Annotated in this window: 45 protein-coding genes, 1 pseudogene and 1 CRISPR repeat array; of the genes and pseudogenes, 9 read left to right on the forward strand and 37 right to left on the reverse strand. The window is 41.9% G+C overall.

Going from position 1 to position 54860, the window contains the following annotated elements; genetic code table 11:
- Positions 1-108 precede the first annotated feature (108 nt).
- Entirely contained in the window at positions 109-1347 is a 1239-nt protein-coding gene (fabF, locus tag ACFQ38_RS16475) for a beta-ketoacyl-ACP synthase II (protein WP_336822084.1), read from the reverse strand.
- Positions 1348-1487: 140 nt separating this feature from the next.
- On the reverse strand, positions 1488-2420 hold the full coding sequence (locus ACFQ38_RS16480) for a beta-ketoacyl-ACP synthase III (protein ID WP_336822083.1): 933 nt from the start codon (positions 2418-2420) through the stop codon (positions 1488-1490).
- Between the two features lie 187 nt (positions 2421-2607).
- Between ACFQ38_RS16480 and ACFQ38_RS16485 the strand changes: the two genes are divergently transcribed.
- On the forward strand, positions 2608-2793 hold the full coding sequence (locus ACFQ38_RS16485; RefSeq protein ID WP_336822082.1) for a DUF2929 family protein: 186 nt from the start codon (positions 2608-2610) through the stop codon (positions 2791-2793).
- Positions 2794-3042: 249 nt separating this feature from the next.
- Here the strand turns inward: ACFQ38_RS16485 and ACFQ38_RS16490 are convergent, their stop codons facing one another.
- From ACFQ38_RS16490 to ACFQ38_RS16505, 4 genes are all read right to left on the reverse strand, one after another.
- Positions 3043-5190, reverse strand: coding sequence for an ATP-dependent Clp protease ATP-binding subunit (locus ACFQ38_RS16490; protein WP_381482322.1), 2148 nt, complete (start codon positions 5188-5190; stop codon positions 3043-3045).
- A gap of 120 nt (positions 5191-5310) precedes the next feature.
- Positions 5311-5796 (reverse strand): ribonuclease E activity regulator RraA, encoded by a 486-nt coding sequence (rraA, locus tag ACFQ38_RS16495; protein ID WP_336822080.1) that lies wholly within the window; start codon positions 5794-5796, stop codon positions 5311-5313.
- Positions 5797-6088: 292 nt separating this feature from the next.
- Positions 6089-6397 (reverse strand): metal-sulfur cluster assembly factor, encoded by a 309-nt coding sequence (locus ACFQ38_RS16500; RefSeq protein WP_381482325.1) that lies wholly within the window; start codon positions 6395-6397, stop codon positions 6089-6091.
- Positions 6398-6447: 50 nt separating this feature from the next.
- Entirely contained in the window at positions 6448-7215 is a 768-nt protein-coding gene (locus ACFQ38_RS16505) for a prolyl oligopeptidase family serine peptidase (RefSeq protein ID WP_381482327.1), read from the reverse strand.
- Between the two features lie 212 nt (positions 7216-7427).
- On the opposite strand from ACFQ38_RS16505, the gene ACFQ38_RS16510 reads away from it, so the two are divergent.
- Complete coding sequence (locus tag ACFQ38_RS16510) at positions 7428-8237, forward strand: Cof-type HAD-IIB family hydrolase (protein ID WP_336822077.1); 810 nt, start codon at positions 7428-7430, stop codon at positions 8235-8237.
- Between the two features lie 26 nt (positions 8238-8263).
- Positions 8264-9121, forward strand: a complete 858-nt coding sequence (locus ACFQ38_RS16515; RefSeq protein WP_336822076.1) for a DegV family protein — start codon at positions 8264-8266, stop codon at positions 9119-9121.
- A 105-nt stretch (positions 9122-9226) separates the two neighbouring features.
- Here ACFQ38_RS16515 and ACFQ38_RS16520 read toward each other — a convergent pair whose 3' ends face one another.
- From ACFQ38_RS16520 to ACFQ38_RS16560, 9 genes are all read right to left on the reverse strand, one after another.
- Positions 9227-9394 carry a hypothetical protein gene (locus tag ACFQ38_RS16520; protein WP_381482330.1) on the reverse strand — a complete coding sequence of 56 codons (168 nt, stop codon included), beginning with the start codon at positions 9392-9394 and terminating at the stop codon, positions 9227-9229.
- A gap of 488 nt (positions 9395-9882) precedes the next feature.
- Positions 9883-11340 (reverse strand): alpha-amylase family glycosyl hydrolase, encoded by a 1458-nt coding sequence (locus ACFQ38_RS16525; RefSeq protein WP_381482332.1) that lies wholly within the window; start codon positions 11338-11340, stop codon positions 9883-9885.
- Between the two features lie 190 nt (positions 11341-11530).
- Positions 11531-11653 carry a hypothetical protein gene (locus ACFQ38_RS16530; protein ID WP_336822074.1) on the reverse strand — a complete coding sequence of 41 codons (123 nt, stop codon included), beginning with the start codon at positions 11651-11653 and terminating at the stop codon, positions 11531-11533.
- 39 nt (positions 11654-11692) lie between these two features.
- Positions 11693-12067 carry a YisL family protein gene (locus ACFQ38_RS16535; RefSeq protein ID WP_336822073.1) on the reverse strand — a complete coding sequence of 125 codons (375 nt, stop codon included), beginning with the start codon at positions 12065-12067 and terminating at the stop codon, positions 11693-11695.
- A gap of 74 nt (positions 12068-12141) precedes the next feature.
- Complete coding sequence (locus ACFQ38_RS16540; protein ID WP_381482373.1) at positions 12142-13041, reverse strand: fumarylacetoacetate hydrolase family protein; 900 nt, start codon at positions 13039-13041, stop codon at positions 12142-12144.
- Positions 13042-13160: 119 nt separating this feature from the next.
- Positions 13161-14339 (reverse strand): DUF418 domain-containing protein, encoded by a 1179-nt coding sequence (locus ACFQ38_RS16545; RefSeq protein ID WP_336822072.1) that lies wholly within the window; start codon positions 14337-14339, stop codon positions 13161-13163.
- Entirely contained in the window at positions 14336-18055 is a 3720-nt protein-coding gene (gene addA, locus ACFQ38_RS16550; RefSeq protein ID WP_381482335.1) for a helicase-exonuclease AddAB subunit AddA, read from the reverse strand. Before addA ends, ACFQ38_RS16545 begins: the two co-directional genes overlap by 4 nt.
- Complete coding sequence (gene addB, locus ACFQ38_RS16555) at positions 18039-21530, reverse strand: helicase-exonuclease AddAB subunit AddB (protein WP_381482337.1); 3492 nt, start codon at positions 21528-21530, stop codon at positions 18039-18041. The genes addA and addB overlap by 17 nt, the downstream gene beginning before the upstream one ends.
- 764 nt (positions 21531-22294) lie before the next feature.
- Positions 22295-22912 carry a TVP38/TMEM64 family protein gene (locus tag ACFQ38_RS16560; RefSeq protein ID WP_336822068.1) on the reverse strand — a complete coding sequence of 206 codons (618 nt, stop codon included), beginning with the start codon at positions 22910-22912 and terminating at the stop codon, positions 22295-22297.
- A gap of 184 nt (positions 22913-23096) precedes the next feature.
- Between ACFQ38_RS16560 and ACFQ38_RS16565 the strand changes: the two genes are divergently transcribed.
- On the forward strand, positions 23097-23822 hold the full coding sequence (locus ACFQ38_RS16565) for an AzlC family ABC transporter permease (protein WP_336822067.1): 726 nt from the start codon (positions 23097-23099) through the stop codon (positions 23820-23822).
- The gene (locus ACFQ38_RS16570; RefSeq protein ID WP_381482340.1) at positions 23822-24133 is read left to right on the forward strand and encodes an AzlD domain-containing protein; all 312 of its coding nucleotides are present in this window, start codon (positions 23822-23824) and stop codon (positions 24131-24133) included. The genes ACFQ38_RS16565 and ACFQ38_RS16570 overlap by 1 nt, the downstream gene beginning before the upstream one ends.
- A gap of 59 nt (positions 24134-24192) precedes the next feature.
- On the opposite strand, the gene ACFQ38_RS16575 is transcribed toward ACFQ38_RS16570, so the two are convergent.
- From ACFQ38_RS16575 to ACFQ38_RS16670, 20 genes are all read right to left on the reverse strand, one after another.
- Positions 24193-24456 (reverse strand): CsbA family protein, encoded by a 264-nt coding sequence (locus tag ACFQ38_RS16575; protein ID WP_381482342.1) that lies wholly within the window; start codon positions 24454-24456, stop codon positions 24193-24195.
- 19 nt (positions 24457-24475) lie between these two features.
- Positions 24476-25645 carry a PDZ domain-containing protein gene (locus ACFQ38_RS16580; protein WP_336822064.1) on the reverse strand — a complete coding sequence of 390 codons (1170 nt, stop codon included), beginning with the start codon at positions 25643-25645 and terminating at the stop codon, positions 24476-24478.
- Positions 25646-26224: 579 nt separating this feature from the next.
- Positions 26225-27670 carry a S41 family peptidase gene (locus tag ACFQ38_RS16585; protein ID WP_381482344.1) on the reverse strand — a complete coding sequence of 482 codons (1446 nt, stop codon included), beginning with the start codon at positions 27668-27670 and terminating at the stop codon, positions 26225-26227.
- 71 nt (positions 27671-27741) lie between these two features.
- The gene (locus ACFQ38_RS16590) at positions 27742-28338 is read right to left on the reverse strand and encodes a redoxin domain-containing protein (RefSeq protein WP_381482346.1); all 597 of its coding nucleotides are present in this window, start codon (positions 28336-28338) and stop codon (positions 27742-27744) included.
- A complete protein-coding gene (locus tag ACFQ38_RS16595) occupies positions 28335-28985 on the reverse strand; it encodes a hypothetical protein (protein WP_336822061.1) in 651 nt (216 codons plus the stop codon). The genes ACFQ38_RS16590 and ACFQ38_RS16595 overlap by 4 nt, the downstream gene beginning before the upstream one ends.
- A 152-nt stretch (positions 28986-29137) precedes the next feature.
- Positions 29138-30430 (reverse strand): murein hydrolase activator EnvC family protein, encoded by a 1293-nt coding sequence (locus ACFQ38_RS16600; RefSeq protein WP_381482349.1) that lies wholly within the window; start codon positions 30428-30430, stop codon positions 29138-29140.
- A 126-nt stretch (positions 30431-30556) separates the two neighbouring features.
- Complete coding sequence (gene ftsX, locus ACFQ38_RS16605) at positions 30557-31441, reverse strand: permease-like cell division protein FtsX (RefSeq protein WP_336822059.1); 885 nt, start codon at positions 31439-31441, stop codon at positions 30557-30559.
- The gene (gene ftsE, locus ACFQ38_RS16610) at positions 31431-32117 is read right to left on the reverse strand and encodes a cell division ATP-binding protein FtsE (RefSeq protein ID WP_336822058.1); all 687 of its coding nucleotides are present in this window, start codon (positions 32115-32117) and stop codon (positions 31431-31433) included. The genes ftsX and ftsE overlap by 11 nt, the downstream gene beginning before the upstream one ends.
- A gap of 466 nt (positions 32118-32583) precedes the next feature.
- Positions 32584-32916 carry a cytochrome c551 gene (gene cccB / locus ACFQ38_RS16615; RefSeq protein ID WP_336822057.1) on the reverse strand — a complete coding sequence of 111 codons (333 nt, stop codon included), beginning with the start codon at positions 32914-32916 and terminating at the stop codon, positions 32584-32586.
- 252 nt (positions 32917-33168) lie between these two features.
- Positions 33169-34270 (reverse strand): peptide chain release factor 2 gene (gene prfB / locus ACFQ38_RS16620; RefSeq protein ID WP_381482375.1). Its coding sequence is split into 2 segments (ribosomal slippage): positions 33169-34197 and positions 34199-34270, totalling 1101 coding nucleotides; the frame shifts between segments, so codons are not numbered across the junction.
- Positions 34196-34390, reverse strand: coding sequence for a hypothetical protein (locus ACFQ38_RS16625; RefSeq protein ID WP_381482377.1), 195 nt, complete (start codon positions 34388-34390; stop codon positions 34196-34198). The genes prfB and ACFQ38_RS16625 overlap by 75 nt, the downstream gene beginning before the upstream one ends.
- 273 nt (positions 34391-34663) lie before the next feature.
- Positions 34664-37168 carry a preprotein translocase subunit SecA gene (gene secA / locus ACFQ38_RS16630; protein WP_381482350.1) on the reverse strand — a complete coding sequence of 835 codons (2505 nt, stop codon included), beginning with the start codon at positions 37166-37168 and terminating at the stop codon, positions 34664-34666.
- Positions 37169-37912: 744 nt separating this feature from the next.
- Positions 37913-38476 carry a ribosome hibernation-promoting factor, HPF/YfiA family gene (gene hpf / locus ACFQ38_RS16635; protein WP_336822055.1) on the reverse strand — a complete coding sequence of 188 codons (564 nt, stop codon included), beginning with the start codon at positions 38474-38476 and terminating at the stop codon, positions 37913-37915.
- 350 nt (positions 38477-38826) lie between these two features.
- Positions 38827-40308, reverse strand: a complete 1482-nt coding sequence (locus ACFQ38_RS16640; RefSeq protein ID WP_381482352.1) for a methyl-accepting chemotaxis protein — start codon at positions 40306-40308, stop codon at positions 38827-38829.
- 83 nt (positions 40309-40391) lie between these two features.
- Positions 40392-41858, reverse strand: coding sequence for a methyl-accepting chemotaxis protein (locus tag ACFQ38_RS16645; protein ID WP_381482354.1), 1467 nt, complete (start codon positions 41856-41858; stop codon positions 40392-40394).
- A gap of 375 nt (positions 41859-42233) precedes the next feature.
- Positions 42234-42572 (reverse strand): flagellar protein FliT, encoded by a 339-nt coding sequence (locus ACFQ38_RS16650; protein WP_381482356.1) that lies wholly within the window; start codon positions 42570-42572, stop codon positions 42234-42236.
- 11 nt (positions 42573-42583) lie between these two features.
- A complete protein-coding gene (gene fliS, locus ACFQ38_RS16655) occupies positions 42584-42985 on the reverse strand; it encodes a flagellar export chaperone FliS (protein ID WP_336822051.1) in 402 nt (133 codons plus the stop codon).
- 58 nt (positions 42986-43043) lie between these two features.
- On the reverse strand, positions 43044-44609 hold the full coding sequence (locus ACFQ38_RS16660) for a flagellar hook-associated protein 2 (protein WP_381482358.1): 1566 nt from the start codon (positions 44607-44609) through the stop codon (positions 43044-43046).
- 15 nt (positions 44610-44624) lie between these two features.
- Complete coding sequence (gene flaG / locus ACFQ38_RS16665) at positions 44625-44993, reverse strand: flagellar protein FlaG (protein WP_381482360.1); 369 nt, start codon at positions 44991-44993, stop codon at positions 44625-44627.
- 160 nt (positions 44994-45153) lie between these two features.
- Positions 45154-45858, reverse strand: a complete 705-nt coding sequence (locus tag ACFQ38_RS16670) for a gamma-glutamyl-gamma-aminobutyrate hydrolase family protein (protein WP_336822048.1) — start codon at positions 45856-45858, stop codon at positions 45154-45156.
- Positions 45859-45998: 140 nt separating this feature from the next.
- On the opposite strand from ACFQ38_RS16670, the gene ACFQ38_RS16675 reads away from it, so the two are divergent.
- Together ACFQ38_RS16675 and ACFQ38_RS16680 are read left to right on the forward strand one after the other, a co-directional pair.
- Positions 45999-47972: a methyl-accepting chemotaxis protein gene (locus tag ACFQ38_RS16675; RefSeq protein ID WP_381482363.1), complete on the forward strand. Its 1974-nt coding sequence runs from the start codon at positions 45999-46001 to the stop codon at positions 47970-47972.
- A gap of 556 nt (positions 47973-48528) precedes the next feature.
- Complete coding sequence (locus ACFQ38_RS16680) at positions 48529-50526, forward strand: methyl-accepting chemotaxis protein (RefSeq protein WP_381482365.1); 1998 nt, start codon at positions 48529-48531, stop codon at positions 50524-50526.
- Positions 50527-50967: 441 nt separating this feature from the next.
- Here the strand turns inward: ACFQ38_RS16680 and ACFQ38_RS16685 are convergent, their stop codons facing one another.
- Positions 50968-52569 (reverse strand): gamma-glutamyltransferase family protein, encoded by a 1602-nt coding sequence (locus tag ACFQ38_RS16685; protein WP_381482367.1) that lies wholly within the window; start codon positions 52567-52569, stop codon positions 50968-50970.
- A 248-nt stretch (positions 52570-52817) separates the two neighbouring features.
- Here ACFQ38_RS16685 and ACFQ38_RS16690 point away from each other — a divergent pair, with 248 nt between their 5' ends.
- Complete coding sequence (locus ACFQ38_RS16690) at positions 52818-53165, forward strand: PadR family transcriptional regulator (protein WP_381482369.1); 348 nt, start codon at positions 52818-52820, stop codon at positions 53163-53165.
- Positions 53158-53778 (forward strand): DUF2812 domain-containing protein, encoded by a 621-nt coding sequence (locus ACFQ38_RS16695; RefSeq protein ID WP_381482371.1) that lies wholly within the window; start codon positions 53158-53160, stop codon positions 53776-53778. The genes ACFQ38_RS16690 and ACFQ38_RS16695 overlap by 8 nt, the downstream gene beginning before the upstream one ends.
- 87 nt (positions 53779-53865) lie before the next feature.
- On the opposite strand, the pseudogene ACFQ38_RS16700 reads toward ACFQ38_RS16695, so the two are convergent.
- Positions 53866-54240 (reverse strand): annotated as a pseudogene (locus ACFQ38_RS16700) (tripartite tricarboxylate transporter permease); the annotation flags it as partial.
- Positions 54241-54741: direct repeats of the CRISPR family, unit length 33 nt; unit sequence ATTTCAATCCACACTCCCAATACAGGGAGTGAC.
- Positions 54742-54860: the final 119 nt, after the last annotated feature.

Consider the following 54860-nt stretch of genomic DNA (forward strand, 5'->3'; position numbering starts at 1 on the left):
CTGGAACGGAAAGCGACGGTTGTCAGGGGTTCCCCATTTATTCTCCAACCAGAAAGGGACTATCACAGAAAATCAGTTTTCACTGACTTTCTGGACAGCCCCTTTATTTCAATCTATTTTTTTAAAAACAAGTGAAGCGTTGTGTCCGCCAAATCCTAAGGAATTGCTCATCGCATATTTGATATCTGCTTTTCTTGCTTCATTGACTACGTAGTCAAGATCGCATTCCGGATCGGCAGTTTCATAATTCATAGTTGGTGGCAACATGCCTTCCTGCAATGCTTTCACTGTGAAGATTGCTTCCAAGCCGCCAGCTGCACCTAATAAGTGGCCAGTCATCGATTTTGTTGAACTCATTGATAGTTTGTAGGCGTGTTCGCCGAATACTGTTTTGGCTGCAATTGTTTCAAATAAATCATTGTAAGGTGTGCTCGTTCCGTGCGCATTTATATAATCGATTTTGTCAGGTGTTATGCCTGCTTCATCGATTGCTTGCTGCATTGCACGTGCCGCACCTTCCCCTTCAGGAGCAGGTGCAGTAATATGGTGGGCGTCACCCGTAGAACCATAGCCAATCAATTCAGCATAGATTTTCGCACCGCGTTTCTTCGCATGCTCGTATTCTTCAAGAATTAGAATACCTGCACCTTCTCCGATTACAAAACCATCCCGGTCTTTATCGAATGGACGCGAAGCTTTTTTAGGATCAGGATTCAATGACAGAGCAGTATTTGAACAGAAACCAGCAACTGCCATTGTAGTGATCGGTGCTTCCGTGCCTCCTGTAATCATTACATCCGCATCGCCACGTTTAATGACCTCAAATGCGTCGCCGATCGAGTTCGTTCCAGATGCACAAGCTGTCACTGTACAAGAGTTAATGCCTTTTGCCCCGAAATGAATGGATACTTGCCCCGAAGCCATGTCAGGAATCATCATCGGCACGAAGAACGGGCTGACACGTCGATAACCTTTTTCAAGGAATGTTTTAAACTGTTGCTCATGTGTCTCCATTCCACCGATCCCCGAACCGATCCAAACACCAGTGCGCAATGCCGTTTCTTCATCCAACTCCAATTCTGCATCCTTCATAGCCATAATGGAAGCTGCCATTGCATAATGCGTAAACCGGTCCATCTTCCGTGCATCTTTACGAGGTATATATTCCTCAATATTGAAATCCTTTACTTCAGCCGCAACTTTCACAGGAAATTGATCTGCATCTAAGCGCGTTAAAGGACCGATTCCAGATTGTCCATTTAACACTGCTTCCCATGACGCTTCAGCAGAATTTCCGACTGGAGAAACCGCTCCAATCCCTGTTACAACGACACGACGTTTTTCCATCTTGAATACTCCCCTTCTCTTTTGCGATCAAATTATTACCTATTGTATAATATCGATCCGTTCATACGCTAATAAAGTGATACCCCAAACGGCAAGGTACATTCATCAGCTACTTATTCAGTAGTCCTATGAAGAAAAAGTTATCTTCCCCACTTTATACATAGGGCTCCCCAAGTCAATCCTCCGCCGAAGCCTACCAATACGATAATATCATCATCCTTCAATTTACCTTCAGCTAAATCATCGTACAACGAAATCGGTATTGAGGCTGCAGATGTATTACCATATTTATGAACAGTCTTAGACATTTTCTCAATCGGCAATCCTAACCGTTCACGCGATGCTTCCATAATTCGGATATTTGCTTGGTGTGGGATTAAATAATCGACATCTTCTGTCGTCAAGCCCGCTTTCTTTGTTACTGCCACAGCTGATTCGCCCATTTGGCGCACAGCAAATTTAAAAACTTCCCGGCCATTCATTTGAATATGCGAATCTTGATAAAGATGTTTTCCACCGCTGCCATCTGCACCTAACTCAAATGATAGTATGCCGCGTCCCTCGCTCACTTTACCAACAACTGCAGCGCCAGCTCCATCGCCAAATAAAACGGCCGTATTCCGATCTTCCCAATCCATAATTTTAGATAATTTCTCAACACCGACTACTAAAACATTTTCATACGTGCCCGCTTCAATAAAATGCTTCGCTGTAACGACACCGTACATGAATCCAGAACAAGCTGCTGAAATATCCATCGCTGCAGCATTTTTTATCCCTAAGCGGTCTTGTATCATCGCAGAAACCGACGGGAATGGACGATCAGGCGTAACCGTAGCAACGATTATTAAACCAATTGTCTGTGGATCAATCCCAGAATTTTGAATAGCGCTTAAAGCTGCTTCGTACGCCATATCAGACGTATCCGTCTCGCTGTCAGCAATTCTTCTTTCCTCTATGCCTGTTCTTGTTCGGATCCATTCATCCGATGTATCCATCCTTTTTTCCAAATCGCTGTTTGTCACGACATGGGAAGGAACAAATTTACCAATCCCAAGAAGACCTGCATTCATTTTCTCATACCCCGTTCCTTATTATCTATTCCTATTACCTGGTGTTAATTATAAAAGATTATTGAGTATTTTTCAATATGATGACACTAATTTGCCAAAGAAAAAAAGTTTTGCCGATTCTTTTGTTTATTGAATGTACAAGCTATGGTATGATGAATGAGGAAATTGTTAAGTCGAGGTGATATCGATGAAATATATTATAACTTTCTTTTGGTCTTTCATTTTAGTGACGATGTTGAATTATGTAGCTGGTTCAATTGCCAGTATCGAAGTATTTGACTTCACAGGCGGCATCATCGCTTCAATTGTTTTATCAATTCTTGTCTTAATGGTAACTGCGGTTATTGGGAACGAGGAAGTAGCAGATCATTAAGAAATGAAACCGTTCCTTTCACAGAACGGTTTTTTATTTTTCCATCCGATAGGTACTGATCATGCGGGTTCAGACGTGTAATAGATAGATTTTACTGGCGCCAATCGTGTGGGCTCTGGCACCACTTCGTTTTTCTGGCGCGTTGCTCGATTTTACTGGCTCTATTTGAATCAGTTATACTGGCGCTACATCAAAAAGCACATACGAAAAAACACCTGCCACAACGATTGACAGGTGTCTTTCTTCATCTTATACAATTTCCACATCCAACTTTCCATCTATCATCGTCAAAGAAAGCTTCTGTCCTTCCTTCAATTCACCTTTAATCACTTCTTTAGCAACTGCTGTTTCTACATGTCGCTGAATGAACCGTTTCAAAGGCCGTGCGCCGAAATCAGGATCAGTTCCTTCTTTAACAATCCAATCCAGTACAGCATCGCTATAAATCAGCTCTACTTCTTGCTCCTGCAAACGTTTGACTAAGTCTTCCAATAGCTTTTTAGCGATTAATCGGAAGGTGTCTCCCGACAATGAATGGAAGATAATAATGTCATCCATCCGGTTCAACAGCTCCGGTTTGAAATGTCGACGCAGTTCAGCCATGACAAGGTCTTCTGTCGCATGGTCTTCCGAATCGAACTGGCCTTCCAACAAGAAGGCTGAACCGATATTGGAAGTCATGATAACAACTGTATTCGTAAAATGAACTAATCTTCCTTGGCTATCAGTAATTCGTCCATCATCCAAAATTTGAAGCAAAATATTGGAGACATCAGGGTGTGCCTTTTCGATTTCATCTAACAAAACGACTGAATATGGATTGCGCCTTACCGCTTCTGTCAATTGTCCGCCTTCTTCATAGCCGATATATCCCGGAGGTGCACCTACTAAACGGGAAACACTATGTTTTTCCATATACTCGGACATATCAATTCGGATGAAATGATCTTCCGAATCGAAAAGTGTGGCGGCCAATGTTTTTGCGAGCTCTGTTTTACCGACACCTGTTGGCCCTAAAAACAAGAAAGAACCGATCGGTTTATTTGGATCTTTAATGCCTGCGCGAGCACGCCATACCGCCTCTGTTACTAACTGGACTGCATCATCTTGGCCGATAACCCTTTCCTCAAGCGTTTCACGAAGGCGCAGTAGCTTTTCTCGCTCTCCTTCTACCAATTTTGTCACTGGGATTCCTGTCCAGCGCGCCACAATCATAGCAATTTCATCTTCTGTTACTTCTTCTCTCAAAAGTCTTTGCTCTTGGCTGTTTGCAAGTGGCACTTCCAAAGCTTGGAGTTCCTTTTCTAATTCTGGAATTTTGCCATATTGGAGTTCGGCAGCTTTATTTAGATCAAACCGGTTTTGTGCATCCTCCAATTCACGGCGATAACGGTCCAGTTCTTCACGCTTCTCTTGGATTTTTCGCAATGCTTCCTTTTCTTTATTCCACTGCTCTCTCATGTCAGCAGATGAATCTTTCAAATCACGTAATTCTTCACGCAACGCTTCCAAACGGGTTTGGCTTATTGCATCCTTCTCCTTTTGCAATGCTTGTTCCTCAATTTCAAGTTGCATCATTCTGCGAGTGACAGAATCAAGCTCTTGCGGCATAGAATCAATTTCCGTGCGGATCATTGCGCTCGCTTCGTCAATTAAATCAATCGCTTTATCCGGCATGAAACGCTCTGTTAAATAACGGTCTGACAATGTAGCGGCCGCCACGATTGCTCGATCGTGGATTCGGACACCATGATGCAGCTCGAACCGTTCTTTCAGCCCTCGTAAAATGGATATCGTATCCTCTACAGAAGGCTCCCGCACAAATACTTGCTGGAAACGTCTTTCCAATGCTGGATCTTTTTCAATATATAAGCGATATTCATCCAAAGTCGTTGCACCGATGCAATACAATTCTCCTCGCGCAAGCATCGGCTTCAGCATATTGCCCGCATCCATTGCTCCTTCCGTTTTGCCAGCACCGACAATCGTATGGATTTCATCAATGAAAAGTATAATTTCCCCTTCACTATCTTTCACTTGCTTCAGTACGCCCTTCAGACGCTCTTCAAACTCACCACGAAACTTTGCCCCGGCAATTAAAGCACTCATATCCAATTCAAATATTTGCTTGTTTTTCAACCCGTCCGGCACATCGCCTTTTACAATCCGTTGCGCAAGTCCTTCCACGATTGCCGTTTTCCCGACTCCCGGCTCGCCAATTAATACAGGATTATTTTTCGTCTTTCTCGATAAAATCCGCACAACATTACGAATTTCTTCATCCCTGCCGATAACAGGATCCATTTTGCCGCTTTTTACATCTTCTACAAGGTTTCGCCCAAATTGTTCAAGCGGTGTACGTTGGTCTTCTTGCACGCCGTCCATTCTCATCTGCATTCACCTCATTGTTTGACTTTGACTATCTTTGATTAATTAAATTATAAGGAGAAATAGCGTTACTGTACATTTTTTTGCTTGCTCTATTCTCCTACCCGCACGATAATCAATAAAACATATTTATGAATGCAATAACTGGCGATTCGCGACAACGATACCATCTTCATCTGCATAAACATAATGGCCTTCGACCCAATCGATATCCCCGAAAAACAAAGACACGCCTCGCTCTCCCTTGCCTTCCTTATTGCTTTTAAAAGGATTCGTGCCTAACGCCAAAATGCCGATATCCATTTCTGATAAGTCTGCGGAATCTCTAACGCAACCATTAATAATGATTCCTGCCGCTTTACGTTCTGTCGCAATGCTCCCTAACTTGTCCCCCAACATTGCACATCTCATCGACCCTCCACCGTCTACGACTAATACGTCTCCTTCTTTTAAAGATTGAAGTGCTTCTTTTACCAAAACATTGTCCTCAAATGCTCTTACAGTAACGATTGGACCTGAAAAACGTTTTCGTTTTCCGAATGAATGGAATGGTGCTGTGCAAAATGATAATTCCTTGGCATATTCATCACATAAATCTGCAGTTTTAAACTCCATGCTGTATTCCCCTTTCAGTGCGATTTGTTTATCAAAAAAAGCTGAATGACAAACGTCAAACAGCCTTTTCTCCCCATCATATAACTTCTTCATAAATAGAACTTGTTCCATAGAAGCTATGCTTGAAATAAATGCCGCTTAATGGAATATCGCAAAAAAATACGCCACGCATTCTATCGCTTGAATCTTTGTCGCTATGGGACAGAAGAAACAGAACGCGAGTGATTGAAAACGACTTGAGCCGCATTTACTGATAGCAATAATCTATTTTAATCTCACAAGACAAGATGGATTATCGTACGCCTAACGCCATTTTTGCATAGCGGGACATTTTGTCGCGTGACCAAGGCGGATTCCAGACGATATTGACATCTACGTCTTTCACCTCAGGAAGCTCAGATAGTTCTTGCTTAATATTCATGACGATTTGCGGACCCATCGGACATCCCATAGAGGTTAGTGTCATGTCCACCTTTGCAGTGCCTTCATCGTCTAAGTCCACATTGTATACAAGCCCTAAATTGACAATATCGATGCCAAGCTCAGGATCGATCACATTTTCAAGTGCACCCATGATGCTGCCTTTCATATCATCATTCATTGATATTCCCCTTTCCGTCCATTATTATCTTCATCATAGCAAAGTTCTGCCTACTCCTTCAAATAACTTGCCAGCCAATCGGATGCTCGCAGCATTGCAGATCTTGATACTGTATGTCCAGCAGATGGTTCAGAGATAAATTGAAATCGCTCTACATCGTCAGCATAATCCTCTTTTACGGCATTGTAAAAATTGAACGTTGGCTCATAAGGAACGACCGAATCTTGTTCTCCGTGATAGAAAAGGACTGGTCTGTGATTCAACGCTGATCGATGCTTCGTCAAATCAAATATAGACAATGTATCCAATAAAGACTTCCGTTCTTCATCCGTGATCGGCAATTTGAATCCGCGTCGTTCAAATTGCGACATTTGCGCTTTTGCGAGTTCAACGAAGCCTGGTGAACCCATCATGACAGCAGCCGCATCGATCCAAGGATAGACCGTTAAGCAACCTAATGTCGTAATGCCCCCCATCGATGTACCTCCAACTGTAATTTTATTCGTACCTCTGGCAGATAGTTCCTGATGGAGAGTTTTCATTTCCTCAATCGACGTCAATACGATTTCCCAAAATCGGAGGCTCAGTTGGACTTCATCCAAATTTTCATCTCGAACGCCATGGAGATGTGCATCCGGAAGAAGTACTCTCACTCCTTGTTTCGCGATATTATATGCGTAATGTAAATTATGTTCCTTTGCACTTGTAAAACCGTGTAGGAAAATGGCTGTCGGAAGGTTGCTATTTTCAAGATTTTCCTCCACAATATGCAATAATGGAATGTTGCTCCAATTCTCTTCTTTTACAATGACCGTCATGCAAACACCTTCTGTTTCTTTTTTATGAGCGTAACAAAGTTTTATTGAAAAAACAAAGAGAATGGCCGCATGGCGGAATTTTTTGACTTACCCCCTCTTCAAAAGATAAGATAGTATCAATTACATCTTAGTTAGTTGGAGAGGTTTTTTTATTTGAAACGTTATTATTATGCTCTCTTTTAAGAGGGGCAGCTATAGAGGAGGGCATTCATATGAAACCGCATTTAATCGTCCTTGATTTGGATGGAACATTGCTAACCGATGAAAAAGTCATTTCAAAAAAAACTGAACATACATTGAAGAAGGCGAAAGATCATGGGCATCAAGTGATGATTGCAACAGGCAGGCCATACCGAGCTAGTGCCATGTACTACCGTCAATTAGGGCTTGAAACGCCAATCGTCAATTTCAATGGAGCGTTTGTTCATCATCCTACTGATCGTTCTTGGCAAACAATTCATGAAACGATCGCACTTCCTATAGTGTTAGACGTTGTTGAGGCAATGCGCGAGTTTCGACCGCACAACATCGTAGCCGAAGTGATGGATGACGTGTATATGCAATATCACGATGAACAGTTATTGGATATTTTCAATTTCGGGGATCCCGTTATTAGCAAAGGAGATTTAAGGAACTCCTTGAAAGTGGACCCAACGAGTTTGCTCATCCAAGCTGACGCTCAAACAGTCGACCCGATCCGCAAGCACTTGGCAGAAATCCATGCAGAAGCAATCGACCATCGACGCTGGGGGGCTCCTTGGGATGTGATTGAAATTGTTCGACATGGATTAAACAAAGCAGTTGGCATATCCCATGTATCCAAATGGCTTGGTATCCCGAAAGAGCGGATCATCGCTTTCGGAGACGAAGACAACGACCTTGAAATGATTGATTATGCTGGTGTCGGTGTAGCAATGGGCAATGGCATCGACCGGTTGAAATCCATTGCAGATGAAGTAACCTTAACAAATAATGAAGATGGAATCGCAAAAGTGTTGGAAGAGCGTTTGCTTTTAAAATAATATAGAAAAGAATGTGAGGGGTATGTATGAGAATTTTTGCCGATAGTGGCGCAGATTTACCAAAATCATTTTATGACAATAACGATGTAACATTGCTTCCGCTTCGGGTCTTGATTGACGGCAAAGAATATGAAGATGTTGTCGAAATTGATTCCAAAGAAGTATACGCAGCAATCCGCAATGGGAGCCATCCAAAAACTTCTCAAGCTTCACCTGAACTGCTTCATGCTACTTGGAAAGAGTTGGCCGAATCAGGCGATGACGGCATTTACATCGCTTTTTCATCAGAACTGTCTGGAACGTATAACACGGCAGTTATGATGAAAGATCAAGTAAAAGAAGTGAATCCGAATATGAATCTTGTCATCATTGATTCGCGGTGTGCTTCTTTGGGCTATGGTCTATTAGTCGAAGAAGCTGTAAGATTACGTGACGCAGGTGATGACGTTCGGACAATTGAACGGAAAATAAGATATATGGCTGCGCATATGGAGCATCTATTCACAGTTGAGGATCTTGATTACTTAGCTAAAGGTGGACGAGTTTCCAAAGCGAGCGCGTTCATCGGCGGGTTATTAAATATTAAACCGCTGCTACATGTTGAAAACGGTAAATTAGTTCCCATCGAAAAACATCGGGGACGCAAAAAAGTATTAAAAAGATTATTAGATGTAATGGAAGATCGCGGCGTTAATCTGTCCGAGCAAATGATTGGCATAAGCCACGGTGATGATGAAGCAACCGCTCTGGAAATGAAAGCACTCGTAGAGGAAAGATTTCATCCGAAAGCGGTTAATGTTCAAATGATCGGTTCGGCAATCGGTGCCCATGCGGGTCCTGGTACAATTGCCATGTTCTTTTTGAATAAAACGAAGGAATCATAATCGAAGAGGCTGTCCAATAAGTCTATGAAATAGAACAGGTGGGGAAAAACGCTTCGTTTTTCTCCACCTGTTCTCGTATTATTCTCATTTACTATTGAATGTAGCTCACGGATGCCAGCCACTTTCAGTAGATTGTGGTTTGCGAGTCTGTTCTTTGATATATGTACCGTATGGAATCAAAAATTCAAAACGTGGCTCCTTGTCTTCACCGACCGCATACAGATAATTTTTTTCGCTGCCATACTCTACATCCGCAATTACTCGTTTAGGCATTGGTAGAGAGGACTTTTCCAACTTTTACAAGTGAGGGATGAAACAGCGGGTGTCTGTGGGACGTAGGGTGATTGTGTAAAAAAGGATGAATTGGTTTTCCATTCCCATCTGTACATTGTAAGCAGGTTTCAGTTGACCGTTTTTCATGTGATCCTCTTTTATCCGCATGAAGGTGCATCGTTGGTATTATAGGGTTTAAATGAGGGCTTGATGTGTCTGTGTCGCTTGGAAATACTTACTTCCATTTCCTCTATTCCCAATGGCAGTTCTGCTATAATCATTCTTAGTAATCTTCGGATTGCACATAAAAGTCGTCTTTTCTAGAATGGGATTTAGTCACTTCCATTTTACAAGATTGGACGATTTTTTTGTATATTTATAGTTTGATGGAATGAGCAACGTTTCAAGGATACACCGCATTTCATCAACAGAAATAGGGGTGTTACAGAAAGTCAGTTTTTTACCGACTTTCTGAACAGCCCCTTCGTTTATTTTTTCTCTATAGAATTTTCTTGTTTTCTGCGGGCTCGTCCTTTTTTAATGGCAGTGAACAAGAATCCTAAAAAGATAATGTACACTAAGATGGATGCGATCAAGTAAGGCGTATTATATCCTTTATCTTCGTCAGCAATATATACTTCTGCCATTTCTCGGTCTAAAACGATTCGGAAAACATCATCATCTGATTCACGAATTAAATCGCTATCCAATAAACCGCGAAGCTTTTTATTATCGCCAATTTTAGAAACGGGAATTTCGACACTCGCCGTTTTAGTCGTATTGTTGATCGCGATAATCCAAGTCTCATCCTTTGATGAACGTTTATATACTAAAAATCCACCTTTATTATGCAGCATCTCAAAGTCGCCATTGCGCAATGTTTCGGATTGATTGCGTAAAAGATTCAAGTTGCCTATTAACTCTGCAAGTTCCATATCCGTTTTGAAGTTGAAGAACGGGTGGCTTTCTGGTGCTTCCTTTCCGTTTACTGCAATTTCAGTTCCATATGGTACAAGAGGAATGCCAGGCAATGTAAATAATGCAGTCGCAGCGACTTTCCAGCGAGTAGGAGGAAACATTCTCGCCTCTACCATTTCATATGTTAGTCGGGATCCAGCCAAATCATCAAACTGAATGATACCATTTGAATTGCTTTCATCGAAAACATCCATTACGGATGAATCTGGATCAGATGTTGCAAATGTTTGACGGAGCGCATCCATAACCGTTGTATTTGGCGAAGCATCAAAATTGGCTTCGCTTTCTTCGTCCGTCAAAATATACATGTCCGGCTTTACGTTACGGATTGCCGATATCATTGAATTCAGATTTTCATCAGAAAAAGCGTCAATTTTTGTTAGTCGAATTCCATCCAGATCATATGAAGTAGCAAATTCGACAACCGCCTCCGTCAATGCTTCGACAGTTGTACTGTCGCTTACATCCCAATTCACTGTGCCATTTTCAGCAGGCAACGAAGGAATTTTATCCTCTTTTACCCATTCATGATTTGCACTTACTTTGCCTAAAGGAAAGTCCGCAACAAGCTTTAATTTCTTGTTATGCACTTCTTTTAGCAAAGCTTTCAATTCATCTTCCGTTCCGAAATGAGGTTCCAGCTTCGTGTAAGAAAGCGGCTTTCCACCATCATACGTTTCCGTTTCGAAAACTGGGCCAATTGAAATCAGTGTGAAGCCCATATCAATTATATGTTGCAGCCTCGAAGCAATGCCCGCAAAATCTCCGCCATTGAAAGCGAAAGGATCTTGTGCATCTACATCGATATCATTTTTTCCATCTCCATTATTAAAGCGGTCCACCAATAAATCGTAAATGCTCTCATCTTCAATTGTACTTTCGCCTTTTGCGAGCGAAGTCGCAGGCATAACAATTTGGAAAAGCAACAATACGGCGGCGGCTACGCCAATCAGTCTTCTTCCTTTCACAAAAAAAGCCTCCTCAACAAGCTATCTCTTGCCATTTTATCAAACGACAACAGCCCCCGCCATTCTTTGAAATAAAAATATAGTTTCCTACAACGAAATAGGTCGAATTTGTGAAATAAAGAAGAACAAAAGCAAGAAAAAACCGGATCGTCAGTGGGTTTCCACTTTCCATCCGGCCTTTTGTTTACCATCAGTCTGTCCATTCATCTTCTCGCACACGAGATTTTCGGTAAATGAGAAACACTGCAACTGCAAAAACAGCCATCAATGCGATCAAAATACTTAACAAGATTGCTCCTATGCCAATTGCCATTTTCATCATCCTCTCTTTAGACTGACTCAGATGTATTTCTTAGAAAAATTCAAATCCCATCGGTAGTTTAAAACCGAAAAACATTGTTGCAAATAGGAAGACAAAGAATAGGATCCAAAGCACCCCGACGCTTTTGCCTTTTTGAGATCGTACTAATACCATCTCCATCATTCCAATCGTCAACAGACCTAATAGGAATTTAATGCCGTATTCAGCGCCTCTACCATAATCCATGCCTTTTATGAAAAGGAGAATCCCCGAAAATAGAATGAGCACATAAAACAAACGTGCGATCATATGGGTAATTTTTTTTCCTTTCGAACCGTTCGCCATTACAGCTGCAACTAAAAATACGATAATACCGACAACCCATGTAAATATATGGAAATGGGTCGTGTCAGATAAAAAGCCCAAACTGTTCACCTCATCTATTATTGTTTCCTCTACATCCTACCATAGAAATTGGTTCTCTTAATAGAAATATGGTCTTAGACGAAGCGATTGACTAGTGTGCCAATCCCCTCGATCGAAATCTTCACAGTGTCGCCTTTTTTCAAAAAAACAGGAGGATTCATGCCTTTTCCTACACCTGCTGGCGTACCTGTCATAATAACATCGCCAGGCTCCAAAGTAACATATTTTGAGACCTCAGCAATCAATTCATCTATTTTGAAAATCATATCGGAAGTATGGCCATTTTGACGGACTTCATCGTTTACTTTCGTCACGACGGACAACTGATGAGCATCAGGTATTTCATCTTTTGTTACAATGTATGGCCCCATCGGACAAGAACCGTCCAAGCTCTTTCCTAAGAAGAATTGCTTATGAGCGTATTGGACATCCCGAGCGGTTACATCATTAGCGATCGTATAGCCAAATACGTGATCATAAGAAAGTTGCTTCGGAATTTTGCTTCCTTTTTTACCGATAACGACTGCAAGCTCTCCTTCATAATCAAGATTTTCTGTCACCTCAGAATGTATCGGCAGCTCCTGCCCATCCGCAGCAATCGCAGTTGGCGATTTCGTAAAAATCATCAATTTTTCAGGTGGTGCATCTGACCCCATCTCCGCCGCATGGTCCGCATAATTCTTTCCAACACAAAGGATGTTTTTCGGCGTTCTCGGGATTGGCGCAAGCCATTCGATATCTTTGAACGCATACTTGAATTGTTCAGGATTTTCACTTGCCCTCGCCTGTTCCGCCAATTTCCGCACCTTTTCAACAAACTCCATTCCCGATGCGATTCCTTCAACGATTGTAGATGGAAAATCCTTCTCTCCAAATGTTTCGGCAATTAATAGTACGTCCCAAACTGCTTCTTCTTTCTTCACTTTAGGGCCGAAACGTGTTTTTCCTTTGTACTTGAACGACAAAAGTTTCATTGACAAGCTCATCCTTCCTCATTTGTATGTGCTTACTTCGGTTGTCACACTCTACTGCTAACAATGAAAATAGCAGACTGAAAGCTTTGCTTCGTCTCTTCATTCTACAAAACTGTCTCTTATCCTTCTTTTTTCATAACGTTTTTCCCATACGTTCCTTTTCTCCAAATCCATTCGAATGGTCCCATCTTGAATTTCATGAGCCACAATTCAGCGAAAATGACTTGCAGAACAAAAATGCCTATAGCAATCATCATGCCAGTTTCCAAATCTACTTTTCCGTAAAGACCAAAACCGTAGCCATAGAAAATGATCGTAGCAACGATTGACTGGGTCAAATACGTTGTCAATGACATTCTTCCAGCTTTTGCGACCGGTCGGAAAACTGTCCGGAAAAAAGTCAGCTGGCAAAGCAATATAATCATTCCCCCATAGCCGATCGCCAATATTGGTCCACCGATGAGCTGTTGCAATAATTGATTGGATTGTGTCGTATCCGTCATATAAGGGATATATTTAATGAAGAAACCTGCGATTAAAGCAATAACCGTCACGATTGAAATCCTTGCTTTCCATTCTCCAGCTCGTTCAAATAATTTCGCTTTCGAAAACCAAGCCCCAATCATAATGAGTGGCAAAATCATAAAGACACCCATGACCGCACTCGTTAAACCAAACATTAACCATTCGAACGTCCGGAAGATGAGTGCCTCACCGTATGTTCCGTGTGCATAAGCCGAAATGGCCAATTCAATTTGCTGTATATCAACATAGCCATCCATCAATTCCCCTGGACTCACCTTTTCAATGAGCAAAACCCCTACAATGAGGAGGGCCGTTGGAATTAAATAAATGATGAAAGCGATTGGCAACAGCCATTTTTTGGGTATGCGAATGGCAGCAATCATGATGAAACCCATCACAGCATACGTAAACAAAATATCGCCAGACCATACGAAAATCGCATGGATGAGACCAAATCCCATTAATATCGCAAGTCGCTTTGCCATAATTGGTGCAAACGGCTTTCCATTCCGTTTTGCTTTTTCATATTGCATATTCAGTCCATAGCCGAACAGCATCGCGAAAATCGGATAAAAACTTGCTTCCACAAATACATTGATCCATTTATACAATTCAACATCGCTCGGTATCGTAAACCAAGAATGCGGATCAATATAAAAATAAGGTGTATGGAAGGTAAGCATATTCGCGATGAAGATGCCAAGGAGTGCAAAGCCCCTCAGCATATCCAACGACTCAATACGCTCCTTCGTTGTTGTCGGTAATAAAGTCAAATCGATTCCTCCTGAACATGCACAGTCTTTTCTCCGTCAAACAAATAGAGCACCATCTCTTTAATGTGGATTCGGGTAATTGCCTCTATCGCCTTCTTATAAAGGCTCATTTGAACGCCGTACCTTCGTTGCATCTCCTGCTGCAATTCGTCTTCCGACTTGAAACGCCCCCGTATATGGTCTGTTTTATAATCAAGCAATACCCATCCATCTTTCTCCTTGAACAGACAATCAGCGATCCCTTGCAAAATTTGATGATCACCGTTATCTCCATCATACGCATACGTAAACGGCGCCTCTCTAAGCACATGTTCTGATTTCTGCAGTCTAGAGAAGATCGGCGTATGGAAAAATTGCACAATCGAATTTGACCTTACCGCATTCGCTTCCTCAGCAGTGAGCAGCTGCCGTATTTCAAGGTCAGAAACAAAAGACTCCACTTCCCGAACATTCGGTATATGCTTCAAATCAATATGTTGCATAACCGTATGCATCGCCGTCCCAATCTCTGCAGCTGATAATGTACGTTGCTGCATGAATGCCGGACGATCATGCAAATAAGGCGAACTCACTTCATCATCTTTCGTTGTGAACCAATCGTCGAAATCAGGTTCATCATTCAATAAAGAAAGCCGCTTTAATTCGCTAACGGTTTGCTTCGATCGTTTCGCCACGGAAGCCATATGTGGATAAACGAAATCAAACCGCTTTTTCACTTCAGCCGCCCATTGCTCGTCAACAGGTTCATTCAACAAATCATCTACGGATGAATGTACTTCCTGCTCCGCATCCTCAACTATATTTGTATCTGCCATGAAATGCGTAATAGGATAAGCCGCTAATGACCATGTCGAAGGATCATCGATTACTTTGCCGCCGTCCATCATGCCGAACTTCATGAAATCCCTATGCCGTGCAACTGCTGGACCGATCCAGTCCAAATAGCCGTTCGCTTTGGAGCGTGTATACTCTGGCAGCATTTCATCCGGCTCTAACAGCTGGGCATCTTGCCATTTGCCGATCGTCTTCTCAATGTCCTTAACAGTCGCAACCAACTCAAGATGCTCTTTTGCCCTCGTCATTGCAACGTACAAAATTCGCATTTCTTCTGAACGCATTTCCAATTCCTTTTTCTCTTTCATTGCTAAAAAAGGAAGGGATGTGTAGGTGACCCGCAATTCCGGATCGATCGCTTTCACTGCTAAACCGAAATGCTGGTCAAATAAATACGGTTCATTAAAATCCATCTTATTGAACTGTCTGCCGGCTCCCGCAATGAAAACGTAAGGGAACTCCAAACCTTTCGATGAATGGATCGTCATCATACGAACGACATCTTCTGTTTCACTGACAAATCTCGCTGCCCCTAAATCATCGCCGCGCTTTTGCATCCGATCGATGAAACGCAAAAACCGGAACAGCCCCCGGAAAGACGTCTTCTCATAGTCAATCGCCCGATCATGCAACGCACGCAAATTCGCTTGTCGCTGCTTGCCATTCGGCATCGCACCTACCATTTCATAATAATGCGTATCCGTGTACACTTGCCAAATTAAGTCAGCCAACGATCCTCTTCTTGATAAATTGCGCCAGTCTTCAAACATGATGAAAAACCTTTGCAACTTCCTTTGCGTTTCGGGAGCTACGCCCGATCCTCCCTTTGCCATGAACGCTTTTAACGCTTCGTAAAAGGATTTGTTTTTATCGGCTAAACGGATTTGCGCCAACTCATTTTCCGTCATACCGACAAACGGCGCGCGCAAGACGGAGGCAAGCGGAATATCTTGGTAAGGATTATCGATAACACGCAAAGTGTTCAACATAATCATTACTTCAATAGCTTCAAAATAGCCTTTGGATACTTCTGCATAAATCGGAATGCCCGCTAACTTAAACTCTTCGGCAATCTCCCCAGACCATGTCATCGAGCGCATTAAAATGACGATGTCCCTATATTCCAAAGGCCTTTTACGTTCAGTAAATGCATCCGTCACCTCTGCGCCAGAAGCCATCCATTCCTTAATTTTACGAATCATATATCTTGCTTCCGCTTGTGAGCTTTTCAAACTTTGCCCTGTTAATTCATCCGCTTCTTCGACGAACTCTTCCTCATCAGGCTCATACAACAATGTCAGCCCGGCAGCAACTTCTTTTTCAGGATAACGCGCACCGTATTTCAAAGCCGCCGCTTCATCATAATCAATTTCTCCGACCCGCTCGCCCATTACTTGAGAAAAAACGAAATTCGTCGCATCCAACACTTCTTTACGGCTTCGGAAATTTGCATTCAAGTCGATTTTCAGACCGTTTGAACCTTCTGTTGTAAAACGATTGTATTTCCCTAAAAACAATCCCGGTTCTGCTAATCGGAAACGATAGATCGATTGCTTTACATCCCCTACCATGAACAAATTCCCGTCAGCTTCTCCGCCCCGTTTCACCAATTGAATAATTGCTTCCTGCAGCAAATTCGTATCTTGGTATTCATCGACAAGCACTTCCGCAAAACGATTCAAATAATCGAGTGCAACGTCTGACGGCAATAGCTTCCCATCCTGCTCTTTAGATAATATTCGAAGGGCGAAATGCTCCAAATCGGAAAAATCGATGAGCCCACGATCGGTTTTCACTTGCTCATACCGCTTACCAAAATCGATCACTAATTCAATTAACGTTTCCATTGCAGGGGCCATCAATCGAATTTCATCCAATAAACGTTTCGGCGTTCTCGTGAAATACGATTCTTTCAATGCATTTACAAGCTTCTTCACCGTATCACGCAAATTTTTAGCACGTTTCGCCAAATCTTCATCACAGCTGTTTTTCCGGATTGTTCCCGCTTTTACCCACGTTAATGAATGAAAGAAGGTGTATGTCTCTTCCCATGTACCTTCCATAATCCGGCGGCGCGCTTCATTTAACCAAAGCAAGTCGGCTTCCGCAGTTGCAATTAAAGGCTCTGGACCTTCCGGCATCATTGCGATTCTCTGCATATCCTTTGACAATGCAATTGCTTCTTCCAAAGAATGGCGAATGGCTGTCTTCAACGGACCGATAAATGCCAAATCTTCTATTTCGGCATCTTCAGCAATGTTATACTCTTCCGGAATCATCCTCAGCCATTTTTCAGGTGATGGATGAACTCTTGAATAATCGTATAGCCGGTCGATGAGGGTTTCGATCGACTGGTCATTTCGATCTGATGTGAAGCTGTCCGCAAGTCTGTACATCGCCTCTGGATCTGGTGCGTCATATGCCTCTTCTAACACTTCACCGATGACATCATCACGCAGCAAAGCGGCCTCCGTCGTATCCGCGATGCGGAAGCCCGGATCGATATCGATCAAATAAGCGTATTGCCTAACGACGTTTAAACAGAAAGAATGAAGCGTAGAAATTTGTGCTTTATTCAATAAGCTCAATTGCCTTCTCAAATGGACCGATTCCGGATTGGTCGCAATCGCCTCTTCCAAAGCTTCCGCCATTCTATGGCGCATTTCGGCAGCCGCAGCATTTGTAAACGTAACGACTAACAGCTCGTCGACGTCAATTGGATTTTTTTCATTCAACACTTTCTCAATCATCCGGGTGATCAACACTTTCGTCTTGCCCGACCCGGCTGCTGCAGAAACAAGGATGTCCTTTCCGCTCGCCCAAATCGCTTTCCACTGCGCGTCCGTAAACGTCACGTCTGCGGGCTTAATCGGAATGTCCATCATCCAACACATCCTTCCTCATTTTTGCAAGTGACTCTTCCGGATTTAACGATTCATATTGTCTGTACGTTTGCGCCGGGTCCGACGGGTCGAACTGGCAAACGGAACGATACGAACAGAACTCGCATGGCATCCGGTCTTTCAATTTATATGGAAGCACGCGGGCATCTCCTGCAAGCATCCCATCTCCCGCCTGCCGATGGCGATGTCTTACAAACTTCCGAACGACTTGCAAATCGTCCGTAGACAATACTTTAGACGCTTTAGTAAATGATCCGTCCGTCTTCAACGCAGCAGGCACGATTGTGGAAGTTTTGCCGATATTTGCGTCCATACCCATAACTACGTCTTGATTGTCCAACAAATAACCACGCATTTTATATGATTTCAACAGTTCTTTTTCAATTAATTCCTCAGTCAGTTCCATTTCAGTGCGGATCATCGGATTATGGATATGCAAATAAAGAACACCAGCAGGATCTGCCTTAAAGCCGATCCATTGCTCCGCATTTTCAACAGCTACATCCAAATAAGTGAGCATTTGCAACGAAATTCCGTAATAAACATCCGACAAATCCAATGCCTTCGCAGAAGATTTATAATCGACAATTCGCACATACTTTTTGCCATCGATTTCCGTAGCATCCACTCTATCAATTCTGCCGCTTAAACGCATTTCCTTCCCACGGCGCAGCGGGATATCCAATGAAGGCAAAGGCTCATTAGGTCCAAATGACGCTTCAATTGCAACCGGCTTGAATACACTTGAAGTCGCTTGATTGCTTATAGCAAAAATGGTCCGCTGCAAAATGTGCGTCAATTTTCGTCGAATATAATGATAGCGGCTCGTTGATAGTAGTATCCGATTGAAAAAAGCAGGCGCAATCTGTTCCATTGCATCTTTTGCCAAACCAAAGCATTCCGCTTTCGTCAGTTGCGTCCAAGATTTTCCCGTTCGGATCACTTCATCCGAAATCCATTTCAATGCCGCGTGGAACAAATCACCAATAGAAGGTGCCTCTAACGTATATTCCTGTCTTTCCCGCAAGCCTAACCCATACGTCGCGTAATGCTGGAAAGGACAGCTATAATACGACTCTACCCTTGAAACGCTCGACACGAATGACGAACCATACAAGCCTTCCGTCAGATTGGGCATCAGCCGCTCAGTTTTATTCCGCTCCATTATAGGCTTCGTTATGTACTGCAACACAGAAGACCATAACGGGTCCTCTTCATAGTAAGAGTGAACCGCTCTCCACTCGGCAGGTAGTGCACCGCCCTGCTCCGCTTCTCTCAGCTTCATTGACAAATAAGGCAATGCCGTCCGAGGATGTATAATGTACTCTGATTCCGCTCGGTTATCCGGTAATTCGGATGGATCCGACACAACCATTTCCAGCTCAATACCTAACAGCAACTGTTGGACTCGAGGGATATAAAATGATGGTAATAACGATTTCCCTTCCTCATCTGCGATCGGATAGGAAATGTACAATTCTTCCCGAGAAGCAGTAAATGCCCGATACGCCATATACGCCTCGTCCATAAGTTTCATTTTGGCAGATGGTGCCAATTCCAATCCACTTTTGTTGAACCATTCCCGATCAGCATCAGATAAAATTCCTTCCGGCTCAATACGCTGCGGCAACACACCGTCATTCACTCCGATCACAAAACTGACGTCAATTTCCATGAAGCTGGCCAATTCAATTGTCGTCACCGTCACTTGATCTACCGCAGGGGGAATGCGCGTAAATTCCAGCGTATCGAATCCTTCATCCAATATTCGGGCGGCATCTATTGGATCGATTTCCTGATCGCCAAACATGAGCACAAACTGATCCAATACATGAATATAATTATCCCAAGCTTGATCGTGTTCAGTAGCACTTAACAGTTGTCCTCTTTGCTCCTCCGCAGTCCGCAAATCTACAATTTTATCGAAGATTGATAAAGATTCCATAAATAAAAACAGTGCTTCTGCAACTTCACGGCCCCGCTTCGCCCGTTTCAGCCGCCCGTCAAATTCCGCAAGCGGAACACGGATGACATCGCGAATTCGATGCAGCTCTTCCTGAAATGCCAACTCTTCGTCCGTCTGCACTTGCGTGAACTTCTCAAGCCCACGGTACTTCTTCACACGCCATCTCGTATCATCGAACCAACGATTGCCATATATTCCGTTCGCCAATACGTAGTTCTCCAACTGATCTGCTCGCTCTCGCCAAATGAGCCGATCCTCACCATGCGGGAAAAACAGATCCGTCTTCACAGCACGGAATATCGCTTCGTATGACCAGCCACCTGTGACAGCCTCCAGTACCGAACGAGAAAATTCAATAAGCGGGTGATGAAGCATAGGCTTTTTCCTGCTAATGAACACCGGAATATCATACTGTCCGAAAATCGTCTCAATGAGCTCATCATATTTGTCGGGCTGACGATAAAGAATGGCGATTTCTTTAAACCGTTTCCCAGACATAACTAATTCACGGATTTTGCGCGCAACCGCATGCACTTCTGCCCTACGGTCTGTCGCTTCAATTAAACGGACTGCCCCTTCATACTTTCGAGGTTGCGCAGGGTAATTTTCAATTTCCCGCTCGAAATGACGAAGCTCTTCATTACGAAAACGCAGCGTTTCATTGAAATGAATCCTTTCTTCCACTTCAACGGACTCCAAGCGCGCAATTTCCTGCAAACGCATCGACGTGCGTACCGGGTTGAAAAACAACTCATGATCCGCATGCCCCGACAAATCGGATTCCATCGGCAAAACAACCGTCAATCGTTTACAATGCTTCATCAGTTCCGTAATAATCTCGTACTCTCTCGCTGTAAAACTTTCAAAACCATCTATATATACGTCGGCTTCTGCAATAAGTTCCGAATATTTTATTTGAGAAGCCAACAAAGCCAAATGCCCTTCGGAATCAACATATGACGTACCTAACCGCTCTTCAATTTTCCTTTGCAATAAAGAAAGGTCACTCACCTTATCTTGCAAAGTGCGCGGTGCTCCCGCCTCTTCCAAATCTGATTGCAAGCCAATCAAAGAAGCTTCATCTAAACAGTATCGGCTAAACTCCTTCATCAAGTCACCGATTTTCTCTGTAAATCCTCTTTTATTGGCAGCTTGTTTGAACAGCTTTAAATCATCGCGGTTTTCTTCCAGCACGCTTCTCACAAGCATCCGATAACCGAATCCATCCACCTCTTTACGAGTAATGCCCCCTGTCTCCTGCAACACCCGCCATGCAAGTCGTTTAAACGTCGACACCTGTGCCCGGATTAACCCATTCAATCCAAAATTCACGGACAAGCTATGCTCCATTGAAAACGACATTTGATCTGGAACGATCAAAACGACTGGAGGCCCTAATGGATCATGTTGTAAATTCTCTGCAATTTCCTGTTCAATAAACGTCGTCTTGCCAGTACCCGACCGGCCTGTAACAAACCGTAAAGACACTGTACTCACTCCTTCCAAGCATGCCCTATCGCATGAAAATGTACACCGTTCCTGCAGTCTATAAAATCGGCTCCATGGAACCGTTCCCTCGAATACAATCTACCGAACGTTACAATTGCATTTCTTCTGCAATTTATTCGTAAGCTTTTTTGCTAAATCAAGTAAAAAAATCCCTATCTTCCTTTCTTTCATTGTACCGAAAGATGAAGAAGACAGAAACCTTTTCACTGTATCCAATATCTACTTGTCTAATCTTCTATACGATAATAAACCTACAACCCAAGTATAAGTAGGTCCGAAAAACGCATAATTCCCAATACAGGCGCATAAATCCCGTTACTGCACGCATAAAATATTTAGCATACTCATAAACAATCATAGATACGCATAAACAAACGCGAACAACGCACAACTTCTGTTACAAGCGCATAATTGCCTCAAACAAAATATGAAAAGCATTTAATTTGTCAAAAGCATTCAGCGCGAAGCCCTATTCTAATAAAATTCCCGACAGCCCGCGTCCATTTCGACAAAACCGGTCCAGCCGAATACTTAACCGATCGATCCCCCTACTTAACCGATAGAACCATCTTCATCCTTCGATTCCTCCGATAAACTGCCCGAACCTAACATCCAATCGCTCTATGTCTCCACATCACTGCTCGAACTTATCATCCAACCAACTGATGACTCAACAAAAGCCCATGAAAGGACATTCTTCTTTTCTCTTAGAGCACAACATGTTTTCCAATAAATATCCCGATTTATTCGTCCTGTTTATACATCGTGCTTGATTCCTCTTCAACCCGCTTATCGATCCGTTTCTCAAACCATTTTCCGATGAGCCATAATAGAACGATAATCCCGATGACGACGCCTGTCCGAATTGGTTTTGTTAAAAGCGCCTTCAAATCGTTACCGATGTAACTAATGGTAAAAATCATAACAAACTTTCCGGCCATAAGAATCATTAAGTAATTTTTCTTCTTCATATTCGATAAGCCCGCTACTAAGTTCACTAACGCTGACGGTGTAAATGGAAAACAGATCAATATGAACAGCGGTCCAAAACCGTTCCTTTCCACCCAGTGGATCAATTGTTGCACGCGAGCATGCCTTGTCAAAAAACGCAATAAACGTTTTCGCCCATATTTCCGTATAATTAAAAACACGGCATAAGAACCTGCTACAGTTCCCGCCCATGATAATATGAACCCATACCATAATCCGTAAGCTCCTGCATTCGCAAATACAAAAACGAATAACGGGAGAAATGGCAAAAACGACTCTATGAAAGGCAATAACAATCCAATAAACGGACCTAACGCCTTATATTGCTCTGCCAATTCAATTACTTTATCAACATTTAACCATTCATTCATGCTTTCACACCCTTACCAAATCACAATCCAATCTACAACAACAAACAATTTATATAGAAAAAAGATAGGTACTGTTATACATAGAATGCCTATTTTAAATATTCCCTTTTCCCTTAATAGAATACCACCTATTCGTAAAAATATAGTATAATTTCATTCATATCGCTCAGAAAGATGTGACATAATGATGAAAAATCAATTTCTTTCAGGAATGAAAGCGGGCATGAGCATTGCCATCGGCTATTTTCCTGTAGCACTTACATTCGGATTATTGGCTAAAACGACTGGTCTCTCCCTCATTGAAACGACTGCAATGAGTCTGCTCGTCTTTGCAGGGGCTTCCCAATACATTGCTCTTAACCTAATCTCTTTTGGAGTCGATCCGCTTTTAATCGTCATGAATACATTCATCGTCAACATCCGTCACTTTCTTATGACGGCATCGCTGAACGAAAAGATGCAAAGCGCTCCAAAATGGGTGAAAGCAATCTATGCATTTTTCGTAACAGACGAGTCATTTTCAATGTTAGCGACAAGGAAAGAAAACAAAATCTCAACATCATTCGCATTTGGTACCTTACTAATCGGTTACTTTAGCTGGGTTTTCTTCACGATCGTAGGCCATATCGTAGGCGCAAACTTGCCGCAGTTTTTGCAAGCTGCGATGTCAATCGCCTTATATGCCATGTTTGTCGGTCTGCTAGTGCCTTCCATGAAAGGAAACCGAAAAGTTGTTATGCTGGCAGGCACTGCCGCATTCGTCCATTCCCTTCTTTATATGACGTCACTTTCGACAGGATGGGCCATATTAATCTCTACACTATTCTCAGCTATATTCATAGAAATGATTTACTCGAAACATCAAAAGAAACATAGTTTTGCCTTCAAAGAAAAGGAGGAAGCAAACTAATGGGAGCTACATATTGGTTCATGTTATTAGGCATGATGCTCGTAACATACATTCCACGAATGATTCCATTGACATTTTTGGATGGCAAAGAATTGCCCCCAATTGTTAGCGGTGTCTTACGCAATATTCCTTATGCCGTTTTAGGTGCATTAATATTCCCTGCAATTATTTTCGTTCAAGAAGGTAATCTACTTTTCGGCATCATCGGAACCGCCACTGCATTCCTTATCGCTATTTTCGGCGGTGGTGTCATGTCGGTCGTATTAGGAACAATTGGAGTCCTATCCGTTTATAGTTTATTTTTTCTATAAAAATACACGTCCCCTCCTTTAAGGGTGACGTGTCTTTTCAGCTTCACTTTATTTCATTTTCAACCTTCTTCTTGCTTTCCATGCTTTCTTGCCTTTTTCACCATGTGCGTCGCATACCAAAAACCTACTGTAAGCGATGCTGCATCTGCCACATACAGAATCCAATTATGTGTATAGCCTGCATATACAGATGCCGCAATGAGCGCAATTGTCAATGTGAGGCCGACAATATGGTGAAACGTCACCCGAGTGAAAAATATGACTAATAAACCGGGTAAAAACAAGGCGAGCAAAAGCTTCGTTTCCAACGTTGCAAGATCCATTTCCTACACCCTTCCCGGATTATCGTACTACTAATAAACCTAACCGGTGATGATCATGGCGATAAAGCACTTGCTGCATAAGCCTTACCTCTCCATCCCGTCCAATTACCTGCAAGCGGCAATGGGCCGCGTTTACTTGAATCGCGTCGTACAATTCTTTTTCATTAGATACTTGTATGCCATTCACCGCACGAATACACTCGCCTAACATAAGCCCCAACTTTTCTCCAGGAGACTCAGGTAAAATGCCAGCGATGATGACACCGGAAGATTGCGGCGACACAACATAATGCCCTTTCCGTTCACGTACCGCAATGACGACGGTAATAACAATCCTGCAAACAACACCAATCAGTAAAGCTGCCCAGCCTAATATCGGCATCCATATTGCCCCAATTCCTACCGCCGCGACAGCTAAACCGACAATCCAAATAACTCGTCCCATTTTAGGAAATAAAACATCCGGAAAACTCCCTCTAGCGACTTGCGAAAATCCGATAATGACTGGAACCGGAACAAAACTGAAAGCAGTCGCCCCTAAAGTGAACTGTGGCCAATACGGTGCGTAGCCGGAAATCAAGTCACCCGGTACTAAAAATACGACTGGCAATAGCCAAAGCCGCTTCAACTTAAAAGCCGCTGCTCGCAAGCCCCTCTTCGTATTAACCAAATAAGGCGAAGAATATTTATCAGCCCGTTTTTGAATTAACAGCCCTTCCGCAACTAATAACAAACCTCCGATAATCGGAATTGTCACTGCCAATTCTCCGAAGAAATCCATGTCGTTTAACGACCAACCACGGAACGCAAAATTCTGCCCAAAATATTGCATGCCATATAATCCAAAAAACGCAATCGCTACAGCATAGATCGGAGAGGTGATCTGATAATAAAAAGTACACATCAATAATAGCGCAATTGCTGAAAACACAACAATCCAACCAATATCAACCGTCAATCCAATACCGGAAATGAACACGGACAATACAATTGCATGGATATAAGACTCTGATAACAGTCGTTTCAACTCCGTCAAACCCGGTAGCAAACGGACTAAGAAGCTGCGCCGCTCACGCTTCACCCGAAAATATCCTAAACCGATCGCAGCGAAAATTGCCACTAACCATAATGGATTCAGAAAAAACAGTGCAACCGCCTTCAATAGCTCCAATAAGACACTTTCATTCATCCTCCAACACCATCCAATCCCCGAAAACTATTATCCTATATTGTATCAAATCAACACCCATAAATGGAACAACTGCACAAAAATAATCCGATCCACATAGAACATAGTGAAAAAACGCATATATCGTCTCATAAACGTATAACGGTAAACAAAAACGTATACACCAATTTGAAAGCGTATAAACCCCCTCTTCTACTTATAATTCATTTCAAAAACGCAAAACGATCAACAAAAACGCATATTCCATTCCATTAACGCATTACTACACTCTTCTACTCATAATTCATTTCAAAAACGCAAAACGATCAACAAAGACGCATATTCCATTCCATTAACGCATTACTCCACTGTTCAACTCATAATTCGTTTCAGAAACGCAAAACGATCAACAAAAACGCATATTCCATTCCATTAACGCATTACTCCACTGTTCAACTCATAAATCATTTCAAAAACGCAAAACGATCAACAAAAACGCATAGTTCAGTTTCACCACCGCATAATTTCCCTCCTCATCATATACAAAAAACCTTTTGTAAGTTGTTAGCCTACAAAAGGTTTCATTCCACTATTCACACTTCAATCACCACTTAACAAATGATGCATATAGCCGACTGCAACTTGTAACTGTTTATCATTTTTACGATCATTCCGATATGCCTCCACTTTCTCTCGTAATGCACCAAAAAACTTCCGATCCATAATACTATCTTCTTCCACCTGCGATTCCACTCTGAAATCATGTACAGCAAGAGCTGTTGATTCATCAAAATAACCATCTTCACGATCTATCGTATATCCTAAACCGGACAACAACCTTTGAGCATACGCAATATCATCGTGATAGTCGCCTACAGAATATACTTCCGTTGAAAAGCGAATATGCTCCGTAAACAATTTATTCTGTTCGGTTTCCAAATCGGCTTCGACACCTTTGCCATGGATCCACTTCTCTTTCGGCGTCAACCATTTATGGGTCGACAGCTTCATCTCCCCACCATTGGATAGCTCCATCGTATCTTGCACAGTTCCTTTCCCAAAACTCATATTGCCGATAATAAACCCTCTACGCAAATCCTTCATCGCTCCGGACAGCACTTCGCTCGCTGAAGCGCTTCCTTTATCTTGCAAAATGACTATTGGCATTTTCTTTAATTTCGGATCATATTGAAACTCTTCAGAAGGGCCCGTAACAAGTGGTGTCAACATTCCACGAGGATCTTGCATATACGCGAAAACTGTATCATCTTCCAATAAACTGCCCGCAATTTCACCGACAGCTCGCAAATAGCCTCCCGGATTGCCCCGCAAATCGACTAAAAGCGCCTCAGCCCCACCGACAATCAACTCATCCGTCGCTTTTTTCCACTCCTTAGCACTTTCATCACCGAACATCGATAACGCTATGTAACCGAACTTTTGGCCCCTCTCTTCCATCAATTCCGCTTGCACTGTTTTTACAGGCATCACTTCACGCAAAACTTTTAATTCAAGATGCTTTCCTAAATCTGGCCGATAAATTGTCATCGAAACTGCTGTTCCTTCTTTTCCGCGAATCTTCTTCACAACATCTTGTAGCGATAAACCACCTAATGCTTCTCCGTTAATCCGTACAATTTCATCATATGGCTGCAAACCAGCTTTTTCCGCTGGCGATCCTTTAACAGGCGCTACAATAATGTACTTATTGCCAGAACGGGTAATTTCCGCTCCAATTCCGACTTTCTCCCCTGCCAACGATTCACGATGAGACGCCGCTTCCTCTTCGGATAAATACGTCGAATACGGATCGCCAATTACGTCAGCCATGCCGCGCAACGCCCCTTCAATCAGCATGTCCCCTTCAACCGGGTATACCGCATTTTCCTGAATTATACCGTACGCTTCATTGATGACAGGAAACGAAGCTTTCTCAGTTTGACCAACTTTTCTCTCCCCGTTAGCTGAACAGCCATCCAAAATAATGAACACTACTGTTGCCAATGCCGCTAAACTCAAAAATAAGAAAAACCGGCTTCTGCGCAATGTGAACACCCCTCCTCCATCCACTATATGAATGAAGTCAGTTTGTTACGACTACAGAAATCCGGCTTTTCTTAATCTAAGTTTTCTACAAGTTGCTCGATCGTTCTTTCATCCATTGGACCGACTATCTTATTAGCAATCCGGCCGTCGGTTTCAAGCATATAAGTCGTTGGCAAATAGTACACCTGGTACAGTTCTTCAATCTTCCCTTTATCATCCAAAGGAATCGGGAACGTTAATCCGTATGACTCGGCAAATTCTTGAACGGCCTTTACGCCTCTTGACTCGCTGCCTGTCATATTAACAGCAATGATTTCAACGTTTTCCTCATCTTTGTTATTTTGATAGTAATTTTGCATATGTGGCATTTCTGCCTTGCACGGCGGACACCAAGTTGCCCAGAAATTTAAAATGACTTTTTTTCCTTGAAGGTCGGATAGTTTCACAACTTCACCATCAATCGTCGTCAACTCAAAATCCGGCGGCACATCACCTTGCCCTAAACCGGCATCCACTTCAGCTTCATTATCACCTAATGAAACCGCTCCGTCTACTGATGTAAGCGCCGTATCAATCGGTTCTGGTTTTTCCAAATTCGATTTCACCATTAAAACGATCATCGTACCGATAATAAGTCCAGCGATCACGTAGCCAATCGTTTTTTTCAAAATGATTCCCCCTTTATCTTAAGTTTTCGTTCTTCATTCCAAATAAGAAATGAAAAGAAAACAGCAATCATGACAGTAACATGCAATGAAAAATTATGTAATCCTTGCGGCATAAATGCAGACAGGAACAAATGGACAGCTACGAACAACCAAATTAATGGTATCCGACTCGTTTTTCTCAAACCTTTTATTATATAAATTAAACTTGCTGTGAACAGCATAATTGTCAATAGGAACAAACTCAAGCTTCCTTTATTTAACAAAACGACTATTACTTGAAATACGGATTGCGCAATGAACGAGCCAACTAGCATTGCCTCGATTCCTCCATGAGCCAACTTGCCCTTATGCCAATCAATCCACGTCTTCACCATGACAAATAAAAGAGATAGTACAAATCCTGCAATACCGCCATTAAAATATACGATCCCTAAAGGAGCACGCAAAATCATTTTAAAGTCTAAAAGAACAACTGACAGCTTCCATACTATGATTACATAAAAAAAAGCATCAGCTAAACGGACAGCATGCTGCTTTCCATACCATATCCGGATAGCAATATATGCCACAATGAAAGCGACAATGATTGCTGCCCAGGAAGAAGGAAATGTAAAGCTACCAATTGTATAAAAAGTTGTAACGTCCATTATATATATCCTTTCCCCATATACTTGCTATGGTATAGGAACGACTCCTAAATTGCGAGGAAACTGCTTTTCTGTTGCAATAAAAAAGCTGCTTAGAAAGCAGATAAAACAACCTTCTAAGCAACTTATTATGTTATAAACCTAAAAACATATTAAAACGATACATATCTCAACGGATTGACTGCGCTTGGACCAGAAGCTGTCCAGTTTCCTATATGCACTTCAAAATGGAGATGCGGGCCAGTAGATGCACCAGTCGTTCCAATTGCTCCAATATGCTGTCCTTTATCTACGACTTGTCCTGAACTTACATTGATTTTCGATAAATGAGCGTAAGCAGTCGTCATAATTGTACCGTCAACCGAATGGGTGATCATAATAACATTTCCAAGTCCTCCCATACGCCCTGCATACGAAACAACGCCATCAGCTGCCGCAATTACAGGGGTACCGATGGAATTCGCAATATCTACACCCCGATGTTGTTTCTTCGTATGATAGATTGGATGTGTCCGCCATCCAAATGAAGAGGTGAATCGACCATTCGCAGGTCTCGTCCAAAACCCGCTCGATACTGGTGGAAGTGTATTAGGATTTGCTGCCGCAGCCGCTTCCCTTTCCTTACGTTTACGCTCCGCTTCTCGACGAGCAACTTCCGCAGCGCGTTTTTGCTCAGCAATGATCTTTTTCTCCAATTCGGCTTCGATTTCAACCGTCTCATGGAATTCTTCTTCTAAAACTTTCTTTTCATTTGCAAGCTTCTCTTGTTCAGCCTCTAACTCATCGATCAACTTGCCCTTTGCCTTTTTCTTTTCTTGAAGATTCGCTTTCAGTCTTTCAAGTTTTGCTTTGTCCTCTTCAAGTTGCTTCAGCTTTTTCTCGACAAGCGCCTTCTCTTCTTCCAATTGCTCAATATCTTCTTGCTGTTTGCGCATAATATCACGGTCTGCATCCATCAATGTCGATACAGCTGAAAAACGGTCTATGAAATCTGCAAAACTATTAGCCCCTAATAGAACGTCTATATAACTGACTTGTCCGCCTTTCACTTGCATCGCCCGAACGCGGTCACGAAGAACGACATCCCGTTCAGCAATTTTTTGTTCCAAATCTTCAATCGAAGCTTTCAATGCATCGATTTCTTCATTGGTTTTGTTGATTTTATTAATAACACGATTCATATTTGCGTTCGTTTCTTCGATCTCTGCATTCAATTTCAAAATTTGATCCATAATCGTTTCAATTTTTGATTGATTGACTTTAATTGCCGAATCCTTCTTTTGAATGTTTGATTGAATATTATTTTTCTTTTCCTTCGCTGCCTTCTGTTCATTCTTTAAATCATTAAGTGTACTCGCCAATACATTAGTTTCGCCAGCAAGTGACATAACTAAAAATAATACAGCAAAGCTCGCCAAAAACCATCTGCGCTTGTTCAACTTCATAGTTCCCCCTTCAGCTTTTTCTCTTTTCGTCCTGTATGACTTATTATCCCAATGCCAAATCTCACAAAAGCTTTCTTACTGATTCATACCAACACATTATAAGTGAAGGACTTCAAACGTTTTCTGTTAGGCTCTAAGAAACTTGCGCACTGACATGAAACTTCCCCAAACTCCAATAAATACACCCATGAATAGCAGCAACGCATTCACTTGGAGTATAAAAGGCGTTGCACTCAACAGTTGAAACAGCTCATTTTGCAACTTTGGTTCCCATTGCTCATACAATTCGTAATACGATACTGAAATGATGATCATCGGCAAAATAGCTCCTAAAATGCCAAGCCATATTCCTTCCAACACGAAAGGTATTCTTACAAAACTATTTGTTGCGCCAACTAATTTCATAATTTCAATTTCACGTCCGCGTGCTACAATCGTCAGACGAATCGTATTTGATATTAAGAACATAGCTGTGAACAACAGTGCCAAAATAAGGACCAGTCCGATATTTCGGCTCATACTTAACACATTGAACAGTTTTTCGACCTTTTCTTCGCCATAGACGACTTGATATGTGTTGTCATATGTATCAATTTTTTTGGCGATTGCCTCGGTCTCATGCGGATCTTCAGCTTTTACGTAAAGTGCGTCCCCTAATGGATTGCTTTGCTTATAAAGATTCAGCTCTTCCCCAAACGACTCGATCATCTTGTCCAATTCCTCATCCCTCGAGGAATAAACGACTTCCAAAACACCCTTCGTTTCCCTTACCTGCTTCTCAAGCACCTTGACTGCTTCAGCGTCTGCAGCTGGTTCAGCAATAACTTTAATTTCCACATCATTCTCGATGTTGTCCGCCAACTGATTCAAGTTCATCATAATGACGATAAATACACCGACTAATAGCAACGTCACTGTAACAGCACTAACTGAGGCAAACGTCATCCAGCTATTTCTACCGAGGCTCTTGAAGCTTTCCCGAAAATGCCGCCCCATCGTCCTAACCTTCATAGCCGTAAACCCCTTCATATTCATCCCGCGTAATCATGCCGCCTTCAACGACGATAACCCGGTGACGATTCGAATTTACAATTTCTTTATTATGCGTAGCCATGACAATCGTCGTGCCACGCGCATTAATTTGCTCAAATATTTTCATGATTTCCCAAGAAGTATCCGGGTCTAAGTTCCCTGTAGGTTCATCTGCGATCACAACTTTAGGCACGTTCACAATTGAACGCGCGATGGACACACGCTGCTGTTCTCCTCCAGACAATTCATTCGGAAACATTCTCGCCTTCTGTGTCAATCCGACAAGGCCCAATACATCATTCACCTTTTTGCGGATTTGGCTCGGCGTCTCCTCAATCACTTCCAATGCGAATGCCACATTCTCGTAAACATTCAATTTAGGAAGCAGTTTAAAGTCTTGGAACACAACACCAATCTGCCTGCGCAAATATGGAACACGCTTATTCCTTAACGTTGCAAGATTAATTCCGTTGATCACAATATCACCGCTAGTCGGTGACTCTTCGCGATACATCATCTTGATGAACGTCGATTTCCCTGCCCCGCTCGGCCCGACAACATACACAAACTCTCCCCGACCGATTTCGACATTGATGCCATTCGCGGCAACAACACCATTCGGGTATTTTTTATACACATCTTTCATCACAATCATGTAAAAACCACCTGAATAATTATTGTTTCTCCAAAAGCCGACAATCATATTATAACATGCTGACGACTAATAGGTATTACAGTTATATTTCAAATGTCCCGTCTTCTTCATTCCAATAACTAAAAACCTCCAAAAATCCCTACAAAACAACCTAAACCTCTGTAATATTTTCATAATACCCTCCAAAAATGCAAAGAATTCCATGAAGTGACAAAACTTCACCTCTTAGCAGAAATAAACAGCACATAAATTTCTAAATTAACGCTGAAACAACATCCTCTTACCCATAAAGCACAGTAAACACGCAAATTGACTACCTGCCACTCATCATTCGATTCAGAAACGCATATCCTACAAAAGACTCTTCCACACGCATAAAACAACTCGCTGAAGCATACTATCCTGTCGCCTTTTCCCAATAAAAAAACACAACAGGCCGAAGCCCATTGTGTTTTCATTACTGAAATTATTTTTTCTCAGCAAGCCATTTTGCAACAGCGTCCAATTCATCTCCGGAAATCAATCCACCTGGCATGCCGTTTGGCGTACCGTTTTCGATAATATCATGGATTTCAGACTCAGATAGTTCCGAACCGACATTTGCAAGCGCAGGAGCACTACCGCGTCCTTCAAGATTGCCTCCGTGGCAAGTCGCACAGTTTGCTTGGAATACTTTATCCGCATCAACGCCGCTTGCAGTATCCCCGCCAGCATTGTTGTTGTCGGTTTTGTTTCCACCGCCACATGCACCAAGTACAAGCACCGCACCAAACATTACCGCTACTAGCTTGTTCTTCATTTTCCTTCCTCCTGTCGTAAAAATGATGAATACTTCATCCTTAATTATATCAAAGCATGAGGAAACAACACTTGCATAGAAGCATCCAATTTTATCAAATTGATGACAAAGTGGATTATTTTTCTTTGCACTGATCTTTCCTGCATTGCCTTTACCTTTTACTATACACATAAACGAAAATTTAAAACCCTTTACCAAAAAGAAAAAGCGCACCGAAGTGCACTTTTTAATGTATAGTTTTCATTAAACGAATCAAGATATTTTAGAGCGTAGATACGCATTAATGAACATGTCGATTTCTCCGTCCATTACAGCGCCAACATTTCCCGTTTCCTCGTTTGTCCTATGATCTTTAACCATCGAATACGGGTGGAATACGTATGAACGAATTTGGCTGCCCCAGCCGATTTCTTTCTGTTCACCACGAATTTCAGCTAAACGCGCTTCTTCTTCTTCAACCTTGATTTGGTACAATTTTGCTTTCAATAAATTCATTGCCCGTTCACGGTTTTTAATTTGTGAACGCTCCGTTTGACAGGTCACAATTGCACCGGTTGGAATATGTGTAATCCGAACGGCTGAGTCGGTCGTATTGACGTGCTGTCCACCCGCGCCACTTGAACGGTACGTATCGATTTTCAAATCCTCAGTACGGATTTCAATATCAATATCCCCATCAAACTCAGGCATTACTTCCACAGAAGAGAATGATGTATGGCGGCGACCTGAAGAGTCAAACGGTGAAATTCGGACTAAACGATGAACGCCTTTTTCAGCTTTCAAATAACCATACGCATTATGGCCTTTAATTGAAAGTGTGACAGACTTTACGCCCGCTTCATCCCCCGCTTGATAATCAAGAGTTTCAACCTTATATCCTTGGTCTTCAGCCCATCTTGTATACATACGAAGCAACATAGAAGCCCAATCCTGCGACTCTGTACCTCCCGCTCCAGAATGAATTTCAAGAACGGCATTACTGCTGTCAAACTCATCGCTCAACAACATTTGTAAATCGAAATCATCCATTTTTTTCTTGAATTCTTTCAACTCGGATACCAATTCCTCTTGTAGCTCTTCATCAGCCTCTTCACGAAGCAACTCAAGTGTCATTTCCAAGTTTTCCTGCGTCTCATTCAAATCATTGAATGCACCAACCGACGCTTTCAAAGCATTTGATTCCGAAATGACTTTTTGCGCACGATCTTGGTCATCCCAAAATCCCGGTTCCAACATCACCTCGTCTAATTCCTGCATCCTTGCCTCTTTGTTTTCTAAGTCAAAGAGACCCCCTGAAGTCCGCTAATTTCTTAGCTGTTTTGTCGAGTTCATTGCGAACATCGGATAATTCCATCATAATAATTTCCTCCTGAAATAAAATCAAATTGAGAATCGAACAACGTAGAATTCGATTTGCCTTAATTTCTGCGTCATTTGCAGAAATTAAGGCACCTTTACACCATTTTAGTTGCATTGGTTCCTCCGACTGACACACATGCATAATTACAAGTTATGAAGTCAGAACAACGTAGAGTTCGATTTGCCTTAATAAAATTTTCCTGTTAAAAACATTTTAAGCTGACTTGAGATGAAGCCTACTAAGCGAAAAGTAGTAATGCAACCACGTCACATAAAACACCCATCAGCCGCAGATCGCTCCGCAGGCTGATGGAATAGATGCATTAACTTATTTTATGATATGGCACCATTTGCGTCCAATCATTATTTAATGGAGACACAAATAATATTAACCTTTACCATGACAATTTTTATATTTTTTGCCGCTTCCGCAAGGACATGGATCATTTCGGCCAATATTGACCTTACGACGAATCGGCTTCTTCGCCACTTTCTCACCATCTTCTTTCGGATTGACAGCTTGCCCCTTCGCAACCTCTTCTCGCTCCAAGTTGTTGCGGATTTCTGCCTTCATTACATATTTCGCAGCATCATTCTCAATCGCCATTACCATATCTTCAAACATAGCGAAGCCTTCAGACTGATACTCACGAAGCGGATCTGTTTGACCATAAGCACGTAAATGGATACCGTGGCGCAATTGATCCATCGCATCGATATGATCAGTCCATTTCGTATCAATTGCTCGTAAAAGAACGACTTTCTCGAATTCACGCATGCGCTCATCGGACATTTCCGCTTCTTTCTCATCATAGCGTTCCATAACAGCTTGGCGGATCAATTCGATCAATTCCTCAGATGATTTGCCTTCCATTTCTTTTGCGGTCAATGTACCTTCCGGCAGCAAATTCGCACCTAAGTAATCTTCAAGACCTTTCAGGCTCCAGTCTTTTTCACCATCAGGCGCATGCATTGCAACTGCCCGTTCAATGACATTTTCCAACATCCCTTCCAAAATTGGACGGACATTTTCAGATGCCAACACTTCATTTCGCTCTTTATAAATAATTTCACGCTGTTGGCGAAGGACATCGTCGTATTGCAGCAACCGTTTCCGAGAATCAAAGTTGTTCCCTTCAACCCGTTTCTGAGCTGACTCAACGGAGCGTGTTACCATTTTCGATTGAATCGGCGTGGAATCATCCATACCTAATTTCGTCATCATATTTTTCATCTGCTCTGAACCGAATCGGCGCATCAATTCATCTTCAAGAGACAAATAAAACTGTGTTACACCTGGATCTCCTTGACGCCCAGAACGACCGCGAAGCTGATTATCGATCCGGCGCGATTCATGGCGCTCTGTGCCAATAACCGCAAGGCCGCCAAGTTCTTTAACACCATCACCTAATTTAATATCCGTACCACGGCCCGCCATGTTCGTCGCAATTGTCACTGCACCCTTTTGACCTGCTTGTAAAATGATTTCGGCTTCTCTACCATGGTTTTTCGCATTCAATACATTATGCGGAATTCCATACTTTTTCAAGAAGTTTGAAATGATTTCGGACGTTTCAATTGCGACTGTTCCGACAAGAACTGGTTGGCCTTTTTTATGGCGATCCCTAATATCTTCGGCAACCGCTTTATACTTTCCATCCATCGTTGCGTAAATCAAATCAGGACGGTCATCACGTGCAATCGGACGATTTGTCGGCACTGCAATTACATTCATATTATAAATATTACGGAACTCTTCCTCTTCCGTCTTCGCTGTACCAGTCATGCCGGCAAGCTTATCGTACATACGGAAAAAGTTTTGGAACGTAATCGTTGCAAGCGTCATCGTCTCATTTTGAACTTCCAAACCTTCTTTCGCCTCTATCGCTTGGTGAAGCCCATCGCTATAACGACGACCTTTCATGAGACGTCCGGTGAATGAATCGACGATCACTACTTCGCCCTCTTGAACGACATAATCAACATCGATATGCATACTTGCATGTGCTTTCAATGACTGGTTGATTGCATGGTTCAATGTTACGTGCTTCAAATCGAACAAGTTCTCAATGCCGAAAGCTTTTTCAGCTTTCTCAATTCCAGATTCCGTCAAAACAACGCCTTTTGTCGACTCATCATATGAGTAATCTTCTTCTTTTTTCAACGTCGCAACAAATCGGTTCGCTAATCCATATAGCTCCGCCGATTTCGCTGCTTGCCCCGAAATGATCAATGGCGTACGCGCTTCATCGATCAAAATGGAGTCAACCTCGTCAATTACTGCATAATGCAGTGGTCGTTGCACTTTATGTTCTTCATACAAAACCATATTGTCACGCAAATAGTCGAACCCCAGCTCATTGTTCGTCGTATACGTCACATCGGCCTGATAAGCTTCACGCTTCTCTTCTTTTGATAAACTATTTAAATTCAATCCAACCGTTAATCCTAAAAACTCAAAAAGCTCGCCCATCTCATTCGCGTCACGGCTCGCCAAATATTCGTTCACCGTGACGACATGGACGCCTTTTCCTTCAAGCGCATTCAAATAAACCGAAAGAGTAGACGTCAACGTCTTACCTTCCCCGGTTTTCATTTCCGCGATATTCCCTTCATGCAAAGCGGCTGCACCCATAATTTGAACACGGAATGGATACATCCCCAATACACGGCGTGAAGCTTCACGCACTACTGCAAAAGCCTCTGCTTGAATATCATCAAGTGAAGTGCCTCCTGCAACCCGCTCTTGGAACTCAGCGGTCTTCTCCTTCAATTGCTCATCAGTTAAACGCTCCATTTCTTCTGCAAGCGCTTCAACCGAATCTGCAATCTTTTCAAGACGTTTCAAATCTCTTTTATTCGGATCAAACATTTTATTCAATACGCCAAGCATATACGTCACATCCTCATTTAGTTCACCCTTCATTTTAACACTGTAAAAAGCACCGTGCAAATCGTCTGAATGATTTATAACCCTTTTATCCTAAAACCTCTCAGAAATCAATTTTCCTTCAAATAAAACATAGCGATAGTCAACAATTTATAGACGTTCTCCGCTCTAAAACGTTGCAACGCCTTATTCGCATAAACAACTGCTGTCTGATACGCATCAACCACATTAAATACTCATAACCGACAAACTCATACACATAAATACCATCCCTTACGCATTGCGCATGCAATGACCATATAATTTCTCTCAAGACAGCATAAGCACTAACCTCAAACGCATAACTCCCAGCCCGGCGCGCATTAAACTCTTCAAAGCAGCATAAACACCGCCAGCACACGCATATACTCCTACAAAGCAGCATAAACGCCAGCAGCACGCGCATATACTCCTACAATGCCGCATAAACACCTGCAGCACACGCATAAATTCCTACAATGCCTCATAACGCCTGCAACACACACATATACTCCTACAATGCCGCATAAACACCAGTAACACACGCATATACTCCTACAATGCCGCATAAACACCTGCAGCACACGCATAAACTCCTACAAAGCAGCATAAACGCCAGCAACACACGCATATACTCCTACAATGCCTCATAACACCTGCAGCACACGCATAAACTCCCCCAAAACCCGCAAAAAAGCCCTCGAATCACTCGAGGGCCTGTCATCTTTATTAGTTTGTTTCAATTAAACCGTATTTACCGTCTTTCCGCTTATACACAATGTTTGTGCCATCAGATTCCGCATCTGTAAAGATAAAGAAATTATGGCCTAACATGTTCATTTGTAATATGGCTTCTTCCTGATCCATTGGCTTCAGATCGAATTGCTTTGTGCGGACTACTTGGAATTCTTGATCCTCAGTCAAAGCCTCGTCATTGTTGTTCTTCTCTCTCTCAACTGATTGCAAAAAGGCTGCGACGCCTTCTCGTTCACGGAATTTACGATTTACTCTTGTTTTATATTTTCGAATCTGTCTTTCAAGTTTATCAACGATTAGGTCAACCGCCGCATACATATCGTCGTGGCGCTCTTCCGCGCGGAGTGTCAAGTTTTTCATTGGGATTGTAATTTCCACTTTAGTCTGTTTGTCATTGTAAACTTTCAGATTTACGTGGGCTGTAGCATTAGCGCCTTCAGTGAAGTACCGTTCCAACTTCTGGACCTTTTTCTCAACGTACTCACGAATTGCTGGAGTTACCTCAATATTTTCCCCTCGGATGTTAAAGTCTAGCATATGAACTCCTCCTTTAATTAACCGTTGATATATATTTCTCCATATTCTCTCCAAAACCCTTTTTAATTTTGAAGAAAATATTAAGAACTTGTCGAAATGTGACGAAAGCATGTACAGCATTTTCTTGCACATGATAACGTTACATATATAGGTCTGCATACCCCGTTGCGCTTGCTCCTAATCAGAGCGCAGACCTACCATCTTACCGGAAGTCTATAGGTGGATTCAAAAGGACGACTCCGGCTCATACAATGAGCTTTTTCATCCTTACTGCTATTATACCAAACAAACGAGTATTTTTCTTTCTTTTCGATACAATTATTCAGAAAATTAATTAAGAGTGCCTATCTTTATCGTACTTCAGTCAACTCCTTCGTCCGTTTCATCGTCCCTTCCAACGTTCCAACAACTTGTTCATTATCACGAACCGTCTCATGCACTGTCGCATTCACCTCTTCAAGAGAAGCACTTGATTGCGCCAACAACTCCGCGAAATCTCCCGTCATTTTGCCGATGTTCGCCGTTTCATCAGCAATTCTCTTCATCTTCTCATCAAACCGTCCGAACCTCTCATGCAAACGATCCAAAGTATAATGCATCGATTCTACATTTCCTTCTGCCGACACGGTCAGCTTGCCCTGCTCCCTAAGCTTCTCTGTGCTACCCGATAAATTTAACTGTGATTCCTTATTCATCCGGTTTACTTCCGTCAAATTGTCGTTTATTTCATTTAAAGTTTCAGCTGTCATTAATGATAATTTCCGTATTTCCTCGGCTACAACTGCGAATCCTTTGCCATGAGTTCCTGCGCGAGCCGCTTCAATTGATGCATTCAATGCCAATAAATTGGTCTGTTCCGTAATTGTTTCGATTGATTTCGCCAATCCATTCGTCCGTTCGATATTTTCCGTCAAAGCAGTAAAAGAGCGATTCAGATTACCTAAAAGCGCTTCGACATCCATCATTCCTTTACGAACTTTCCTCATCGTATCAACAACTTCTTCGGAACTCTCTCGCAGATAACTTGTTTCTCCAAACATCCGCTCCGCCTCTAACCGCATTTCAGCAACATCCTCACGAGCAGCCTGTGAAAACTGAGCAATTTGTCCGATTTGCGCAGCCTCCTGTTCCACTCCCGCTGCTAATCCATCCATAATGGTTAACAGCTCCTTTTGAGATGCTAAATGCCGCTCTGCCGTTCGCCCAATAGAATCCAAATCATTTGCCACTTCTTCGACGTTATGATTCAATCGCTCACGCTTCTTCGCTTCTTCATTCGCCCGCTCAGTTTGCTCTTGAGAAAATAGGCTAACTTGAGCCTCTAACTTTTTCGTTTGCCTTATCTGAATCAATAAACCCGCCCCTAACAAAATCAGTGTCAACATGACACTTCCTTTGCTCGAAGCAATTTGCTCCTGATGCGGATATTGCCATAGGAAAACGATCATGACGATGATCGACAATCCAAATCCGAAAGACATAATACGCATGGAAGCATGTACGCTTGCAATACCTGCTATGAAAAACGCAATGCCTGCAGTTGCCAATGAAGGATCACCGGCAATCCCATTGAATATCGCTGCAGCAGCTGTAAACCCAATAATAATCCATGGAAAGATCCTTTCGATAAGCTCACTTCTTTTCGCTAACAGGTAAATAATGACCGAAATCGTTACAGGAACCGCCATACTCACTGTTTTCAAACCATCTTGTCCAGTCAATAAATAAAACAAAGTGCCAATGAAACTTGAAGCCCCCAATGTTGCAAATAAAATAAAATTCTTTTTCGCAAATTGCTCCTGTACAAACTGTTCCACATTCCCCATTGCCATCCCGCTCCCCTCTTGGCATCTGTTAATTTGAAATCACGATCGATTGAACAGTTAAAAAATGTATGCAGTAATGCCCTCGCACTTTATTCACATAAACGAACGGCTTCCCTATGCGTCTTCTCTATCGTCTGTGCAATTACCTGCTGTTCATCTGTTAAATTTGTCAATGTGGCATTCAGTTCTTCTATTGAAGCAGTGCTTTGTTGCACGGTAGCGGCAAAATCCATCGTCCGGCGCTGCACCAATTCACTGCTCTCCAAGACAAGGAGGAAGTCCCCTTTAAACTTGTGCAAAGCCTTTTGCAAACCTTCCATTGCAGTAAAAAGCACTTCAAAAGCCTGTGTAGAAGTATTCGCAACAACAGCCTGACTTTCCATTTGGACAAACCCTTCATCCAACTTCGCAACGGACTGTTCAGTATACCGATTGACCTCTCCCAAATTCCGATCGATTTTTTCAAGCGTATTACTCGTTAAACCAGCCAATTTCCTTATTTCCTCAGCAACGACCGCAAAGCCTTTTCCGTGTTCACCAGCCCGTGCTGCTTCAATCGAGGCATTCAGCGCTAAAAGATTCGTCTGCTCCGTAATCGCCTTTATTGAACCAGCGAATTCATTCGTCTCCGCAATTTTATTCGTTAGCATGCTGAACGTTTCATGCAGCTCCTTGAATGTCAAAATAAATACCTGGATTTTCTCCTTTAATTCCCCCATTTTTATTGCACCTTCATCAGCACGCTCCCCTGCTTTAACTGCTTGATCCGCAATGCCACCAAGCCCTTCAAATATTTGCGTTACTGCTTCATTCGCCTGCTCAGTGTTTTCTGCAATTTCAGTAATATGGTCTGCCTGCTGCTGGCTGCTCACACTTACTTCATTGACAGCCAACAACATTTCACGCTGGGAACGAGCATTCGTTTCTGAGCTTTCTGTTAGCTGCGCCAAATAATTTGTAATCGTTTTAACCGTATGTTCCATTTTTTCTTTCAGCTGTTGCTCTTCAAAAGCTTTTGATGCTGTAAGTTGAACAAGCTCTTCCACATGGGCAAAAACTTTTCCATTTTGTCGAACGACCAATAGTAAAATGACACCCGCCAAAAATTGTAAAATAACTAAATTTCTACCGCTCGTCTCGACTAACTGTGGATCTACAAAAAGGCTATTGTTCATAATCATTGCAATGATACTTAATATAAAACCAAACATCATAATGCGCATTTTTCCATGAATCGGTGAAAGAGCCAACAACAAAACAACTACACCAATCGAACCTAAGTTTGCTTCCGAAAAATACATAATTGAAATCGCAATTGCAAAATTTAATAGTAATAATACATAAGGCAAATAGGTCGAAAAAGGACGCCATTTTATTGAAATTACATATGCAAGTAATGCAAAAACAAACGGAATGGCAACTGATAGTAGTATTTCTGCCGGTGATCGCTGTATCAGCTGAGCGACGAGCCCTAATCCCGCAGCTATAGAGAAACCAATAATCATGATTCGATTTTTTTGTAGCCAATCTTCCATTCGTACTTGTTCAAGATTCAATAATGACACACCCTTCAGCAGTTAGGTTAATAGGATCATATTATGACAATATAATAAGTAAATATTATCATGAATGAACAATCATTCATATAGGTGGAACTAACCATTCTGAATACTAAGATTACGTATAAAAATGACCCAATGCTTTGTTTTGAAATTGTGTTATCGCTTAGCGTTGAGGATTTTTTTACGAAATATCAATTCTTTATAATAGATACCGTCAAGACAATTGATCAATTTGGAAAGATCGTACTTGAACCATTTATTAGTCAACTATTAAACTGGCCAGCAGTACTTCTTCTATAATCAAAAAACTGCACCTTACATGTTAGAACGTTCTAACAAGTAAGGTGCAGCTAAAATCTTAATGATTATTTATTGTTTCGTATCATAGAAAGTACCATCTCGCGCTACTTTTCCATAAGGATTTACATAATGTTTCATATGCTCTTTTTTCGACTGAGCCGCTGAAATATCCGAGCGAATCTGCTTCGTAAACGTAGTCAACGCCTGAACGACTCGTTGTTCAATAGCGACCAGTTCCTTTCCGGCCAATTCTTCCTCCGGAGTAAAAGGAGCCACGATTTCCCGTTGCAGTTCATCTCGTTCGTCCAAAAGACGCTCGATTTGTTCAATTAATTCATCACGTTGCTCTTCTCCTGATTGACTGGTCAAATAAAGTAGCCGATCAGCTACTTCTTGCCAGCGTACCATCGCGGGCCGAATCATATTTCATCCATATTCGCATACTGTTTTTGCCGGTTGATCTGAATCACTTGCTTCCAAGTATCGCGAAACTCCGTCATAATGTCCGCAGCTTCATCATAGAACTTGCTTTCATTTTTAATATTCGCTTCTAATAAACGATTATTAACAAAATCATATAACGTCATCATCTGCTCAGACACTGCAACGGACGTATCCAAGGTGACCATCAGCTCAGAAACGATCGCTTGAGCCTTCTGCGTCGCTTTATTTTTCTCCTCGATATCGCCCGTCTCCAATGCCTTCTTCGCCTGATGAATAAATTTCAGACAGCCATTGTATAACATAAGCGTCAACTCGCCAGGCGTCGACGTATTCACCGAATTGTTCTGATACGTTGCATACGGATTGTTTATTGCCATTATTGCTTGTCTCCTTTAAAAGGGATTCTCAAAGCGGATGAATCCGCTTGTCTAGAAATTAGTAACCGCCACCGCCAAATGCATTCATAAGACTTGCCGATTGGGCATTCGCTCTTTGAATTGCCCGCTCCATCGCTGTAAACTGTCTCCATAAACGATCTTCCGTCATTTTTAACCGTTCTTCAAAACGCTCGATTTGCTTGTTCATGTCATCCAAATTCTTGCCTAAAGTGAACGTATCATTCACATCGCCCACTTTACCAGCACGCTTTTGAATAGTCTTTTGAGTTGCATCAACAATTGTACGTAATTGACGGGCAAAACCGTGTTCAGTTTTCTTCGCATTATCACCTGCATCATATGAAAACAGTTGGTGAATCTTGTTCGGATCTTCGGAAATGGCTTTTTTCAATTTATCTTCATCTATAATTAATTTACCGTGATCTAAATAGTTTTTAGAACCCGTAATACCAATATCCTTTAAAGAAATCGACTCATTTTCTCCCATGCCTGGCAGTTTGATAGATCCAGTCAATGCAGTCCGCATTTGCGTCAACATACTTGAAATTTCCGAGTCATTACGCAGCGTGCCGCTTTTCGCCTTCTCTTCCCAAAGCTCGATTTCCTTTTCTGTCATCTCTTTTTTCTGCTCAGCAGATAAAGGTGGGAATGAACGGTATTTCTGCTCTCGTATTTGTTTATTCAAATCTTCGATTAGCGTATTGTATTCATCGATGAATTTAACAACGTTTTCGAAGATTTTTTCTGTGTCTGGCGAGGAGTTGAAAGAAATTACCTTTCTTTCCCCATCAATTACATTTCCGTCTGCATCTAATGGAGATGTAACTTGCTTTAATGACATTTCGAAACCGTTTATTTGAAAGGTATTTGAGGAACGTTGCGTTCGTAAACCGTTATAAGTAAAATCCGCATTTTTCCCTTCTTCTACTTGAACACCTTCTCCAGTTAACTGAAGCTTTTCAGCAAGATTGCCGCCATCAGCATCTTCAATGCTAATCGTTCCCTCGCCACTATTTTTCGCTGTCAAAGCAATTTTTCCAGTAAATTCATCATAAAAAGCTGTTACTTTAGTATCTTGGTTGATTTTCGCAATTACAGCTCCTACTGAGTCATTTACTGAGACTTTTATTTCGTTACCTTCTTCAGAACCTGGAGCTGTAATTTTCAAAGTGACAAAACCATCTTCCGATTCAACACCAAGGTCTGATAACTTAAGCGTATTCATCTCATCAAGTGTATACTTTTCATCAGTAGTGCCATCTTTAACAATCGATTTCCCCTGCAAAGTAGCATTCTTCGCAAGTTGGTGAACCTCAAGTGTCCCAGAAAAATCGCTTGTAGAACTAATATTCTTTACTGCAACATGATCAGGCATTGAAACCGACACTGTTTTATGATTAAAGTTCTTCGATAGAATCATATTATTAAACGCATTCTGACTAAAATCAAACAGCTTTCGATTCACTGCACGGTAATCATCCACTTGCCATTCCAAATACTGTTTCTTCTGGTTAATTTTATTTAACGGTATACGGTTTGCCGTCATCATGTCTTTAATAATCTGTTCCGTATCCATTCCTGTTGCTAATCCACTAATTCGCATTGTTTAAAAACCTCCTCAAATTTTTCGGTCGATAAGCAGTCCGACAAATTCCTTCATTGCCGCGTAGATATCCATGAGCTTCTTTGAAGGAACCTCTCGGACAACCTCGTCTGTTTTCGAATCGACAATCGTAACATAATACTCATTCAATTCATCATGCAGCTTAAACCGCAGCTGTGTATTGACGCTTTCTAAAAACGTATTCATGCTGTCTGTCATTTGCATCGCTTTTTCAACAGGCAGATGGCGTTCCTCTTGGGATTGTTGTTGGGCTTCAACCGATATCGCTTGGACTTCAGCAACCATCACTTCCGTCTCTACCGGAGCGCCTTCCATCCTCGCCCCAATTGGTTGAGATCCATTTCCCCCAATTCGTCCGACCATATTCCAAACCTCCCCATAAACTTGAAACATCGTTACCAATTGTATCGGCTATCCGAAAGAAAAGTTGAGCAAAATGAGACAAAATAACGTATTGAAATGAAATAGATAAGAAAAAGATCCCAGACTTTCTTTAAGTTAAGTCTACGATCTACTTCATCTCTCATTTATTGCTACAACTTTCTATAAATTTTTTAAACAATTTCTCTGATAGAATGTCCCCGTTATTTGCCAGCACTTCCGGATGCCATTGAACACCGATTACAAATTTATGCTTTTCACTTTCAATCGCTTCTACGACCCCATCATTCGCTATTCCCGTAATCCGCAATGGCTTTGCCACATCACGAACAGCTTGATGATGAAATGAATTCACAAAAATCTCGTGAATATTGGCAATCTCTAAAAGTTTACCACTTGAAATCCTTATTGAATGTGAAGCATGGCCCCTCTTTGCAATTTGCTTATGTTGGATTAAAGACTTTTCATATTGCGACTCCAAATCTTGATAAAGCGTTCCGCCAAAAATAACATTTATCATTTGCATTCCTCTGCAAATGCCTAAAATAGGTTTATCCGCATTTAACATTTGACGTGCTAAGCGAATTTCCATTGAATCACGTCCCGGAGTAACACGACCTAATTTCGTATGCGGGTCTTCACCAAAATAGTATGGGGCAACATCATCTCCTCCAGTTAACAGCAACCCATCCACTAAAGATGCGTACTGCATCACATCTTCGTCAATCCCTATTGGTAGAATAACCGGCGCACCCCCTGCCCGGGTGACCGCCTCTATATAAGCATATTGCAGTTGCTGGGTATCCTCATCATCTACATTGCATGTAATTCCGATAACCGGTTTCATGTACACATCTCCTTTTCGTTATTTTATTACAATAATGGTCGTCCAACTCTATACCCAATATTCCCCAACTAAACAATTGTAGTAATTTACCGAAGATAGTTTTGTAATATACTTATTTAAAGGGTTTGGAGGAAACAGCCTTGCTTAAATCAATCAAGACAAAAATTATTGCAACTGTCACTGTTTTGTTTGTAATCGGGATTACAATTATGACAACAATTAGCAGCTTACAAGTGAAAGATCGTACGCAAGATACTGTCATTCAATCGAGTGAAGCGCTTGTCGGTGGCATGAGCAATATTGCGGAAAACTTTTTAGGGCAATACGGAAAAGGGATCGAATTTTTATCGACTGCTAAAAGCTTGCAATCATCTGATAGCAATGAAGCATTTCGTCAATTTAATGAGGAAATGCAGCCGTTTCTTGCAATTTATCCTGATGTATCATCCGTTTACTTCGCATTGCCAGACAAATCGGTAATGATCTATCCAAATACAGACTTGGGAGAGAGTTTTGATCCAACTACAAGAGAATGGTACGAAAGGGCAGCTACTGTATTAGTTGAAGTTGCTTGGTCAAAACCATACGTCGACGCTGCATCTGGTGAATGGGTCATTACAGCATCCAAAGCCGTTATGGCTGACAGCAAAATGATTGGCGTTGTTGCGCTCGATATACAACTGTCCAAATTAGACGAAATGATTTCTTCGACCGAAATCGGTTACGAAGGGATTCCTTACATATTAGACAGCGAAGGAAATGTCATTAGCCACCCAACGTTGAAAGGGGAAAACGTCAAAGAACGGCCTGATATGAAAGAAGTCTACGCTTCGGACTCTGGAGAAGTTCGTTTCAAGAATGAAGAAGGCGTAGATCGACTGAATATATTCTCGACAATTCCTGATTTTGGATGGAAAGTCGGAGCTGTATATGAAGAGAAGCACATTGCCAAAACGGCAAATGAAATGCGGAATTCTATGATCATTATTGCAGCAATCATTGTATTTGCTACTTTTGCCGCATTATACTTTGTCATTAAACAAATCGTTAAACCGATCAGCTCTATGAAAGATGTCATGAATACAGTGTCTAATGGTGATTTGACTGTATTGGCAAATATTAGTACAAAAGATGAAATTGGAGATCTTGGGCAGCATTTTAATACGATGATCCATCAAACAAAAGATGTGATCACTACTGTTCAACAATCTGCCAAAAACGTTTTGCTCAATTCCGAGTCCCTAAGTGCCATAGCCGAAGAGACGAGCGCATCGAGCATGGAAGTTTCCTACGCGATCAATGAAATCGCAAATGGCGCTGCGAAATCCGCGGAAGACGCAGAACTTGTTGCAGAACGAGCTGACCGTTTAGGCAAACAAATTGAAAAAATCATTGAAAAAGCAGATATGATGAATGAAATAGCCCATAAAACAGGTGCGATGAATACCGAAGGAAAAGAACGAATGAATGAAATGAAGCATTCATTTACAAACTATGAATCTGATTTGCGCTCTATGTCAGTGGTCATTGAAACATTGAGCGAAAAAGTGAATGCAATCGGAGGCGTCATGCAGACGATCACGGACATTTCCGCACAGACGAATTTATTGGCATTGAATGCAAGTATTGAAGCTGCACGTGCTGGTGAACACGGAAAAGGGTTCGCCGTTGTTGCTGAAGAAGTTCGGAAATTAGCGGAACAATCATCGCTTTCAACAGACCAAGTACAAGCAACGATTCTTGAATTGCAAGCTGAATACAAAATCGTGACAAATAATATGAAGAAAACAATCGGTAATTTCCAGCAGCAAACTGTTATCGTCAATGAAACAGAATCAACATTTAGCACGATTACTTCACTTATGGAGAAGATGCAAACTTCGATTGAGGAAGTCACTTCTGAAATTGATCGCGTTGTTGCCTATAAAAACGAAGTTTCAGAAACGATCCATACGATGGCTGCTACTTCCGAAGAAACAGCGGCAGCTTGTGAAGAAGTTAGCGCCTCAACTGATGAACAGCTACACGCTATCCAATCAGTCGCACAATCCGCAGAAACACTAACAAAGTTAAGTGAGGAATTAAGCATCGCAGTAGAGAAATTTAAAATATAAATCGATTTTTGTTGGAGTGTTGTGTTGATTGATGAACGTTTTCGCTCAAAGAATACTTGTTCCGATTTTTAGTCTGCAGCCACCCGATACATGGCAGCGACCGGGCAAATTGCGGTATAACCGATCAATCAACAAAGGAGACCTCCCGATACTTATCTTTAACCGCTTGATATCCAACGGCAAACGCCTGATAACAAGCAGCAACCGAGCGGTTTCCTACACCAACCGCCCGATTCGAAGCAAAAAGTGATCAATAAACACTCTCAACTGCAATATACAAACGATTAACTTAAACTCTATTACTAAAAAGCTGTACTGGACGATTAAAGCCGGTACAGCTTTTCAATTCTAACAACCATCTGCTTTTTACTCATTACAATTGTCGACTGCTAAAATGCTTGAAAAGAATAATTAATCCCTGAAAACACTCTCTTCCTATTGTTGATATATTAACTGAATTAAGAACACTATTATTATTTATATATAGCTAAACATAGTACTTAATAATCCGAAATGAAAGGTTGTATGAATAACCTAAAAAAAGGAAGGTGCGACCATGTTTAAGTCCATTAAAACTAAAATTATCGTTACAGTGTCCGTTTTGTTCATTATCGGTATATCAATCATGACTGCACTTTCAATTCTACACGTTAAAGAAAAAACGAGGGAAAGCATCGTTGGGCAAAGTGAAACTCTCATACATGAAATAGGGGCATTCGTTGAAAATTTCATTGATTTGCATGAGAAAGGGCTTACTCAACTATCAAATTCCTCTCATTTGACGGATTTTGCAGATGCTGATGGAAATTATGCTGAATACCTACCTGCCATGGAAAAGGAATTTAATTCATTCCTAAAACTATATGACAATACATCTATGCTTTATTTCGCGTTGCCATCGAAAGAGATGTTGACCGTTCCGAAAGCAGATTTAGGCAGTGACTATAACCCAACAGAATTTGAATGGTATCAGGAAGCAGCTGCGAATCCAGAGAAAGTGTATTGGACAGAACCGCATATCGACCGCGCGACGGGTGAATACTCGATTAGCGCCATGAAAGCCGTCCAAAAAGACGGTAAGCTCATCGGCGTATTAGGTCTTGATATTCGAATGGACCAGTTGGCAGCAGCCATTTCTACGAAAGATATTGGCCATAACGGGTTTTTAGCACTTTTTGATGCACAAGGGACAGCGATGGTTCACCCTGAATCTGCAGGAGAGAATCTGATGGACGCTCCTTACGTTGAAGAGATGTTTCACTACGAAAACGGCAAAGAGCGCGGCGACATTCAGTTTACACATGAAGGCGTTTCAAAGATCAATACATTTGCAACCGTGTCCGGCTTAGGATGGAAGATCGCCGCAATATACAGCACGAAAGAAATTGATCAGCTATCCAATTCCTTGAAATTATGGATGATCATTATAGAAGTCGGTATCTTAATTTTATTTATCGTAGTTCTTTACCCGGTCATCAATCGTACAGTGAAACCGATACAGAAGCTGAAAGCACTTATGCAAGCAGTTTCTGCCGGTGATTTAACGGTCAGATCTACGATTCAGTCAAAAGATGAAATCGGAGAACTTGGAGATTATTTTAATAAAATGATTGAAGACACTAATCGTGTAATTGCTCTCGTCAATCAATCAGCAGAGGATGTACGCACACATTCTGAAGGCTTAAGCGCAACTGCTGAGCAAACGAACGCTTCAAGCAATGAAGTTGCTCACGCTATCGGAGATATCGCAAATGGCGCATCACGTTCCGCGGGAGAAGCCGAGGCCGTTACGGAACGAGCAGAATTATTGGGCAAGGAAATCAATACAATTACCGGGAAAACTGCCCAAATGCAGGAGCTTGCAACAAAGGCCGGTGACATGAATTCCAGTGGACAAACACAAATGAACGAACTAAAACAATCTTTCGAAGGCTGGGAGATTGAAATGAAGTCGATGGCCGAAGTAATTGACACGTTAGAAGAAAAAGTGATGGCGATCAACGGCGTTATGGAAACGATTACCGAAATTTCATCTCAAACAAATCTACTTGCGTTGAATGCCAGCATCGAAGCAGCACGTGCAGGAGAACACGGAAAAGGCTTCGCAGTCGTTGCGGAAGAAGTCCGTAAATTGGCCGAACAATCCGCTCGATCGACGGAAGAAGTGAAAGCGACCGTCATTGAATTACAAGAAGGCGCAAAACAAGTTTCCCAACAAATGATTGACACAAGGGAAAACTTCCACCAGCAATGTATCGTCGTCAACGACACCGAAGTAACTTTCGATCAATTAACGACAGTAATGACTGATATGGAAATTTCGATCAATTCCATTTACCAGGAAATCCAAAAGGTTGCCGTCCACAAAGACGAAGTTAGCGAAACCATTCAAACAATGGTAGCCACTTCACAAGAAACAGCGGCGGCTTGTGAAGAAGTCAATGCGTCAACAGATGAACAAGTACGAGCGATTCAAACAGTGACCGAAGCAGCAGAAACATTGACGGACCTGAGCGAGGAATTAAGCAAAGCGGTGAATCGGTTTAAAATTTGATCGACTGCGTGGATGATATGTGATGAAGAGAGGATGCGTCAACCGATTGCCAGAGAGGGCTCAAAATTACGAAGCAACAAGATTAGTTGAGTGACATACGATCGTGTAAAGTGTGTTACCGATCGTAAAGACAGTAAAGCAGCTCGAAGATTCTTAGTAACTTCTCGTAGGTTCGAGGCAAACGATCGGAAATACAGAGAAGCCGCTTGAAAATACACATATCGACCACTTGTTGCACCCATCAATACTCATTACAAAAACAAAAAGCGCCCAGAAAATCGATTTATCGACTTTTTGGACGCTTCTTTAATTACGAACAGAAGCACTTCTCCAGGTATTTAAACAGCCTCTTCGCAAACCAATCCTCTTTGCATTGATTGTTTATAGTCTTACGTCGGTTATCGCCACTCATTTCTTCTTATTTTAGTGCCTCTAAAAACTCTACCACACTGCAATCGACCCATCTGTCCTCGACTCCGTCCCTCCTGATAAGACGCCTGTTTGTTGGTTTCTCCAAATGATCTGTCCTCTTCCAAAAGATCCGCTGTCGATTGTTGGCACAACTTGATGTCCTTTCCGAGTGAGCGCCTGTGCTAAGTAATTCGGAAAATTGGGCTCGACAAGCAATTTATTGCCCTCTACCCATTGCCAACGCGGTGCATCCAACGCAGCTTGCGGGTTCAATTTGTAATCAATTGTATTAACGACTACTTGGAAATGCCCTTGAGGCTGCATGAACCCACCCATAATGCCAAACGGGCCGACTGCATGTCCGTCTTTCGTCAAAAAGCCTGGAATGATCGTATTGTATGAACGTTTTCCTGGACGCAACACATTTGGATGATGTGGATCAAGCGAGAAATCGACACCGCGATTTTGCAGCCCAATCCCCGTCTCCGGTACGACAATTCCCGAACCAAACCCCATATAATTTGACTGTATGAATGAAACCATATTCCCCTCTTCATCCGCCGTAGCTAAATAAACCGTCCCACCCTTTGGCAATTCAATCGGTTCAGCAATGGTTGCATGCTCTTCGATACTCAAGGCTCGCAACTTTGCGTATTCTTTTGACAGTAAATACCCGGCATCAATAGGCATATCAGCCCCTTCCGTTATGAAAGCTTTGCCGTCTACAAACGCTCTTTTCATTGATTCGATTTGCTCATGTAAAGATTGCACGTCATTTTGCACAGCGGGGTTCATTTCAGAAAAAATATTTAACGCCATCAGTGCGATCATCCCTTGCCCGTTCGGAGGAATTTCCCATACATCATACCCTTTATAATTGGTGGACATTGGAGTGACCCATTCTACTTCGTATTTTTCCAAATCCGTTTTTCTTAAATAGCCGCCGTTGTTCGCAACATGAGTAACGATTCGATCCGCCAATTCTCCTTTATAAAAAGACTCTGCATTCGTTTCACCGACCATCCGCAATGTCTTTGCATGACTTTCCGACCTCCACATTTCTCCGATTGCTGGAGGACGTCCATCCGGGGCAAACGTTTTAAACCATTCATCAAAGTCTGAAGAATTCAACGCTTTGAATTTATGAAAGGCAATCCGCCAATATTTCCCTAATACCGGCGTTAACGGATACCCCTCTTCCGCGTAACGGATTGCAGGAGCCAACGATTCAATTAAAGGCAACTTTCCAAAACGCTTAGAAAGGGCTGCCCAAGCTGCAGGCACGCCAGGCACAGTAATGGGCGTAAACCCGTACATCGGCATCTTCTCATGGCCAGCCTTTTGCATCTCCACAAGTGTTAAAGCCTCTGGTGCAGGTCCAGAAGCATTGAGACCGAATAACTGATCTTTCACCCAAACAAGCGCAAACGCGTCCCCTCCGATGCCATTCGAAGTTGGCTCGACAACCGTAAGCGCCGCCGCTGTTGCAATCGCTGCATCAATCGCATTGCCTCCCTTCTGCATAATTTCAATCCCGGCTTGAGCTGCAAGCGGCTGAGACGTTGCTACCATCCCTTTTCGCGCAAATGCTGTATGGCGCGTCGCCGTATAGGGGTTGTATAAATAATCCATTGTCTTTCCTCCCTCTCGTTTTTCAACAATTCTGCATATTTATTATATAATAGTTTCAAAGTTTTGACAGATATTTTGAAAATGAGAAAATGCCACCAAGTTGCAATCCCCCATCACACATGTCGGCATGACAATGGCTCGAAAAGCATAGATAATTTTATTGCATTATACAGCCTGATTGTATATAGTCAAACTATATAGTTGCACTGTATAGTTTGACGGACTACTATAATGTTAGGGGGAATTATATGGACTTGAAAAAGTATTTACCATTAACGGAAACGACCTATTACACTTTACTATCTTTACTTGAACCTGCACACGGTTATTTGATGATGCAAAAAATTGAGCAGCTAAGTAATCATACAGTAAAGATTGCTGCAGGTACGATGTATGGAGCGATTGAAAATCTATTGAACCAACAACTTATAAAAACTGTAAAGAGTACAGATAAACGTAGAAAAACATATGTCATTACAGAAAAGGGTTTAGAAGTGCTAAAACTTGATTGCAAACGTATGAAGCATATTACCGATATCACTAATCAATTATTAGAAAATGGCTTACCAATGAATGGAGGGATTGAAGATGTATAAGTTCAAATTTTTTATGGACTTCGAAAAAGAGGAGAACTGGTTAGAGCAAATGGCAAGTAGTGGCTACCATTTGGAAAGTACATCATTAGGCTACAAGTTTCAACGAAGAGAACCTGAATTAGCAACGATAAAAATTGACTTTAGGAAGTTTAAGAATAAAGAAGATTTTATCGATTATTGTACAATGTTTGAAGATAGTGGATGGAAGCATATTTCTGGCTCCAAAGGATCGGGTATGCAGTACTTTAAGAAAATAAATGGTTCTGGAGAAGATGAGATTTTTTCTGACAATCATTCGAAAGCCGCAAGATACAAGCGTTTTGCGGATAAAAGCTTTGAATTGGCACTAAGTTTTTTACCGTTACTACTTGTGTTTTACCTATCAGATATTATGAACTTTAATGCGTTTACGAATCCAAAAGAACTTTATTTTACACCGGGTCTATGGGATAAATCCGGAACCTCATTTTGGTTTTCCTTTTTATTTGAAACACCTTTCGCTTTAATGCGGGGGTTCGCTTGGTCAATTATTCCGATTACAGTTATGTTCTATTTATTTTTTGGTTATCAATCGAATAAGCTTTATTTCCAAAACGTAGGAGTTAAAAAATAGATTACAACAAAAGGTCGGAGTGTTTTCTAAAAAGATACAAAAAGCAAAAAGTGGGTTGCTCCTCTTTCAAAGCAATCCACTTATGCCTTACCCTTCTTCTTCCACAATGACTGTTCGCCCTCTCATCTTCAGCAGAAGCGGGATTAAAAGCCATGCTGCCGCTGCGATAATAAAAACAAGTGACAAAGTTTTCGTGAAAAAGATGCTAAAATCACCGTTTGAAATCGTTATTGCCCTGCGCATATTATTCTCAATCATCGGCCCTAACACGTGCGCTAACACGAGCGGTGCGACTGGATAATCGTTTTTTGCCAATAAATAACCGACAACACCGCATCCTAACAGTAAATATAAATCGAATGTCGTATATTGCACAGCGTACACTCCGAAAAAGGAGATTGCTACAATAATCGGCAATAAGTATTTCTTCGGCGTTTGAATGACTTTCGCGAAAACACGGACATTTCAATCCACACTCCCAATACAGGGAGTGACACACGTACGGTTTGAGGGCCTGCCCATAACGGCTATTTCAATCCACACTCCCAATACAGGGAGTGACTTGCTGTATGCACAAATTGTTCTACTTTCTTTTATATTTCAATCCACACTCCCAATACAGGGAGTGACATAGGCACAATTCGGACGACCCCGTGAGTTTCGATTTCAATCCACACTCCCAATACAGGGAGTGACAGTACGCGTATGAGGAAAGTACAGTCCGCTACAATTTCAATCCACACTCCCAATACAGGGAGTGACATGGATGAAGGTAAATGGATATATAACAGCAATATTTCAATCCACACTCCCAATACAGGGAGTGACTTAATCGTATTTTCATCGAGTTTCTTTTCTTTTAATTTCAATCCACACTCCCAATACAGGGAGTGACGGATAAAGCACGTTGCGCGCACGGTACACTTACTCATTTCAATCCACACTCCCAATACAGGGAGTGACGGGCTGGCGGAAAGTGATGATAGTCTAAATTTAGGACTCATTGAATTGGGAGAGTTATAATAAACTTATCCAATTGAGCGGAGTGAAAAAGATGAAAAGACAATATGATAAAGAATTTA

Source organism: Sporosarcina contaminans (assembly GCF_042679045.1).
Classification (GTDB): domain Bacteria; phylum Bacillota; class Bacilli; order Bacillales_A; family Planococcaceae; genus Sporosarcina; species Sporosarcina contaminans.

Bases quoted from the DNA above. Each gene is read 5' to 3' on its own strand.
- ACFQ38_RS16515 (WP_336822076.1), top strand. From the start codon at position 8,264: ATGAGAATTTTTGCCGATAGTGGCGCAGATTTACCAAAATCATTTTAT.
- ACFQ38_RS16520 (WP_381482330.1), bottom strand. From the start codon at position 9,394: ATGCCTAAACGAGTAATTGCGGATGTAGAGTATGGCAGCGAAAAAAAT.
- ACFQ38_RS16560 (WP_336822068.1), bottom strand. From the start codon at position 22,912: ATGAATGAATGGTTAAATGTTGATAAAGTAATTGAATTGGCAGAGCAA.
- ftsX (WP_336822059.1), bottom strand. From the start codon at position 31,441: ATGAAGGTTAGGACGATGGGGCGGCATTTTCGGGAAAGCTTCAAGAGC.
- flaG (WP_381482360.1), bottom strand. From the start codon at position 44,993: ATGGTCGGACGAATTGGGGGAAATGGATCTCAACCAATTGGGGCGAGG.
- ACFQ38_RS16570 (WP_381482340.1), top strand. From the start codon at position 23,822: ATGGGAGCTACATATTGGTTCATGTTATTAGGCATGATGCTCGTAACA.
- ACFQ38_RS16530 (WP_336822074.1), bottom strand. From the start codon at position 11,653: ATGGCAATTGGCATAGGAGCAATCTTGTTAAGTATTTTGATCGCATTG.
- ACFQ38_RS16600 (WP_381482349.1), bottom strand. From the start codon at position 30,430: ATGAAGTTGAACAAGCGCAGATGGTTTTTGGCGAGCTTTGCTGTATTA.
- ACFQ38_RS16695 (WP_381482371.1), top strand. From the start codon at position 53,158: ATGTATAAGTTCAAATTTTTTATGGACTTCGAAAAAGAGGAGAACTGG.
- ACFQ38_RS16690 (WP_381482369.1), top strand. From the start codon at position 52,818: ATGGACTTGAAAAAGTATTTACCATTAACGGAAACGACCTATTACACT.
- ACFQ38_RS16680 (WP_381482365.1), top strand. From the start codon at position 48,529: ATGTTTAAGTCCATTAAAACTAAAATTATCGTTACAGTGTCCGTTTTG.
- ACFQ38_RS16480 (WP_336822083.1), bottom strand. From the start codon at position 2,420: ATGAATGCAGGTCTTCTTGGGATTGGTAAATTTGTTCCTTCCCATGTC.
- secA (WP_381482350.1), bottom strand. From the start codon at position 37,168: ATGCTTGGCGTATTGAATAAAATGTTTGATCCGAATAAAAGAGATTTG.
- ACFQ38_RS16660 (WP_381482358.1), bottom strand. From the start codon at position 44,609: ATGCGAATTAGTGGATTAGCAACAGGAATGGATACGGAACAGATTATT.
- hpf (WP_336822055.1), bottom strand. From the start codon at position 38,476: ATGCTAGACTTTAACATCCGAGGGGAAAATATTGAGGTAACTCCAGCA.
- ACFQ38_RS16595 (WP_336822061.1), bottom strand. From the start codon at position 28,985: ATGGACGTTACAACTTTTTATACAATTGGTAGCTTTACATTTCCTTCT.
- fliS (WP_336822051.1), bottom strand. From the start codon at position 42,985: ATGGCAATAAACAATCCGTATGCAACGTATCAGAACAATTCGGTGAAT.
- ACFQ38_RS16500 (WP_381482325.1), bottom strand. From the start codon at position 6,397: ATGAATGATGATATGAAAGGCAGCATCATGGGTGCACTTGAAAATGTG.
- ACFQ38_RS16505 (WP_381482327.1), bottom strand. From the start codon at position 7,215: ATGACGGTCATTGTAAAAGAAGAGAATTGGAGCAACATTCCATTATTG.
- ACFQ38_RS16650 (WP_381482356.1), bottom strand. From the start codon at position 42,572: ATGGTACGCTGGCAAGAAGTAGCTGATCGGCTACTTTATTTGACCAGT.
- ACFQ38_RS16670 (WP_336822048.1), bottom strand. From the start codon at position 45,858: ATGAAACCGGTTATCGGAATTACATGCAATGTAGATGATGAGGATACC.
- ftsE (WP_336822058.1), bottom strand. From the start codon at position 32,117: ATGATTGTGATGAAAGATGTGTATAAAAAATACCCGAATGGTGTTGTT.
- ACFQ38_RS16510 (WP_336822077.1), top strand. From the start codon at position 7,428: ATGAAACCGCATTTAATCGTCCTTGATTTGGATGGAACATTGCTAACC.
- ACFQ38_RS16565 (WP_336822067.1), top strand. From the start codon at position 23,097: ATGATGAAAAATCAATTTCTTTCAGGAATGAAAGCGGGCATGAGCATT.
- ACFQ38_RS16540 (WP_381482373.1), bottom strand. From the start codon at position 13,041: ATGAAACTTTTGTCGTTCAAGTACAAAGGAAAAACACGTTTCGGCCCT.
- rraA (WP_336822080.1), bottom strand. From the start codon at position 5,796: ATGGAGTTTAAAACTGCAGATTTATGTGATGAATATGCCAAGGAATTA.
- addA (WP_381482335.1), bottom strand. From the start codon at position 18,055: ATGGACATTCCGATTAAGCCCGCAGACGTGACGTTTACGGACGCGCAG.
- ACFQ38_RS16485 (WP_336822082.1), top strand. From the start codon at position 2,608: ATGAAATATATTATAACTTTCTTTTGGTCTTTCATTTTAGTGACGATG.
- ACFQ38_RS16580 (WP_336822064.1), bottom strand. From the start codon at position 25,645: ATGAATGAAAGTGTCTTATTGGAGCTATTGAAGGCGGTTGCACTGTTT.
- cccB (WP_336822057.1), bottom strand. From the start codon at position 32,916: ATGAAGAACAAGCTAGTAGCGGTAATGTTTGGTGCGGTGCTTGTACTT.
- ACFQ38_RS16640 (WP_381482352.1), bottom strand. From the start codon at position 40,308: ATGGCAATGGGGAATGTGGAACAGTTTGTACAGGAGCAATTTGCGAAA.
- ACFQ38_RS16685 (WP_381482367.1), bottom strand. From the start codon at position 52,569: ATGGATTATTTATACAACCCCTATACGGCGACGCGCCATACAGCATTT.
- ACFQ38_RS16490 (WP_381482322.1), bottom strand. From the start codon at position 5,190: ATGCAGATGAGAATGGACGGCGTGCAAGAAGACCAACGTACACCGCTT.
- ACFQ38_RS16575 (WP_381482342.1), bottom strand. From the start codon at position 24,456: ATGGATCTTGCAACGTTGGAAACGAAGCTTTTGCTCGCCTTGTTTTTA.
- fabF (WP_336822084.1), bottom strand. From the start codon at position 1,347: ATGGAAAAACGTCGTGTCGTTGTAACAGGGATTGGAGCGGTTTCTCCA.
- ACFQ38_RS16625 (WP_381482377.1), bottom strand. From the start codon at position 34,390: ATGCAACTAAAATGGTGTAAAGGTGCCTTAATTTCTGCAAATGACGCA.